Origin of the sequence: Nucisporomicrobium flavum, assembly GCF_016464385.1 — a bacterium.
Classification (GTDB): Bacteria; Actinomycetota; Actinomycetes; order Mycobacteriales; family Micromonosporaceae; genus Actinoplanes; species Actinoplanes flavus_A.
Window position 1 is genome coordinate 396362 of the sequence record NZ_JADMLH010000002.1, and the last position, 57671, is coordinate 454032.

General features: G+C 71.9%; 49 protein-coding genes and 2 pseudogenes (2 of these 51 running past the window's edge). 35 read left to right on the forward strand and 16 right to left on the reverse strand.

The genetic code is table 11. The annotated features are described in order from the left end of the window. On the reverse strand, window positions 1-631 hold the 5' portion of the coding sequence (locus tag IT780_RS06060) for a peptidoglycan DD-metalloendopeptidase family protein (RefSeq protein WP_199510399.1). It extends 173 nt beyond the left edge of the window; 631 of the gene's 804 nt are visible here — the first part of the coding sequence; its start codon is at window positions 629-631; its stop codon lies beyond the left edge, outside the window. A gap of 177 nt (window positions 632-808) precedes the next feature. Between IT780_RS06060 and IT780_RS06065 the strand changes: the two genes are divergently transcribed. The 3 genes from IT780_RS06065 (at window position 809) to IT780_RS06075 (ending at window position 4179) form a co-directional block, all read left to right on the forward strand. Next, window positions 809-2368, forward strand: a complete 1560-nt coding sequence (locus IT780_RS06065; protein WP_199510400.1) for a methyl-accepting chemotaxis protein — start codon at window positions 809-811, stop codon at window positions 2366-2368. Window positions 2369-2479: 111 nt separating this feature from the next. Next, entirely contained in the window at window positions 2480-3232 is a 753-nt protein-coding gene (locus IT780_RS06070; protein WP_199510401.1) for a hydrolase, read from the forward strand. Between the two features lie 74 nt (window positions 3233-3306). Continuing rightward, window positions 3307-4179: an SRPBCC family protein gene (locus tag IT780_RS06075; protein WP_233412265.1), complete on the forward strand. Its 873-nt coding sequence runs from the start codon at window positions 3307-3309 to the stop codon at window positions 4177-4179. A 13-nt stretch (window positions 4180-4192) separates the two neighbouring features. Here IT780_RS06075 and IT780_RS06080 read toward each other — a convergent pair whose 3' ends face one another. Together IT780_RS06080 and IT780_RS06085 are read right to left on the reverse strand one after the other, a co-directional pair. Continuing rightward, complete coding sequence (locus tag IT780_RS06080) at window positions 4193-6007, reverse strand: sensor histidine kinase (RefSeq protein ID WP_199510797.1); 1815 nt, start codon at window positions 6005-6007, stop codon at window positions 4193-4195. A gap of 85 nt (window positions 6008-6092) precedes the next feature. After that, on the reverse strand, window positions 6093-6317 hold the full coding sequence (locus tag IT780_RS06085) for a DUF7455 domain-containing protein (protein WP_199510402.1): 225 nt from the start codon (window positions 6315-6317) through the stop codon (window positions 6093-6095). Between the two features lie 234 nt (window positions 6318-6551). Here IT780_RS06085 and IT780_RS06090 point away from each other — a divergent pair, with 234 nt between their 5' ends. From IT780_RS06090 to IT780_RS06100, 3 genes are all read left to right on the forward strand, one after another. Beyond that, window positions 6552-8135, forward strand: a complete 1584-nt coding sequence (locus IT780_RS06090) for a S8 family peptidase (protein WP_199510403.1) — start codon at window positions 6552-6554, stop codon at window positions 8133-8135. A 75-nt stretch (window positions 8136-8210) separates the two neighbouring features. Then, window positions 8211-8609 (forward strand): response regulator, encoded by a 399-nt coding sequence (locus IT780_RS06095; RefSeq protein ID WP_199510404.1) that lies wholly within the window; start codon window positions 8211-8213, stop codon window positions 8607-8609. Window positions 8610-8842: 233 nt separating this feature from the next. Beyond that, complete coding sequence (locus IT780_RS06100) at window positions 8843-10576, forward strand: CBM96 family carbohydrate-binding protein (protein ID WP_307831060.1); 1734 nt, start codon at window positions 8843-8845, stop codon at window positions 10574-10576. A 48-nt stretch (window positions 10577-10624) separates the two neighbouring features. On the opposite strand, the gene IT780_RS06105 is transcribed toward IT780_RS06100, so the two are convergent. Further along, window positions 10625-11377 carry a class I SAM-dependent methyltransferase gene (locus tag IT780_RS06105; protein WP_199510406.1) on the reverse strand — a complete coding sequence of 251 codons (753 nt, stop codon included), beginning with the start codon at window positions 11375-11377 and terminating at the stop codon, window positions 10625-10627. 2 nt (window positions 11378-11379) lie between these two features. Continuing rightward, the gene (locus tag IT780_RS06110; RefSeq protein WP_199510798.1) at window positions 11380-12141 is read right to left on the reverse strand and encodes an SDR family oxidoreductase; all 762 of its coding nucleotides are present in this window, start codon (window positions 12139-12141) and stop codon (window positions 11380-11382) included. 131 nt (window positions 12142-12272) lie between these two features. Between IT780_RS06110 and mshA the strand changes: the two genes are divergently transcribed. The 9 genes from mshA (at window position 12273) to IT780_RS06150 (ending at window position 23063) form a co-directional block, all read left to right on the forward strand. Further along, window positions 12273-13577, forward strand: coding sequence for a D-inositol-3-phosphate glycosyltransferase (gene mshA / locus IT780_RS06115; RefSeq protein ID WP_307831061.1), 1305 nt, complete (start codon window positions 12273-12275; stop codon window positions 13575-13577). Then, on the forward strand, window positions 13574-14071 hold the full coding sequence (locus IT780_RS06120; RefSeq protein WP_199510799.1) for a type III secretion system chaperone family protein: 498 nt from the start codon (window positions 13574-13576) through the stop codon (window positions 14069-14071). The genes mshA and IT780_RS06120 overlap by 4 nt, the downstream gene beginning before the upstream one ends. A 1-nt stretch (window position 14072) precedes the next feature. Next, window positions 14073-14987 (forward strand): RNA polymerase sigma factor, encoded by a 915-nt coding sequence (locus IT780_RS06125; protein ID WP_199510408.1) that lies wholly within the window; start codon window positions 14073-14075, stop codon window positions 14985-14987. Between the two features lie 52 nt (window positions 14988-15039). Further along, window positions 15040-15870 (forward strand): GNAT family N-acetyltransferase, encoded by an 831-nt coding sequence (locus tag IT780_RS06130; RefSeq protein ID WP_199510409.1) that lies wholly within the window; start codon window positions 15040-15042, stop codon window positions 15868-15870. A 57-nt stretch (window positions 15871-15927) separates the two neighbouring features. Beyond that, window positions 15928-17154 carry an MDR family MFS transporter gene (locus IT780_RS06135; protein ID WP_199510410.1) on the forward strand — a complete coding sequence of 409 codons (1227 nt, stop codon included), beginning with the start codon at window positions 15928-15930 and terminating at the stop codon, window positions 17152-17154. A gap of 577 nt (window positions 17155-17731) precedes the next feature. Then, window positions 17732-19759: a PAS domain-containing protein gene (locus IT780_RS06140; RefSeq protein WP_307831062.1), complete on the forward strand. Its 2028-nt coding sequence runs from the start codon at window positions 17732-17734 to the stop codon at window positions 19757-19759. Window positions 19760-19771: 12 nt separating this feature from the next. After that, entirely contained in the window at window positions 19772-20572 is an 801-nt protein-coding gene (locus IT780_RS41620) for a methyl-accepting chemotaxis protein (RefSeq protein WP_307831063.1), read from the forward strand. Further along, the gene (locus IT780_RS42995; protein WP_199510411.1) at window positions 20569-22053 is read left to right on the forward strand and encodes a chemotaxis protein CheW; all 1485 of its coding nucleotides are present in this window, start codon (window positions 20569-20571) and stop codon (window positions 22051-22053) included. Before IT780_RS41620 ends, IT780_RS42995 begins: the two co-directional genes overlap by 4 nt. A 128-nt stretch (window positions 22054-22181) precedes the next feature. Beyond that, window positions 22182-23063, forward strand: coding sequence for an acetyltransferase (locus IT780_RS06150; protein WP_199510412.1), 882 nt, complete (start codon window positions 22182-22184; stop codon window positions 23061-23063). Here IT780_RS06150 and IT780_RS06155 read toward each other — a convergent pair. Continuing rightward, entirely contained in the window at window positions 23060-24364 is a 1305-nt protein-coding gene (locus tag IT780_RS06155; RefSeq protein ID WP_199510413.1) for an MDR family MFS transporter, read from the reverse strand. The two genes, IT780_RS06150 and IT780_RS06155, sit on opposite strands and share 4 nt — an antisense overlap. Window positions 24365-24502: 138 nt before the next feature. Here IT780_RS06155 and IT780_RS06160 point away from each other — a divergent pair, with 138 nt between their 5' ends. Next, the gene (locus IT780_RS06160; protein WP_199510414.1) at window positions 24503-25258 is read left to right on the forward strand and encodes a phosphoglyceromutase; all 756 of its coding nucleotides are present in this window, start codon (window positions 24503-24505) and stop codon (window positions 25256-25258) included. Window positions 25259-25450: 192 nt separating this feature from the next. Here IT780_RS06160 and phoU read toward each other — a convergent pair whose 3' ends face one another. Continuing rightward, window positions 25451-26095 (reverse strand): phosphate signaling complex protein PhoU, encoded by a 645-nt coding sequence (gene phoU / locus IT780_RS06165; RefSeq protein ID WP_199510415.1) that lies wholly within the window; start codon window positions 26093-26095, stop codon window positions 25451-25453. A gap of 208 nt (window positions 26096-26303) precedes the next feature. Here phoU and IT780_RS06170 point away from each other — a divergent pair, with 208 nt between their 5' ends. Then, a complete protein-coding gene (locus tag IT780_RS06170; RefSeq protein ID WP_199510416.1) occupies window positions 26304-27602 on the forward strand; it encodes a sensor histidine kinase in 1299 nt (432 codons plus the stop codon). A 31-nt stretch (window positions 27603-27633) separates the two neighbouring features. Further along, window positions 27634-28317 carry a response regulator gene (locus IT780_RS06175; RefSeq protein ID WP_067508792.1) on the forward strand — a complete coding sequence of 228 codons (684 nt, stop codon included), beginning with the start codon at window positions 27634-27636 and terminating at the stop codon, window positions 28315-28317. A 137-nt stretch (window positions 28318-28454) separates the two neighbouring features. Here the strand turns inward: IT780_RS06175 and IT780_RS06180 are convergent, their stop codons facing one another. After that, on the reverse strand, window positions 28455-29297 hold the full coding sequence (locus IT780_RS06180; RefSeq protein ID WP_199510800.1) for a DUF3109 family protein: 843 nt from the start codon (window positions 29295-29297) through the stop codon (window positions 28455-28457). A 143-nt stretch (window positions 29298-29440) separates the two neighbouring features. Here IT780_RS06180 and IT780_RS06185 point away from each other — a divergent pair, with 143 nt between their 5' ends. Then, window positions 29441-30262, forward strand: a complete 822-nt coding sequence (locus IT780_RS06185; protein ID WP_199510417.1) for a sugar phosphate isomerase/epimerase family protein — start codon at window positions 29441-29443, stop codon at window positions 30260-30262. A gap of 22 nt (window positions 30263-30284) precedes the next feature. Here IT780_RS06185 and IT780_RS06190 read toward each other — a convergent pair whose 3' ends face one another. Further along, window positions 30285-30821 carry a CGNR zinc finger domain-containing protein gene (locus IT780_RS06190; RefSeq protein WP_199510418.1) on the reverse strand — a complete coding sequence of 179 codons (537 nt, stop codon included), beginning with the start codon at window positions 30819-30821 and terminating at the stop codon, window positions 30285-30287. Window positions 30822-30912: 91 nt separating this feature from the next. Between IT780_RS06190 and IT780_RS06195 the strand changes: the two genes are divergently transcribed. From IT780_RS06195 to IT780_RS06215, 5 genes and pseudogenes are all read left to right on the forward strand, one after another. Then, window positions 30913-31833, forward strand: coding sequence for a proline dehydrogenase family protein (locus IT780_RS06195; RefSeq protein WP_199510419.1), 921 nt, complete (start codon window positions 30913-30915; stop codon window positions 31831-31833). A gap of 178 nt (window positions 31834-32011) precedes the next feature. Next, window positions 32012-32224, forward strand: coding sequence for a helix-turn-helix domain-containing protein (locus tag IT780_RS06200; RefSeq protein ID WP_199510420.1), 213 nt, complete (start codon window positions 32012-32014; stop codon window positions 32222-32224). Window positions 32225-32470: 246 nt separating this feature from the next. Continuing rightward, window positions 32471-32572, forward strand: coding sequence for a 30S ribosomal protein bS22 (locus IT780_RS06205; protein ID WP_007465623.1), 102 nt, complete (start codon window positions 32471-32473; stop codon window positions 32570-32572). A gap of 72 nt (window positions 32573-32644) precedes the next feature. After that, window positions 32645-33709 (forward strand): annotated as a pseudogene (locus IT780_RS06210) (NAD-dependent epimerase/dehydratase family protein); the annotation flags it as partial. Window positions 33710-34293: 584 nt separating this feature from the next. Continuing rightward, a complete protein-coding gene (locus IT780_RS06215; protein ID WP_372443632.1) occupies window positions 34294-35211 on the forward strand; it encodes a lysophospholipid acyltransferase family protein in 918 nt (305 codons plus the stop codon). Between the two features lie 125 nt (window positions 35212-35336). On the opposite strand, the gene IT780_RS41625 is transcribed toward IT780_RS06215, so the two are convergent. Further along, window positions 35337-36512, reverse strand: a complete 1176-nt coding sequence (locus IT780_RS41625; RefSeq protein ID WP_199510422.1) for a DUF5667 domain-containing protein — start codon at window positions 36510-36512, stop codon at window positions 35337-35339. Window positions 36513-36693: 181 nt separating this feature from the next. Continuing rightward, on the reverse strand, window positions 36694-37551 hold the full coding sequence (locus IT780_RS06225; protein ID WP_233412407.1) for an ECF subfamily RNA polymerase sigma factor, BldN family: 858 nt from the start codon (window positions 37549-37551) through the stop codon (window positions 36694-36696). Between the two features lie 384 nt (window positions 37552-37935). Between IT780_RS06225 and IT780_RS06230 the strand changes: the two genes are divergently transcribed. From IT780_RS06230 to hemB, 8 genes are all read left to right on the forward strand, one after another. Next, the gene (locus tag IT780_RS06230; protein WP_199510424.1) at window positions 37936-39459 is read left to right on the forward strand and encodes an AMP-binding protein; all 1524 of its coding nucleotides are present in this window, start codon (window positions 37936-37938) and stop codon (window positions 39457-39459) included. Then, entirely contained in the window at window positions 39456-39704 is a 249-nt protein-coding gene (locus IT780_RS06235; protein WP_199510425.1) for a glutaredoxin family protein, read from the forward strand. The genes IT780_RS06230 and IT780_RS06235 overlap by 4 nt, the downstream gene beginning before the upstream one ends. 9 nt (window positions 39705-39713) lie before the next feature. Beyond that, complete coding sequence (locus tag IT780_RS06240; RefSeq protein ID WP_199510426.1) at window positions 39714-40355, forward strand: HAD family hydrolase; 642 nt, start codon at window positions 39714-39716, stop codon at window positions 40353-40355. A gap of 268 nt (window positions 40356-40623) precedes the next feature. Next, window positions 40624-41373, forward strand: coding sequence for a redox-sensing transcriptional repressor Rex (locus IT780_RS06245; RefSeq protein WP_199510427.1), 750 nt, complete (start codon window positions 40624-40626; stop codon window positions 41371-41373). Next, window positions 41370-42665: a glutamyl-tRNA reductase gene (locus IT780_RS06250; RefSeq protein ID WP_199510428.1), complete on the forward strand. Its 1296-nt coding sequence runs from the start codon at window positions 41370-41372 to the stop codon at window positions 42663-42665. Before IT780_RS06245 ends, IT780_RS06250 begins: the two co-directional genes overlap by 4 nt. Continuing rightward, the gene (hemC, locus tag IT780_RS06255) at window positions 42662-43591 is read left to right on the forward strand and encodes a hydroxymethylbilane synthase (protein ID WP_199510429.1); all 930 of its coding nucleotides are present in this window, start codon (window positions 42662-42664) and stop codon (window positions 43589-43591) included. The genes IT780_RS06250 and hemC overlap by 4 nt, the downstream gene beginning before the upstream one ends. Next, complete coding sequence (locus tag IT780_RS06260) at window positions 43588-45174, forward strand: bifunctional uroporphyrinogen-III C-methyltransferase/uroporphyrinogen-III synthase (RefSeq protein WP_199510430.1); 1587 nt, start codon at window positions 43588-43590, stop codon at window positions 45172-45174. The genes hemC and IT780_RS06260 overlap by 4 nt, the downstream gene beginning before the upstream one ends. Before the next feature lie 129 nt (window positions 45175-45303). Beyond that, window positions 45304-46293 carry a porphobilinogen synthase gene (gene hemB, locus IT780_RS06265; protein ID WP_199510431.1) on the forward strand — a complete coding sequence of 330 codons (990 nt, stop codon included), beginning with the start codon at window positions 45304-45306 and terminating at the stop codon, window positions 46291-46293. 22 nt (window positions 46294-46315) lie between these two features. Here hemB and IT780_RS06270 read toward each other — a convergent pair whose 3' ends face one another. From IT780_RS06270 to IT780_RS06285, 4 genes and pseudogenes are all read right to left on the reverse strand, one after another. After that, window positions 46316-46519 (reverse strand): hypothetical protein, encoded by a 204-nt coding sequence (locus IT780_RS06270; protein WP_199510432.1) that lies wholly within the window; start codon window positions 46517-46519, stop codon window positions 46316-46318. Between the two features lie 316 nt (window positions 46520-46835). Beyond that, window positions 46836-49172 (reverse strand): annotated as a pseudogene (locus tag IT780_RS06275) (lamin tail domain-containing protein); the annotation flags it as partial. Window positions 49173-49303: 131 nt separating this feature from the next. Further along, entirely contained in the window at window positions 49304-50326 is a 1023-nt protein-coding gene (locus IT780_RS06280; RefSeq protein ID WP_307831065.1) for a GNAT family N-acetyltransferase, read from the reverse strand. 81 nt (window positions 50327-50407) lie between these two features. Then, window positions 50408-51286, reverse strand: coding sequence for a lysozyme family protein (locus IT780_RS06285; protein WP_199510435.1), 879 nt, complete (start codon window positions 51284-51286; stop codon window positions 50408-50410). Between the two features lie 626 nt (window positions 51287-51912). On the opposite strand from IT780_RS06285, the gene IT780_RS06290 reads away from it, so the two are divergent. Both IT780_RS06290 and IT780_RS41630 read left to right on the forward strand, forming a co-directional pair. Continuing rightward, window positions 51913-52137, forward strand: coding sequence for an FmdB family zinc ribbon protein (locus tag IT780_RS06290; protein ID WP_199510436.1), 225 nt, complete (start codon window positions 51913-51915; stop codon window positions 52135-52137). A 676-nt stretch (window positions 52138-52813) separates the two neighbouring features. Further along, window positions 52814-56044, forward strand: a complete 3231-nt coding sequence (locus IT780_RS41630) for a winged helix-turn-helix domain-containing protein (protein WP_372443615.1) — start codon at window positions 52814-52816, stop codon at window positions 56042-56044. A gap of 234 nt (window positions 56045-56278) precedes the next feature. Here the strand turns inward: IT780_RS41630 and IT780_RS06305 are convergent, their stop codons facing one another. Continuing rightward, window positions 56279-56779 (reverse strand): phospholipase, encoded by a 501-nt coding sequence (locus IT780_RS06305; RefSeq protein ID WP_199510437.1) that lies wholly within the window; start codon window positions 56777-56779, stop codon window positions 56279-56281. Between the two features lie 195 nt (window positions 56780-56974). Between IT780_RS06305 and IT780_RS06310 the strand changes: the two genes are divergently transcribed. Beyond that, on the forward strand, window positions 56975-57671 hold the 5' portion of the coding sequence (locus IT780_RS06310; protein ID WP_199510438.1) for a potassium channel family protein. Its footprint extends 317 nt past the window's final position; 697 of the gene's 1014 nt are visible here — the first part of the coding sequence; it begins with the start codon at window positions 56975-56977; its stop codon lies beyond the right edge, outside the window.

Below are 57671 nucleotides of genomic sequence, written 5' to 3' on the forward strand. Positions count from 1 at the left end.
CCGACGGGCGCCGGACCATGTGGCAGTAGCGGGTGACGACGTTCCCGGCGTGCTGCACCTCGGCGTACCAGCCGCAGCCGCGGAGGGAGCTGTTGCCGTCGACGTCGCAGGTGCCCCGGGAGACGTTGCAGACCACGCGGATGACGGTGCCGGCGCTCGCCGAGCGGATCGCGGTGTTGCGGGTCGCGCCGAGGTCCACGCCGTCGTGAGCGGGACGCTGCCGGGTGCGGAAGCCGCTCACCAGACCGGCGGGAACGGGAAGCATCCACGAGCCGGTCACCGCCGGCATCGGCGTCGTGGCGGCACATTTCGGGATCTCGGCGTCGCCGCGCCGGACGTACGCGTCGGAGACGTAGCTGTTGTCCGCCAAGCGGTCCCAGTGGCCCGTGTTCGACACCGACCCGCTGATGAACTGACCGGCGATCCGGCAGACGATGGACACCGTCGCTCCGTTCTCGACGGTGCCGATCCGGGGGCTGGTCGCGGACGGGCCGCTGCGTGTGTTGAGCGGCGTGCCGCCGGTCACCACCGTGCCCGTCGCGGCCGGTGCGGCCACCGCGGGCGCGGCGACGCCCAGCGTGCCGGCGGCCGTGAGCAGGGCGAGGGCGCTGCGCTGATGTCGGCGCTTCATCGAGATTCCCTTCGGAACGGTCCGGCGCGCGTCGGGCGAACGGAACGGTTACGGCAAAACCCGCAAAACGGCGTCCGGAGCCCGGAATGGCCGGAAAAATAAGGAGTCGACGGGCGGAACCGGCGTGACGAATGCATTCAGCCCGCCCCGCCATGCTGACCCCTGAGGGAGACTTGCATGTCCCGATTGACGCAAATGGGCATCGCCAAGCGGCTCGCGCTGATCGTCGCGGCCGGTGTCGTCGGGCTGCTCGTGCTGACGGTCGTGTCCTGGGTGTCCCAGGATCGGCTGGCGGACCAGGCGGACCGGGTACGCGGGCTCGAGGCCGGGCTGGCCGCGCTCAACCACCTCGACACCCGGCAGAGCGAGCTGAAGGTCGACGCGTACCGGGCGGCGCTGGCCCAGGACGTCACCCAGGACGTCGCCGACGACGTGGCCTCGGCCACCGAGGCGGCCGAGGCGGTCGAGGGTGCCGGCCTGCCGGCCGACCTCGCGGCCGAGTTCGCCGGCATCCGGCCCGACGTCGACGCCTTCGGGACGTTCATCACCGACTTCGCCCGCCAGGCCGGGTCGCCCGGCGGGGCCGCCCGGGCGAACATCGACCAGATCGCCGAACGCAACCACGCCGTCGACGACAAACTGGGCGCCCTCAACGAGAAGGTCGCCGCCGCGACCGACCGGGAACGTGCCGACATGGACACGACGACGTCCAGCGCACGCCTGATCACCGGCATCGTGGTGGTCGTCTGCCTGCTGCTGCTCATCGGGATGGCCATACCGCTGGCACGGTCGATCCTGGGCCCGGTGCGGCGCCTCGGCGAGGTCGTGGACGCGCTGGCCGCGGGCGACCTGACCCGGCGTGCGGGCATCCGGAGCCGGGACGAGATCGGGCGGATGGCGGCCGGCATGGACTCCGCGATGGAGTCGATCCACCGGTCGATGACCACGATCGGGCAGAACGCGGAGACCCTCGCCAGCGCCGCCACCGAGCTGTCGGCGGTGGCCGGGCAGATCGCGGACGCCGCGCGCGACACCGACGCGCAGACCTCCTCGGCGTCGCACGAGGCGCAGGAGATCTCCCGCAACGTGCAGACCGTCGCGGCGGGCTCGGAAGAGATGGGCCTGAGCATCCGCGAGATCTCCCGCAACACCACCGAGGCGGCGCAGATCGCGGGCGTCGCGGTGACCGAGTCCGCGCAGGCCACCGAGACCATCCGGCAGCTCGGCGAGTCGTCGGCGGAGATCGGCAACGTGATCAAGTTGATCACCTCGATCGCCGAGCAGACGAACCTGCTGGCGCTCAACGCGACCATCGAGGCGGCCCGGGCCGGTGACGCCGGCAAGGGCTTCGCCGTGGTGGCGAGCGAGGTCAAGGACCTGGCCCAGGAGACCGCGCGGGCGACCGAGGACATCGGCGCCCGGGTCGCCGCGATCCAGGGCGACACCACCGGCGCGGTGGAGGTGATCGGCCGGATCAGCGAGGTCATCGCGAAGATCAACGACTTCCAGACCACCATCGCGAGCGCGGTGGAGGAGCAGACGGCGACCACCGAGGAGATGAGCCGCAGCATCGGTGAGGTCGCCTCCGGCAGCAGCCGGATCGCCACGAACATCTCGGACGTGGCCACCGCCAGCGCCTCCGCGGTGCACGGCGTCACCCAGACCCGTCAGGCCAGCGACGAGGTGGCGCGTACGGCCGAGGAGCTGCGGACGCTCATCGGCGGATTCAAGCTGTAGCACGCACCCGGAATGCACCTGGCGCGGCCCCGGCCCACAACACCTGGGCCGCACTGTAACTGCGAGGGCGGGAGGAGCTCGTCCTTCTCGCAGAGCGGTCGGGGAGTCATCGTGGGTGCAGAGCTCGAATCGGTCCTGGACGGCACCACCCTCGCCGCGCCCGCGGCCGCGCTGGATCTGCGTACCGATGCGCACGTGCACACCGGCTTCGCCGCCGGCCGGGACAGCGTGGGCGTGGTCGTCTCCGCCGCGGACCGTGCCGGCCTGACCTCGCTGACCTTCGCCGACCAGGTCGGCCCGGACACCTCGTGGCTGTCCGCGTACGCCGATGCGGTCCGCCGGGCCCGGCAGCGTACGGAGCTCACCCTGCGCGTCGCGGCCGAGGTCGAGGTCGTCCAGCCGGACGGCTGGCTGGCCTGGCCCGCCGACCTGGGGCAGCTCGAGGCGGTTTCGGTCGCCGTGTCCCGCCTGCCGCTCGCCACCGGGCCCGCCACCCCGCGCGAGGTGCGGTCCCTGCTCGCCGCCGGCCGGGTCACCCCGGACGAGGTCGCGGAGGTCGCCGTGACCGCGACGATCAAGGGCATCGAGCGCGCCTCCCGGTACGCCCCGGTGCAGCTGGCCCGCCCGCTGAGCCTGCTCGCGCAGGTCGGCATCGACGACTCGGCGGTCACCCCGGCGGTGCTCGGCGCCCTCGCCGCGGCCTGCCGGTCGACCGGCACGGTGGTCGAGATCAGCGAGGCGTGGCGCAGTCCGTCGCCCCGGGTGGTGGCGATGCTGCGCGGTGCCGGTGTGGCGATGGTGGCCGCCAGTGACGCCCGGTACGCCGCCGAGGTCGGCCAGTGGCAGTACCTGCGCCGGGTCTGAGCCGAAACCGAACGCGGCACGTATTCGCCTACGTACTCTCTGTCATAGCCGCACGTCAGCATGGGAGAGATGCGATGAGTATGGTTCAGCAGGCCGTCGAGATCAGCGCACCGCTGCACGCCGTGTACGAGCAGCTGGCGGCATTCGAGAACTACCCGCGCTTCATGACCGGCGTCGAGCAGGTCACCCCGATCGGCACCGACCGGGCGCACTGGGTCATGGACGTCGAGGGCGACCGGTGCGAGTTCGACGCCCGGATCACCGAACGCTCCCTCGACGAACGGGTGGCCTGGACCGCGGTCGGAGGCCCGTCGCTGTCGGAGACCATCACGCTGCGGCCGATGGGCGAGACGCGGACGCAGATCGTTGCGCAGCTGGAGGCCGACGTCGCGTTCCTGCTGCCCAGCGACCGGCACGCCCAGGAGACGCTGAGCAAGCGGCTCAAGAACGACCTCAACGCCTTCAAGAGCCTCATCGAGGCCGGCAAGCTCGGCGACGCCGTCCCGCTCGGCGGCGCCAGCTCGAAGGCCATGTCGGCCGGCCTGGCCTCACCGGCCTCCGTGGCGGCCCGCGCCCGCAGCGGCCGTCCCCAGCCCGGCGCCGGCTGGGGCACCAGCGCCGGCGAGTTCAGCAACGCCCGCCCGGACGGCCTCGGCACCGTACGCCCGAACGCCGGCACCGCGCCGCTCGGCACCCCCATGGCCGGCACGAACGTCGACATCACCTCGGCGCCCGGCATCTCCGACCCGCACGATCTCGACGACGTCCTGGCGCCCGGCCGCCGGATCACCGGCCGGCCCACCATCAGCGGAGGGGCGGCGGGCGCCGTGACGGGCCGGCAGACGGCCGCCTCGGCCAGGATGGGCGGCAAGGTGATGGGTGCCCGCGGCCGCCGCGGCGACGGCATCATCCACGAGGAGGAGCGCGGCAGCGCCCACGACCGGTAGCGTCGCCGGCCGCCTACACCGAGGCGGCTTCCCAGATCACGATCAGGCGCGCACCCCGGGGCTCGGCCCGCTCATAGCGGACCGAGCCCCCGTTCGCCTCCACCAGGTGGCGCACGATGAACAATCCGAGGCCCGCGCCCCGCATGAACCGGTCGAAGAGCTTGGGTACGAGGTCCTCCGGGATGCCGGCCCCGGCGTCCTGCACCACCAGCATCACCGTGTCGTCGTGCCGGGCCGCCGTGACCTGCACCGGGGCCTCGCCGTACGCGAGCGCGTTCATCAGCAGGTTCCGGACGACGTGCCAGACGTGCTGGCGGTCGGCGAGTGCGGACACGTCGTCGGGCACCGTCACGCCCACGTCCTCGGCGCAGTCCAGCTCCGCGGTCACCGACGTGACGACCTCCAGCACCGGGACCGGCGTACGCCGCGCCGTGACCGCACCGGTGTCCAGCCGGAACAGCAGCTGGAGGTCGTTCATCATCTTGATCAGCCGGTGGGTGTTCCGGTCGATCTTCTCGACCAGCTCGACCCGGATGTCGTCGGGCAGGTCGGTGTAGTCCGCGTGCAGCAGTTCGGCGAGGCTCGCGATCGAGCTGATCGGCTGGGCCATGTCGTGGGTGAGCATCGAGGTCAGGTCGTTCTTGAAGGTCAGCGCCGCCTCGAGCCGGGCGTTGGCCTCGAGCAGCCGCTCGTTGCTGGTCTCCAGCTCGGCCGCCCGCTCGCTCAGCTCGTCCTCGGCCCGTTTGCGGTCGGTGATGTCCACGTACGTGGCGACGTAGCCGCGGGTCCGGCCGTCGGCGTCCGGGATGGCTGCCATCGTGGCCAGCACCGGCACGTCCGTCCCGTCGGCGCGGCGGACGAGCCAGTCCCCGGTCCCGGGCGGCGGCACCTGCGCCGGTCCCGGCGGTCCCGGGGCCTCCTCGTGGCCGGTCAGCTCACGCCAGCGCCGGTTCACGTCGATGACGTGGTAGTTCGCGTCGAGCACCATGACGGCCTCGTTCATCGACTGCAGCAGCGTGTCGGCGAAGTCGCGCCGTTCGTGCAGCTCCGTCACGAGCTCCCGCTGCTGGCGGTCGGCCCCCTCCAGGGACCGGACCAGGAAGCCGATCAGGGCCAGGACCGCGAGCGCGGCGAGGACCGCGCCGGTGCTGATGGCGGCCGCCGGCCGGCTGATGCCCGTACGCACGGCGAGCGCGCTCACCAGCGCGGCGACCACGGGTACGGCGATGACGGCGGGCAGCGTGCGGCGGACCTTCACGCCCGGGCCGGCGGCGGCCGTCCGCAGCGGACCCGACTCGGGCCGCGCCAGCACCGTGCCCACGGCGAGGAGCAGCAGCGCCCCCGCGTGGTGCGGCGACATCAGGCTGTCCGGGCCCCGCCCGCCGGGAAAGGTGGGCGCGAACATCCGGGGCACCAGGGCGACGAGGGCGATGACGGCGGCCCCGGCCAGCAGGGGGTCGGCGACGCGGTACCGCACGGGGTGTCCCGGCCGGCGGCGTACGCGCAGGTCCAGGCAGAGCAGGGCGAGCGCCGCGAGCAGGGTCGCCACCCCGGCGGCCGGGTGCCGGGGCAGCGCGGCCAGCCCGAGCACGGCGGAAACCCCGGCGAGCGCGTACGCGGTAACCCGGACGGCGGGCGCGTTCCGGCGGGGTGCGAGCAGGAAAAGCGCCAGCCCGGCGACGCTGAGCGCGGCGGCCGGGCTGGACGTGAGGAGCGGGGCGGTGCGGACGGACGGTGTGACGAGGCCGAGAACACCGGCGGCGGCCACCGCGGCGCCGGCGCATCCGGCCGCGAGCCGGGACAGCCTGCCCACGTCCTGCGCCGCCATCTGCACCGGAGAAACCCCTCTAAATATGGGCTTATCGGCCCAAGCGTGAGGGATCGATCATATCGCGGCGGATGGGGTCAAGGGGTCACGCCGACGGAGACCGCCCGGCCCACTCGAAACCGTCCTCGAGGGTGGCCTTCGCGGCCATCGGGGCCAGCCGGCCGGCGTACTTGTTGGCGTGATGCCCGCAGAAGGCCAGGTTGCCGCCGCTGGCGAGGGCGATCTCCAGCTTCGCGGCCGCGCCGCAGCTGTCGCAGCGCTCGGTCAGTGACGGGGCGACGACGATCTGGGGCGACAGCACGGCGGTCATAACGCTCTCCTTGCTCGGTGGCGGTGCAAGCGGGCCCGACAGCGGGTAGTTCGGCCCGCCGTCCGGTGGACTTAGCACCGAGGTGCCGATCCGGCGCGCTGCAACCAACGCGCAACCGGTGCGGTCCCGTTGCGGCTCTGCGTTCTTCTCACGATTTCCCCCTACGACCGCCGGCATGCCTGCTTCCCGAGTGACTTCCGTCGCCGGCCGGGCCGGACGAGGAGGAACCCCCGAATGACCAGCAACGACGGGTGTCGCCGTGCGGTGCGCCGGGCCCTGGCGGCCGGTGCGGCCACCATCGCCGCCGTGACCGGCGTGTCCGGCACCGCCTTCGCCGGTACGCCCGGAGCCCTGCCCCTGGGAAGCGTACGGGCAGCGGCCACGGGCGCCATCACCGGCAGCTACATCGTGGTGCTCAAGCCCTCGAGCGCTCCCGGCAGCTCCCGCGCTCTCAGCCGGCGCTACGGCGGCAGCGTGCTCGCCGACTACTCCTCCGCCGTACGCGGCTTCCACGCCGGCCTGACCGCGCTGCAGGCCCGGCGCCTGGCCGCCGACCCGGCCGTCGACTACGTCGAGCAGGACGCGACCGTACGCCTCGCCGACGTCCAGACCGGCCCGGTGTGGGGCCTGGACCGGATCGACCAGCCGTCGCTGCCGCTGTCGAAGACCTACACGTACCGGTCCGCGGCCGGGGTGACCGCGTACGTGCTGGACACCGGGGTGCGCATCACCCACCAGGAGTTCGGTGGCCGGGCGAGCTACGGCCGGGACTTCATCGACAACGACGCCACCGCCCAGGACTGCAACGGCCATGGCACCCACGTCGCCGGCACGATCGGCGGGCGCACGTACGGCGCGGCGAAGGACGTCAAGCTCGTCGCCGTACGGGTGCTCGACTGCACCGGCTCCGGGTCGTACTCGGCGATCATCGCGGGCGTCGACTGGGTGACGCGGAACGCCGTGAAGCCGGCCGTGGCCAACATGAGCATCGGCGGCCCGGTCAGCTCCGCGCTGAACTCGGCCGTCGCCAAGTCGATCGTCGCCGGGGTCACCTACGCGGTCGCGGCGGGCAACGACAACCGGAACGCCTGCAACTACTCGCCGGCGTCGGCGCCGGCCGCGATCACGGTCGGCGCGACGGACAGCACGGACGTCCGCGCCTCGTTCTCGAACTACGGCTCCTGCCTCGACCTCTTCGGTCCCGGCGTACGGATCACCTCGGCCGGCTCCTCGTCCGACACCGCCACCACGATGATGAGCGGCACGTCGATGGCGACCCCGCACGTGGCGGGCGCGGCGGCCCTCGTCGCGGCGGCCCACCCGGCCTGGTCGCCGGCGGAGATCACCGCCGCGCTCGTCGGGAAGGCGGTCCAGGGCAAGGTCGCGAGCCCGGGCAGCGGATCCGTCAACCGGCTGCTCCAGACCGGTTTCCTGAACACCGAGACCGTCGTCCAGCCCGCACCGGCGAGCGCCTGCGGACCGTTCGTGGCGGGCACGGACGTGACGATCGCGAGGCTGGGTAGGGCCACCAGCACCAAGACGGTCGCCGGTTGCTCCGGTACGGCCTCGGCCGCGTCGACGGTCGGGGTGACCGTGAAGCACGCGTACCGCGGGTCGCTGGTCGTCACGCTGACCAGCCCGGCCGGTGTGCGGTACACGCTCAAGGGGGCGAGCAAGGCAGACAGGGCGGCCGATCTGGCGCACACGTACCCGATCGACCTGTCCGGTACGCCCCGCAACGGAAAGTGGTCTTTGCAGGTCAAAGACACCTTCGGGACCGCCGTGGGGGTCCTGGACAAGTGGCGCCTGACGCTCTGAGAGAAACCGTGAAAGCCGCCCTCCGGCCCCCGGCACGCCGATAGCGTGAACGGCACCAGCCTGGAGGAGGCTCACATGTCGGAGGATCAGCGGGAGCGTCCCACCGTCCTCGTCGTCGACGACGAGGAGGACCTGCGCGACATCATGCGGCGCATGCTGGAGCGGCGGGGCTACGCCACGCTGGTCGCCGGCGACGCCGACCAGGCCATCGCGGTCTGCCAGGACCACCCCGGACCCATCGCGGTGCTCGTGACCGACCTCGGCCTGCCCGGCGTCTCGGGCGGCGAGATGGCTGACAGGTGCCGGGAGCTGCGTCCCGACATGGGCGTCGTCTACATCTCCGGCCTGCCCAAGGACATCGCCGTCAGCAAGGGGCTGATCCCTCAGGACGCCCTGCTCGTCAAGAAGCCGTTCACCTCCGACCTCCTGCTGGAGGCGTTGCGGCTCGTCCTCGCCGAGGCCGCCAACACGTAGCGGTAGCCGTACCGAACGAGAAGCGCCGCCGGACCACGGTCCGGCGGCGCTTTTTCATGCCCGGCCGGCGTCGCGGATCCGGCCGGAAAGCCCTTCATTCCCCGCCTCCGCTGCCGCCTGCCCACCGTCCCGGCGGTGGCACCTGGGCTGCACCCGAACGCTCGCCGCCGTGGCACCCGCCCCTGTCGAACCTGATGTCAGACAGCGATTCATTGACATACAGGGGGAATCTGGTGAACGGCAGGCGGGGGATCATCGGCGTCGCCGTGACCGGCGTGGTGGCCGCAGGCGCGGGCTTCGCGCTGAGCGGCACGGCCAATGCGGCGACGACGACCGAGACGGTGAGCGTCTACAGCACGGACGATGCGTACACGTCGAGCACGCGTAAGACGACCAACTTCGGCCAGGCCGACAAGCTCGTGGTCGGCACGGAGAGCCGCGAGACGCGGCTGTCCTATGTGAAGTTCGCACCCAAGGTCGCCACGGGCGCCACGGTCGCCGGCGCGGAGCTGCGGCTTCCGCTGGAGAGCAAGCCGGTCGCCGCGACGCTGACCCTCTACTCCGTGTCGTCGGCCTGGTCCGAGAAGACCCTCACCGCTTCGAACGCGCCGAAGCTGGGCTCCGCCCTGCTGTCGGTCAAGCCGAAGGTCACCGACACCAGCGTCAGCTTCGACCTGTCCAAGGTGGTCACCAGGTCGGGCACGTACGCGTTCGCGCTGAAGTCGGCGTCGACGGCGGGCGTCACCCGGGTGCGTTCGCTGGAGTACGGCGACGCCACCGGCGGCGGCCCCGAGCTGCGCCTCACGGTCGTCAAGAAGACGACCACCCCGACGACGGCCCCGACGACCAAGGCCCCGGTGACGACGCCGCCGACGACCGCGCCCACCACGGTTCCGCCCACCACGGTTCCGCCGACGACGGTCCCGCCGACGACGGTTCCGCCGACCACCGTCCCGCCCACGACCGTCCCGCCGACGACGGTTCCGCCGACGACGGTTCCGCCGACCACCTCCGCGCCGGCGACCGGCTGCGTCACCGACGCGCTGCTCGTACCGTCGTGCGGCGTGCTCTGGGGCGGGGCGGCCGGTGGCTTCACCGACACCCCACGCGACCAGGCACTGAAGGACTGGGAGACGCTCACCGGGCGGACCGCGACGATCTTCCACACGTACCACAAGGGCAACGAGCTGTTCCCGACCAAGTCCGAGATCGCGATGACCCGTGACCCGGCGCGCCCGCGGGTGCTGCTGCTCAACTGGAAGGTCGCGTACGGCACCACGTGGGCCAAGGTCGCCGCCGGTGGCCAGGACGCGCGGATCGACGCGTGGTCGACGTACGTGAAGAACAACTACGGCACCCAGAAGTTCTTCCTCGCCCTGCACCACGAGCCGGAGAACGACGTCAACGCCACCGCCGGTTCCGGCATGACGGCCAAGGACTACGCGGCCATGTACCGCCACGTCATCACTCGGCTGCGGGCCAACGGGGTCACCAACGCCGTCAACGTGGTCGCGTACATGGGCAACGAGAAGTGGATGGCCCAGTCGTGGTGGAAGGACCTGTACCCCGGTGACGACGTCGTCGACTGGGTCGGGCTGGACTCGTACGTCAGCGTCGAGAAGGGCTACTACCACTACGGCGACATGGGCGACATCCTCGACCGTCAGCCCAGCGGCGGCGGCCTCGGCTGGTACGACTGGGCCGTCACCAACCACCCCACCAAGCCGATCATGGTCGCCGAGTGGGGCATGTACCACCGCACCACGGTGAAGGTCGACAAGGCGCCGGCGTTCAACACCGTCATCCCGGAGCTCGCCGCGCACCCGAAGGTCAAGGCCGTCGTCTACTTCGACACCAAGGCCGACAACGAGGGCGACCGTGACATCTCGGTGGACTCGACCGCCAGCAGCCTCGCCGCCTTCCGCAAGGTCGCCGCGGACCCGATGTTCAACGTCACCATCAAGTAACCCCCCGAGGCATTCGGGCCGGTCTCCGTTCGGAGGCCGGCCCGATGTCTATTGTGGCCAGGGCACGGTCAGCTCCCCGCGGCGCCAGCGAGCCGGCCCGTCCAGCACCGGCCAGGACGCGCGGAACCGTTCGACGGTCGCGAGCCAGCGCTGCCGCGGCCCGAACGGTGTGGCGCTCGCCTCCCACGCCGTACCCAGCGAAGCGAGCAGGTCGTGCACGGGGTGCCCCGGCACGTTGTGATGGATGAGCGCCTTGGGCAGCCGCTCCGCGAACGTCGCCGGATGGTCCAGATCGGACAGCCGGGCGGACAGCGTGAGAGTCTGCGGCACCCCCGCCCCGACCACCGCCCACGTCGCGATCCGGCCCAGCTCGTCGCAGGTGCCCTCGACCAGCAGCGCGCCGGTGGCGGTCATCGTGCGCCAGGCGTCGGCCACCTCGTCCTCGGCGTACTGGCGCAGCACGTTGAACGCGCGGACCACCACGGGGCGCAGGCCGGCCAGCTCGAACCCGCCGCGGTGGAACTCGAGCCGGGGCGGGTCCGCGTACGGCTGCGCCGCGGCCACCCGTACCGGATCGATCTCGAGCCCGACCACCGCGACGTCGGGCCGGACCGCGGCCGCCAGCCGGGCGCGCAGCTCGATCGCCGTGATCGGCGTCGCGCCGTAGCCCAGGTCCACGACCAGCGGCCGGTCCGCGGCCGTCAGCAGCCCGCCGCACCGGTACGCGATGAAGTTGTCCACCCGGCGCAGCCGGTTGGGGTTGGTCGTGCCCCGGGTGATCGCGCCCAGCGGCCTGGTCATGGCTACTTCTCGCGGACGACCTTGTGCTGCGCGGCCTGCGCGATCGGGCGCACCACCAGCCGGTCGACGTTGACGTGCTGCGGACGGGTGGCCGTCCACGCGATGCAGTCGGCGATGTCGTCGGCGACCAGCGGCTCGCGGACGCCCGCGTACACCGCATCGGCCTTGTCCTGGTCGCCGAGGCGGTTGAGAGCGAACTCATCGGTGCGCACCATGCCCGGGTCGATCTCCACGACCCGGACCGGCTTGCCCGCCAGTTCCAGGCGCAGCGTGCCGACCAGCGCGTTCTGGGCGTGCTTCGCGGCCGTGTACCCGCCGCCGCCCTCGTAGACCACGAAGGCCGCCGTCGAGCCGACCGTCACGACCGTGCCCGCGCCGCTCGCCTCCAGGGCGGGCAGCAGCGCCTTCGTGACCCGCAGGGTGCCGAGCACGTTGACGTCGTACATCCACTGCCAGTTCTCGACCGAGCCCTCGGCGACCGGCTCCACCCCGCGGGCGCCGCCGGCGTTGTTGACGAGCAGGGTGACCGGGCCGCCCAGCGCCGTCACCGCCTCCGCGAGCGCCGTGACCGATTCCGCCGAGGTGACGTCGCAGGCCACGGCGGTCGCCGACGCCTCGCCGACCTCCTTCACGAAGGCCTCGAGCCGGTCCGTACGGCGGGCCGCGGCGACCACGTGGAAGCCCTCGGCGACCAGGCGGCGGGCCGTCGCCGCCCCGATACCGCTGGACGCACCCGTCACGACGGCGATGTTCTTCTGCACCATGCCTAGATCCTGCCTCATGACCTGAGTCACCCCGGAGCGCCTGGAGTGGGATTCAGGCGGTCCGCACGGGGAAGATGAACGACGGCGTAACAGTTCGCCGTTACGTTTGACCGCTTTTGAAGGGACACGACGTGGCTGACCCGCGGGCCGCAGGCCACTGGCCGACTCCCCGGCGCATCGCCACCCTCTCCGTGCACACCTCACCGCTCGAGCAACCCGGCACCGGCGACGCGGGCGGCATGAACGTCTACATCGTCGAGGTGTCCCGCCGGCTCGCCGAGCGCGGTGTCGAGGTCGAGATCTTCACCCGGGCCACGTCCAGCGAGCTCCCGCCCGTGGTCGAGATGGCGCCCGGGGTCAGCGTGCGGCACGTCACCGCGGGACCCTTCGAGGGCCTGTCGAAGGAGGAGCTGCCGTCGCAGCTGTGCGCCTTCACCAACGGCGTGCTGCGTGCGGAGGCCGCGAACCCGCCCGGCCACTACGACCTCATCCACTCGCACTACTGGATGTCGGGGCAGGTCGGCTGGCTCGCCCGGGAACGCTGGGGCGTCCCGCACGTGCACACCGCGCACACGCTCGCGAAGGTCAAGAACAGGTTCATCGCCGACGGTGACCGCCCGGAGCCCAAGGCCCGGGTGATCGGCGAGGAGCAGGTCGTCGCGGAGTCGGACCGGCTCGTCGCGAACACCCGCTTCGAGGCCCAGGACCTCGTCACCTGCTACGACGCCGACCCGACCCGGCTGTCCGTGGTGCAGCCCGGCGTGGACCTCGGCCGCTTCCGGCCCGGCGGCAGCCAGGCCGCCGACCGCCGCCGGCTCGGCCTGCCCGAGCGGGGGTACGTGGTCGCGTTCGTCGGCCGCATCCAGCCGCTCAAGGGCCCGGACGTGCTGATCCGCGCGCTGGCCGCCGGGCCGATGCGCAACGCCGACGTCACCGTGGTGATCTGCGGCGGTCCCAGCGGCAGCGGGCTCGACCGGCCCACCTCGCTCATCGAGCTCGCCGCGTCGCTCGGCGTCGCGGACAAGGTGCGGTTCCTGCCGCCGCAGACCGGCGAGGCGCTCGCCGCGCTCTACCGGTCGGCGGACCTGGTCGCCGTCCCCTCGCACAACGAGTCGTTCGGGCTGGTGGCGCTCGAGGCCCAGGCGTGCGGCACGCCGGTGGTCGCGGCCGCGGTCGGCGGGCTGGTCACCGCGGTCACCGACGGCGTCAGCGGCGTCCTGGTCGACGGGCACGACCCCGCCGACTGGTCGGCGGTGCTGGCCCGGCTGCTGCACTCGCCGGCCCAGCGGCTGCGGCTGTCGGTCGGCGCGGTGCGGCACGCATCGAACTTCTCCTGGGACCGTACGGCGGAAGGCCTGCTGCGGGTCTATCGCGAGGCGGTCTCGGAGCACCGTGCGCTGATCGCCGCGCGTCTGGCAGGCTCGTTCTCGTGGTGAACGACGTCGGAGCCCTCATCGAACGCGTCTGCGCGGAGCGCGAGCTGCCCTGCGAGCCGACCGGCGACTCGTCCTGGGTCGTCACGATCCCCGGCACGCACAAGCTGAAGACCGCGTGCAATCTGATCGTCGGCGAGCACGCGCTGCGCGTCGAGGCGTTCGTCATGCGCCACCCCGACGAGAACCACGAGCAGCTGTGGGCCTGGCTGCTGCGCCGCAACGCCCGCATGTACGGCGTCGCCTTCTCCATCGACGCGGCCGGGGACGTCTACCTGACCGGGCGGGTGTCGCTGAAGGGCCTTGACGAGGACGAGCTCGACCGGCTGTTCGGAGCGGTGCTGACGTACGCGGACGAGTCGTTCGACTCGATGCTGGAGATCGGCTTCGGCACGGCCATCCGGCGCGAGTGGGAGTGGCGGGCCAAGCGCGGCGAGTCCCTGGCCAACCTGCAGGCGTTCGCCCACTTCGCGGACCCGGACGCCGACCGGGCCTGACATGCCGCCGGACGCCGACCTGGTACGCGAGGCCCAGCTCGGCGACGTCTCGGCGCTGGGGCTGCTGCTCGCCCGCCACCGGGCCGGCATGTACGGCGTCGCGCTGAGCCTGCTGGGTGCCGGCCCCGACGCCGAGGACGCCGTGCAGGAGGCGTCCCTGGTGGCCGTACGCCGCATCGGCGACCTGCGCGATCCGGCGGCGGCCGGCCCGTGGCTGCGGGCGGTGGTGCGCAACGCCAGCCGGGCGCAGCTGCGCCGGGAAGCGGCCAGGCCGGTGCGCGACGACGTCCTGCAGGGCCTGCTGCCGGTGGAGCCGGACCTGGCCGAGGTGCTGGAACGGCAGGCGCTGCGCGACTGGGTGTGGCACGCCCTGGACGGGCTGACGCCCCCACTGCGGCTGGTCACGGTGCTGCGGCACTTCACCGGTCTGACCCGGTACGAGGCCATCGCGGAGGTCTGCGCGATCCCGGTCGGCACAGTGCGCAGCCGGTTGAGTCAGGCCCGGGCGAAGCTGGCCGAGGCACTGCTGGCCACCGCGGACGCCGCCCACGCGGACACGCGGCTCCGGACGGCGGCGCGCCGCAGCGAGGCCGAGGAGGTGTTCCGGGCGGCGGAGGCGGGGTCCTTCGGTGAGGCGCTGGCGGCCCTGTACGCCCCGGCCGTCGAGAGCTTCTGGCCCGGCGGGGCGCGGCACCGCGGCCGTCGCCACCTCGTGGACGTCATGGAGAGCGATCTGGCGGTGGGCGTACGGCAGCGGCTGACCGGGGTTGTCGCGGGCCCGGACGTGCTGGTCTGGGAGTGCGACCTGGTGAACCCGCCGGAGGACCCGGAGCACTGCCCGCCCGGCGTCGTGTGGGTCCAGTCGCTGGCCCGGGGCCGGGTGCACGAACTGCGGCTCTACCACCACCCGCGCTGAAAAACCTGCCGCGGAGATCGAACTCCCGGGAGCCGGCCCGCATCTTGCCGGTATGCAGACGACGATCACCGATCACCTGACCGTGCTGGCCGAGCGGGTCGAAGCGGAGTTCATGGACGCGTACGTGTCCGGTGCCCCGGCCTCTGCCCGATTCCGGCTGGCCATCCGTACGGCCCGCATCGGCGGCGGGGTCGTGCTGTCCATGCGCGACGACCCGACCGGCTACTGGAGCAAGGCGCTGGGATTCGGCATCACCGAGCCGGTCACCGCGGACCTCGTCGACGAGATTCTGGGTTTCTACCGGGCGCACGACGATCCCGAGGCGGTCCTGCAGATCGCGCCGGCCGCGTTGCCGCCCGACTGGGCGGAGATCTGTGCCGCCAGGGGCATCGAGGAGGGCCACCGGCTGGTGAAGCTCGCCGCCCCGGTCGAGGTCGTCGGCCCGGCGACGACCGGGCTGCGCATCGGCGAGGTGGGTCCCGCGGACGCGCCGGCCTGGGCCTCGGTCGTCCTCCGAGGTTTCGGCATGCCGCTCGACGGGCTGATCGACATGGTCACCGCCGCCGCGGGTCACGGCGGATTCCGGCCGTACGCGGCCTGGGACGGGGACGCGCTCGTGGCCGCGGCGAACGTCTTCGTCATGGGGGAGGTGGCCTCGCTGAACACCACCGCGACATTGCCCGTGCACCGGCGCCGGGGCGCGCAACAGGCGCTCATCGCGGCCGGCGCCGAGGCAGCCCGGCGAGCGGGTTGCCGGTGGCTCGTCGCGGAGGTCGCCCAGCCCGCCGAGGGAACGGTCAACCCGTCCCTGACGAACATGCTCCGCGCGGGCCTCCGCGAGCTGTACGTCCGCCCGAACTGGGTCTGGCGCGATCGGGGCTGACGGCACGGTTAACCTGGCTGATGCATTAGTTAAGAGCATTGCCAGTTGGAGGGCCGGGTGCCGAAGGCGCGTACGTGGTGGTCGGACGCGGTCGGCGGGCTGCCGGCCACCTACTGGTACCTGTGGACGGGCCTGTTGATCAACCGGGTCGGCGGCTTCGCCGTGCTGTTCCTGTCGCTCTACCTGACGGCGCAGCGCGGCGCGAGCACCGCCCTGGCCGGCCTCATCGTCGGCGCGTACGGCATCGGCGGCGTCGCCGGCACCCTGCTCGGCGGCGTCCTCACCGACCGCTGGGGCCGCCGGTCCACGCTGCTCGCCTCGCACATTGCCACCGCGATCCTGCTCGTGGCCCTGGCTTTGAGCACCGCGCTGCCCGTCATCGCCGCGTTCTCACTGCTGCTGGGTCTCGCCCAGGCCATGCCGGGCCCCGCCTTCGTCGCCGCGATCATCGACGTGGTGCCGGCGGAGCACCGCTCCCGCGCCTTCAACCTGCAATTCTGGGCGTTCAACCTGGGCATGGCCGGTGCGTCGCTGCTCGCCGGGGTGCTGGCGGAGTGGAGCTACCTCGGCCTGTTCCTCATCGACGCGGCGTCGACGGCGCTGACCTGCGTACTGATCTTCTGGAAGGTCCCGGAGACCCGCCGGCGCACGACGCTGCCGGATGCGGACGCCGGCGGGATGCGGACGGCCCTGACCGACCGGATCTTCCTGGCGTTCGTGGGGCTGACCCTGCTGCAGGCGCTGCTCTACAGCCAGACGAACACCATCGTGCCCCTGGCCATGCGGGACGACGGTCTGAGCCCGTCCAGCTACGGCCTGCTCACGGCGCTGAGCGGGACGCTCATCGTGACCGGCCAGCTCTTCGTGCCCAAGCTCATCGACCGGCACCGCAAGGCCCGCGTCCTGGCCGTGTCGCTGGCCGTGATGGCCGTGGGCTTCGCGGTGCTGGCGGCGGCGGACAGCCTCACCGTCTACCTGCTCGCCGCGGCGGTCTGGACGATCGGCTCGATGCTGGCGGCCCCGCCGAACGCCGAGATCAACTCGGAGCTGGCGCCGCCGGAGCTGCGCGGCCGGTACCAGGCGGTGTTCTTCCTGACGTTCCCGGCGGCGTCGTTCCTGGCGCCGGCGCTGGGCGGGGCGAGCCTGCAGGCTTTCGGGCCGGCGCACTGGCTGATCGTCGCGGGGGTCGGCGCGGCGGGGGCGGTGCTGCACCTGGTTGCCGGGCCCGCGCGGGAGCGCCGGGTGGCGGCGACGGCCGCCCGCACCCGCCAGACCACGGCGTGACCGGCCGCCCCGGGCCGGTTTCGGCGGGCCACCCGAATGGCCCCGGGGCGACGCCCGCGACGACCGAAGCGTGCCCGAAAGCGCGCTGTCGTTGCCCGTTCTGTGCCCGGATGCCCGCTTCACCTGCCGCAGCGGGCCCCAGCGGGTCTGAGACGCACAAAAGCCCGGCACTCAGGCCGGGCTCGTGATCACGATTGGCGCCGGCGGCGGCGGGCGACACCCATCCCCATAGGCGTCGCCCGCACATACCGCCGGTCTCGGGTCGCGCCGTCCCCCAACGGCTGATGCCACCCGTCCCCGAACGCCGATCCGCGGCGGTCCCGAAGGACCAACCCGTTCCCCGAACTAACGGCTCGGCGTCCATCGACCACGCTAGTTGGGCCCGTCAAGCCTCACAAGCCACTTGGCTGTCTGCCATCTGTCGGGACCGTCACACCGGGCAACTCAAACCTCACGGACGATGCCGAACTCGCCCTTAAGGCCAATTGCCCGGGGAACGTGCGGACCGGCTCAGCCCCTCCGGGCATCGGCCGAACGGGTAGGTGACGTCCCGGAAACGATCTCCAGGAGCAGCCCCGTGGTCCACCCCTCCGCCCCGCTCGCCTCGGACCCCGCGCTGCAGCAGGCATCCCTCGCCCTGCTGCTGCACGAGCGCCTGATCGCCACCGTCAACGCGCGCTCCGGCGCGGTCGTGGCCGCCAATGACCGGTTCTGCGATCTGGTCGGCCGGGACGGGAGCGAGGTGGTGGGGCAGCGGCTCAGCGAGCTCTGGAACACCTCGGCGAGCGCGGTCGACCGGATGCTCGACGCCGCGCGTGGCGGCGAGTACCTGGAGCAGGTCATCGAGGTCGTGGACCACGCCGACCGGCACAAGTGGCTGCGGCTCAACTGCGGGCCGGTGCAGCCGGAGCCGGGCGCGCGGCAGACCGACGGCCAGATGGTGTTCGTCACGGCGTACGACATCACCGAGGACCGGCGGTATGTCACCGAGCTCAAGGGCAAGTACGCCGCGATCGACAGGTCCCAGGCGGTCATCGAGTTCGACCTCGACGGCACGATCCTGTCCGCCAACGAGAACTTCCTGGAGCTGGTCGGATACTCGCTCAGCGACCTGGTCGGCCAGCACCACCGCATGCTGTGCGAGGACCGGTACGCCGACAGCCCCGAGTACGAGCAGTTCTGGGAGCGGCTGCGCACCGGCGAGCCCGAGTCCGGCGAGTACAAGCGGGTCGGGCGGGGTGGGCGGGAGGTGTACATCCGGGCCACGTACAACCCGATCCTGAACCTGGACGGGCGGCCGTACAAGATCGTGAAGTACGCCCTGGACGTGACCGGCACCAAGCTGCGCAACGCCGAGTACGAGGGCAAGGTCACCGCGATCGACCGCTCGCAGGCGGTCGTGGAGTTCGACCTGTCCGGCCTGATCCTCGACGCCAACCAGAACTTCCTGAACACGATGGGCTACACCCTCGACGAGATCCGGGGCCAGCACCACCGCATGTTCGTCGAGGAGCAGGAGGCGCGCGGCGCCCAGTACCGCAACTTCTGGCAGGCGCTCTCCCGCGGCGAGTACGAGTCCGGTGAGTACAAGCGGCTGGCCAAGGGCGGCCGGGAGGTGTGGCTGCAGGCCACGTACAACCCGATCTTCGACCTGGACGGGCGGCCGTTCAAGGTCGTCAAGTACGCGACCGACGTGACCGAGGCCAAGCTGCACAGCGCCGAGTACGTCGGCAAGGTCACCGCGATCGGCCGCTCCCAGGCGGTCGTCGAGTTCGACCTCGAGGGGCACGTGCTCGACGCGAACGAGAACTTCCTGGCCGTGGTCGGCTACAAGCTCGATGAGGTACGCGGCCGGCACCACCGCCTGTTCATGGAGTCCGAGGCGGCCCGCAGCCCCGAGTACAAGCGCTTCTGGGAGCGGCTGGCCCGCGGCGAGTACGAGTCCGGCGAGTACAAGCGGATCGGCAAGGACGGCAAGGAGGTGTGGCTGCTGGCGTCGTACAACCCGATCTTCGACCTGGACGGCCGGCCGTTGAAGATCGTGAAGTACGCGACCGACGTGACCGAGGGCAAGCTGCGTAACGCCGAGTACGAGGGGAAGGTCGAGGCGATCGGCCGCGCCCAGGCCGTCGTCGAGTTCGACCTGCAGGGCCGGATCCTCAACGCCAACCGCAACTTCCTCGACGTGGTCGGCTACTCCCTCGAGGAGGTACGCGGGCAGCACCACCGGATGTTCGTCGGTAAGGAGGACGCGGCCGGCGCCGATTACCTGGCGTTCTGGGACCGGCTGGGGCGTGGCGAGTTCGACTCCGGCGTCTACAAGCGCGTCGCCAAGGGCGGCCGGGAGGTGTGGCTGCGCGCCACGTACAACCCCATCCTCGACCTGGACGGGCGGCCGTACAAGGTCGTCAAGTACGCCACCGACATCACCGAGGCCAAGCTGCACAACGCCGAGTACGAGGGCAAGGACCAGGCCATCAACCGCGCCCAGGCGGTCATCGAGTTCGACCTCGAGGGCATCATCATGCTGGCCAACGAGAACTTCCAGCGCACGCTCGGCTACTCGGCGCGGGAGCTGGTCGGCCAGCACCACAGCATGCTCTGAACCCCGGAGTACGTGATCTCGGCCGAGTACCGCGACTTCTGGCTGCGGCTGCGCAAGGGCGAGTACCTCAGCGGCCGGTTCCACCGGGTCGGCAAGTTCGGCCGCGACGTGTGGATCCAGGCCACGTACAACCCGATCTTCGACATGCAGGGCCGGCCGTTCAAGGTCGTCAAGTACGCCCACGACATCACCGACCAGGTCCAGCTGGAGCAGCTGCTGTCGGCGAAGACCCGGGAGATGAGCCGGTCGATCAACGAGCTGACCGGCTCGATCGACGAGATCGTGGTGAGCGCGCAGCAGGCGAGCCGGCTGGCGGGGGAGACCCAGCAGAACGCCCAGGAGGGGTACGAGGAGCTGCGCAAGTCCATCGAGGCGATCGACCTCATCGAGAAGTCCTCCGATCAGATCGCCGCCATCGTCAACGTGATCGGGGAGATCGCCAGCCAGACCAACCTGCTGGCGTTCAACGCCTCCATCGAGGCCGCCCGCGCGGGCGAGCATGGAGTCGGCTTCTCCGTGGTGGCCGGGGAGGTCCGCAAGCTGGCCGAGCGGTCCTCCGACGCGGCACGGGAGATCACCACGCTGATCCACGAGTCCGCGCAGCGGGTCGGCCAGGGCTCGGCGGTCTCGCACCGCGCCCAGGACGCCTTCGGCCAGATCCTCAGGAGCGTCGCCTCCACCACCGAGTCGATCAAGCGGATCGCCGACTCGACCCAGCTCCAGCAGGACGCCTCGCGGTCGGTGAACGGCCTCATCAACGACCTGATCGGCACCGACGCCGCGATGGCGCCGGAGGGGACACCGGCCCGGTGACGGCCATCGAGGCCCGGTACGGGGTCTTCCACGCCGGCGGCGTCCGGGTCGCGCTGCCGCTGGACGAGCTCCGCGAGGTGATCATGCGACCGCCGGCGTTCAGCCCGCTCCCGGCCACCGCGCCAGGGCTGCTCGGCGCGGTCAACCTGCGGCACGTCGTGATCCCCGTGCTCGACCTGCGCCTGCTCGCCGGGTACGCCCCGGACGACGACAGCGGCCGGGTGATCGTCATCGTGGCCCGCGGCGACCAACTGTTCGGCCTGCTCGCCGACGAGATCGAGGGGGTGACACGGATCCGTACCGAGTCGCTGCTGGGCGTCTCCGTCGCGGGGGAGCGGCCGGCGCTGTTCTCGCACACCTTCGAGCGGCCCGAGGACGGCGCGGTGGTGTCGCTGCTGGACGCCGAGGCGATCTCCCGGCTGCCCGGCGTACCCGTCGTCTGCGACACCGGTCCCCGCGCGTCCATCGCCGGGCTCGGCGGCGTGGACACCGACACGTCCCGCCGTACGGTGCTCCTGCTGCGCTGCGGGCCGGTCGGGCTCTGCATCGACGTGGGCCACGTGCACTCGGTGGTTCCCCAGGTCACGCTGCACTCCTCGCCGCTGGACGGCTCCTCCGTACGCGGCGTGGTGCACCTGCAGGGCAAGGCGGTGCCGGCCGTGGACCCGCTCGAACTTCTCGGCCTGGGCACCGTGCCCGACGACGGCAACCTGCGCGGCGTGGTGCTGGCCACCCCCCGGGGCCTCGTCGTGTTCACCGTGTCGGAGATCGCCGACATCGCCTCGGTGCCCGTCGCCGACGTGCTGCCGCTCCCGCCGGTCGGCATGCGCAAGGACGGGTTCCTGACCGGGGTGCTGCGTACCGGCTCCGGCGATCAGCACCTGCTGCTCAACGGCGAGGCGTTGCGTGCCGACGCCGAGCTGGACGCGCTCGGCAGTCTGGGCGTACCCCTGGACCCGGCCGGCGCCACCACCCAGCGACCGCCGGCGACCCGGAATGCGAGCCGGGAACAGGACCGTCCGGACGGCCGTCAGGTCGTGCCGAGCGTCCGCAAGTTCCTCACGTACAGCGTGGGTACCGAGGCGGCGACGCCGCTGAGCCAGATCACCGAGATCGTCCCGTACCCGGAGAACGCGATCGCCGTCGACGACGCCGGCGCCCTGCTCGGGATCTTCGCCCACCGCAGGCTGTCCGTGCCGCTGATGTCGCTGCCGCAGCTGCTCGGCGTGCCCGGCGTGCCGGACCCGAGGACGGCGCGGGTCCTGCTGGTCGACGGGCCCGGCGGCGAGCTGATCGGCTTCGTCGTCCCCGCGCTGCACGCGATCGAGGACTCGGTGTGGGAGGAGACCGAGCCGAAGGAGACCGCCGACCCGGGCGCGCTGCTGCAGCGCGGGCCGCTGGTCAAGATCGGTACGGAGGCCCACGGCCGGCTGCTGCCCCATGTGGACCTGACCGCGATGGTCGTCGCCGAGCTGGTCTGAGCCTGCTAGTTTTTCGGTACGCCACGAGCCGGAAGGAGGTCAGAACAATGTCCGATGTTCTGCGCCCCCTCCGCGTCCCGGCGTCCACGCGGAGCTGAACCGGGGCGTCTGCTCTGGAGGAGTTCCCCATGACCGACGTGGTCGTCCGCCCGCTCGCCGCGGGCGAGGAAAACCTGTTCGACTCGCTGCCCGACCCGCTGCCCGAGCTGCGGCAGGTCCCGTACGCCGACGGCCTCGCCGCCGGCGGCTACCGCCCCGAGAACACCTGGGTCGCCCTGCGCGGCGGCCGGCTCGTCGCCCGCGCCGCCTGGGTCGAGCCGCCCGGCGCGGTCGGCGATCCCTGGCTGGAACGCTTCGACGTGACCGCCGAGCCCGAGGTGGGCGCCGAGCTGCTGCGCGCCGCCCACGAGGCCTTCGGCGGCCCCCGCCCCTACTACGCGGCGGCGCCGGCCTACTGGCGGCGCCGGCCCGACGTCAAAGCCGTCGTGGAACGGCCCATGGAGGCGGCCCGGCTCGCCGGCCTCGTCGAGCGGGGTGAGCGGTTGCGCTTCACCTGGACGGGTACGCCGCTCCCGGCCGCCTCGGGGCGCCACACGTTCCGCCCGGCGCACGATGCCGCCGAGATCAACGACCTGGTGGGCCGGATCGCCGGGCCGGAGGTGCTGACCGGCGCGGAGACGGCCCGGGCGGTGGCCGGCGTCGACCTCGCCACGGACCCGCTCGCGTGGCTCGGCGACTCGCCGGGGGACTGGCGGGTCGCGCTGACCGACGGCGTACCGGTGGGACTCGCCGGTACGGCCGGGGACGCCTGCTATCCGCTCCTGGCCTACCTCGGCGTTCTCGACCCTCCCGTCCTCGCGGACCTGCTGGCCGAGGCGACCGGGGTGCTGGCGGAAGCCGGCGCCCGCGAGGTGGTGGCCGATGCCGACGCCCATCGCGTGGCGACCGTGGCCGAGCTCGAACGCACCGGCTTCCGGCGGCTGCGGGCCCGGGTCGTGTTCACACCCTAATTCTCGGCCGGGACGGGCACCTGCCGCGGCGGGGTGATGTCCTCCTCGTGAGGCGTCTCCGTCGCGGCGGGAGCGGGCGTCGTCAGCGCGCGCTCCGACAGGCGCAGCTCGGCCGCGCGGCGTTCCCGGGCCGGGCCGGACACCAGCTGGCCGATCGCGACCAGCACGCCGAGCGCTGCGCAGCTCAGCCACAGGACGGCGCTGCCCGCGTGCTGCTGCACGAAACCGCCGATCACCGGTGCCAGCGCCGATCCCGCCGACCACGACAGCGAGTTGACGCCCTGGTAGCGGCCCCGCAGCTGGGACGGCGACAGCTCGGCCACCAGCGCCGAGTTCGACGGGCTCTGCAGCATCTCGCCGAGGGTCCAGATCACCACGGTGACCGCGTAGAAGGCGGCCGAGCCCGCGAACGCGTTGAGCCCGAAGCCGATGCCCATGATCAGGATCGCCAGGGCGAGCACCCGCGACCGGTTGTGGCCGTCGATGAGCTTCGGCACGAACAGCTGGCCCGCCACGATCATCAGCCCGTTCACCGCGATCACCCAGCCGAAGGTCGCCGGGCTGAGGCCGTCCGCGGTCATCGCGATCGGCAGCGTGGACATGTGCTGCATGATCACGAGGACGATCACGAAGTTCAGTGCGAGGAAGCTCACGAAGACCCGGTCGCGGAAGACCGTACCGAGGCCCGGGCCGCCGCGGACCCGCCGGACGGCCGCCCGGACCGGCCGCGTCTCGGCGATGAAGACGAGGCTGATGAGCGCGGTGATCAGGGTCGTGCCGGCGTCCACCACGAACAGCAGCAGGTAGTCGACCTTCGCGAGCATCCCGGCCAGGATCGCCGCCCCGGCGAAGCCCAGGTTGATCGCCCAGTAGTTCAGCGAGAACGCCCGGATCCGGTCCCGGTCCGGCACCACGTCGACCATCATCGCCTGGAACGCCGGCCGGACCCCCTCGGCGAAGACGCCCAGCAGCCAGGCGCCCACGAGCAGCTGCCAGAACTGCCCGGCGAAGCCCAGCGAGAGCATCAGCGCGGCGGTGCCGAACTGGGCGATGAGCATCGTGGGGCGCCGGCCCCAGCGGTCGGTGAGCACCCCGCCGGTCATCGTGCCGATCGCGCCGCCGACGCCGTACGCCCCCAGCACCAGGCCGGCCTGGCTCTGCGAGAAATGCAGGTCCTGGGTGAGGTAGATGGCCAGGTAGATGACGACGAAGGCGCCGAGCCGATTGATCAGCGTCCCGGTCCAGAGGAACCAGAACTGCCGGGGCAGCCCACCCGCCGCTTCCCGCAACCACCCACGCACGCCCGCACCCCCGTTGTAAGCACCGGTAGAACCTTGTGGACTTACAACCTAGTGATCCTTCGCGGGCCTCGCAGCCCGGTTTCCACGTGGTGGTCGCCACTCGGGGTCGGCGTACGGCCGGTGTGGGGTTGCGGCAGGATGGAGGGCATGACTGGGACCCTTGTGCTGCTGCGCCACGGCGAGAGCGAGTGGAACGCCAAGAACCTCTTCACCGGCTGGGTCGACGTCGACCTGAACGCCAAGGGGGAGACGGAGGCCCGCCGCGGCGGCGAGCTGTTGAAGGAGCACGGCCTGCTGCCGGACGTCGTGCACACCAGCGTGCTGCGCCGCGCCATCCGCACCAGCGAGATCGCCCTGCACACCGCGGACCGGCACTGGATCCCGGTCAAGCGGCACTGGCGGCTCAACGAGCGCCACTACGGCGCCCTCCAGGGCAAGGACAAGAAGCAGACCCTCGAAACGTACGGCGAGGAGCAGTTCATGCTCTGGCGCCGGTCGTACGACGTGCCCCCGCCGCCGATCGACGACAACGACGAGTACTCGCAGTTCGCCGACCCGCGCTACGCGGCCCTGCCGCCGGAGCTCAAGCCCCGCTCGGAATGCCTGAAGGACGTGCTGCTGCGCGCCCTGCCGTACTGGTACGACGCGATCGTCCCGGACCTGCGCGCGGGCAAGACGGTGCTGGTGGCGGCGCACGGCAACAGCCTGCGCGCGATCGTGAAGCACCTCGACCAGATCTCCGACGAGGCCATCGCGAAGCTCAACATCCCGACGGGGATCCCGCTGCGCTACGACCTCGACGACTCGCTCCGCCCGGTCACCGCCGGCGGCGAGTACCTCGACCCGGAGCTGGCCAAAGAGGCCGCGGCCGCCGTCGCTAACCAGGGTCGCTGATTTTCCCACTGTGGGGGCTTTTCGGGGGCGGGGATGCCGCACTCCGGGCGGTCAGGCTTGATCCCTGCGTGCGGCATCCCCGCCCCCGAAAAGCGTTGTGGTTGCTCTGCTTGCACCGGTTGACGCCGAGGCCTTGGTGACGGCGAAGCGCCGGGTGCCCCCGTGGCGCCCGGCGCTTTGTCAGTTGGTGGGTCAGGCGGTTTGTTCGCCGGTGATGAGGTAGAGCATTTGTTCGGCGCTGTTGACGGCGTGGTCGGCGTAGCGCTCGTAGAAGCGGCCGAGGAGGGCGCCGTCGATGGCGGTCTCCGCGCCGTACGGCCAGTCGTCGGCGAGCAGGACCTTGAAGAGGTCGCGCTCGAGGTCGTCCATGGCGTCGTCGTCCTTCTCGAGTTCGGCCGCCAAGCCGGCGTCGGGACGGGCCAGCACCGTGGTGATCTTGTCGGCCATCCGGTCGGCGACCTCCGCCATCTGCCGGAAGACCGGGCGCAGCTCCGCCGGGACCGCCGGCGACGGGTGCCGGCGCAGCGCGGTCTTCGCCACGTGCTCGGCCAGGTCGCCCATCCGCTCCAGATCGGCGGAGATGTGCAGCGCGGTGATCACCATCCGCAGGTCGGAGGCCACCGGGGCCTGCCGCGCGATCGTGTCGGCCACCTTCGTCTCGACCTGGCGGTAGATGTCGTCGACCTCCGCGTCGCGGGCCATCACCGCCTCCGCCGCCTCCCGGTCCGCGGTCAGCAGCGCGGTCGTCGCCTTGCGCAGGGCGGCGCGTACCGCCTCCGCCATCGTCACCAGCAGGCGACTGACCTCATTGAGGTCCGCCTGGAACTCCTCACGCATGTTCTCGTCCCGGGGTCGAGGCCGGCCGGAACCATCTCCGGCAGCCGAGGTGAGCAGGGCTTGCAGGGGCCACGCTAGGAGGGCTCGGCGGCGCGGACATGAACGGCGGTGAACGACGCCGGGCCGGGCGGTGAACATTGTTCGAAGCGCGCCGGATTTGTCCGGTTAGCCGTACGGGTCAGGTAAACAATGACCCTACGATCGCTGCGTGGACACGGTGTACGGCCTCGCCCTCATCCTCGTCGCGCTCGCCGTCGGCGTCGCGGCGGGATGGCTGCTGTCCCGCACCCGTGGGCCGGAGCGGCCGGTGGCCGGACCCGCGCCGGCCGGAGCGAGCGAGGGGGTACGGAAGATCGACATCGACGAGGAGCCGACCGGCAGGACGGGGCTCAAGGGCCTCGGCCGCAAGAGCCTCGACTCGCTGCGCGTGGGCGTGGTCGTGCTCGACGCGGACGACCACCCGGTGCTCGTGAACCCGGCCGCCCGCGCGATGGGGCTGCTCCGCTCCGGCGGCGCCCCGGGCACCATCGCCGCCCACCCGATCCTGCGCACCCTCGCCGGCCAGGTACGCCGCACCGGCGTACGCCGCGAGGTCGAGCTCGACCTGCCCCGGGGCAGAGCCGGCAACGCATCCGCGCCGCTCGGGCTGCACCTGCGCGCCGTCGCCCTGAACGCCACCCACGTCGCCGTGGAAGCCGCCGACGTCACCGAATCGCACCGCCTCGCCCGGGTCCGGCGCGACTTCGTGGCCAACGTGAGCCACGAGCTCAAGACGCCGATCGGAGCCCTGCAGCTGCTCGCCGAAGCCCTCCTGGACGCCACCGAGCTCCCCGGCTCCGCACCCGAGGCGCAGTCCGAGGACCTCATCGCGGCCCGGCGCTTCGCCGACCGGATCCACCACGAGTCCGCCCGCATGGGCCGCCTCGTCAACGAGCTGCTCGAGCTCACCCGGCTGCAGGGCGCCGAGCCGCTGCCCACGCCGGAACCCGTCGCGCTGGACTGGGTCATCGCCGAGGTCGTCGACCGCACCCGCACCACCGCGGCGGCCAAGAACATCGAAGTCGTCTACACCGGCCCCAAGGGCGCCACCGTGTACGGCAGCGACAGCCAGGTCGCCACCGCCGTGACGAACCTGGTCGAGAACGCGATCGCGTACTCGGGCGAGGACACCCGCGTCGCGCTCACCATGCGCCAGGACGACGAGTGGATCGAGATCGACGTCACCGACCAGGGCATCGGCATCGCCCCGCACGACGTCGACCGGATCTTCGAGCGCTTCTACCGCGCCGACCAGGCACGCTCGCGCTCCACCGGCGGCACCGGCCTCGGCCTGGCCATCGTCAAGCACATCGCCACGAACCACGGCGGCCGCGTCGACGTCTCCAGCACACTGGGTGGAGGCTCGACGTTCACCCTGCGCCTACCGGCGCGCCCCCCGGAATCCCCGCTGCCGTTACCGGCGGCGATTGAGATCGAGTCCGGCGCGGCCGGGCTCCCCTCGGCCTGACGGCCGCGGAAGCACCCGAAAGGAACCCCCATTGGCTCGCGTGCTCGTGGTCGAGGATGAGGAGTCGTTCTCCGACGCCCTGTCGTACATGCTCCGCAAGGAGGGCTTCGAGGTGTCGGTCGCCCCGACCGGGACCTCGGCGCTGACCCAGTTCGACCGGACCGGCGCCGACATCGTCCTGCTCGACCTCATGCTGCCCGAGATGTCCGGCACCGAGGTGTGCCGGCAACTGCGGCAGCGCTCCGCCGTACCGATCATCATGGTGACCGCCCGGGACAGCGAGATCGACAAGGTGGTCGGCCTGGAGATCGGCGCCGACGACTACGTCACCAAGCCGTACTCGCCGCGCGAGCTGGTCGCCCGGATCCGGGCCGTGCTGCGCCGGCAGGGCGCGGAGGCGGCCGAGGTGACGACGCCGACGCTGGCCGCGGGGCCGGTCCGGATGGACGTGGAACGGCACGTGGTGACCGTCGACGGGACCGGGGTGCAGCTGCCGCTCAAGGAGTTCGAGCTGCTGGAGCTGCTGCTGCGCAACGCGGGCCGGGTGCTGACCCGTGGGCAGCTGATCGACCGGGTCTGGGGCGCGGACTATGTCGGCGACACCAAGACGCTGGATGTGCACGTCAAGCGGCTTCGGTCCAAGGTTGAGCCGGAGCCCAGCGCTCCTCGGTACATCGTTACCGTGCGTGGTCTGGGGTACAAGTTCGAGCCCTGAGTTTTTGGTTGCGGTGGGGCTTCGGGGGGAGGGGATGACCCACTCCGGGCGGTCAGGCTTGATCCCTGCGTGGGCCATCCCCTCCCCCCGAAGCCGTTGTGGTCCGGCTTTGCGCTTCGGCGGCGGCCGATCCTGTGTCAGGAGCGCGGTGGGGCTGCGGGTTCGCGGCCGCCGCGCTTCTTGGGGGCTTGGGCTGCTTGGGCGGCGACTGTGGCGGGGTGGGGGGCCACCAGGTTTGACTCCAGGCGGGCGTCGCAGAGGCGGGCTAGCTCGTCGTAGGCCTTTTGGCCGATCAGGGCGGCCAGCTCGGGGCCGTACGAGCGGTACATGGGTTCCGTGCCCACGTGGGCGTCCGGTGACGACGTGCACCACCAGTCGAGGTCGTGGCCGCCGGGGCCCCAGCCGCGCCGGTCGAACTCGGTGAGGGTGGAGAGGAGGTACTTGCTGCCGTCCGGGCGCTTCGTCCAGTCCTGCTCGCGGCGTACCGGGAGCTGCCAGCAGACGTCCGGCTTGTAGATGAGCGGGTGCACGCCGTCGCGCAGCGCCTGGGCGTGCAGGGCGCAGCCGCCCCCGGCCGGGAAGCTCGCGTCGTTGAGGAAGACGCACGGGCCGTCGTCGGGCTGGGTGGCCGTACGCCGGGCCGGCTTGGACCCGTCGATCGTGTCCATCTCCGTGTAGTTCTTGAACCCGCGCCGGTAGTGCTGCCACGTCTCGGGCGTCAGCTTCGCGGCCGCGGCCTTGATCCTGTTCTCGTCGTCCGCGTCGGTGAAGAACGCGCCGTGCGAGCAGCAGCCCTCGTTCGCGCGCCCGGCGATGATGCCGTGGCACGCCGAGCCGAACACGCAGGTCCAGCGGGAGAGCAGCCACGTCAGGTCGGCGCGGACCACGTGCTGGTCGTCGGCCGGGTCGGTGAATTCGATCCATTCACGAGGAAAATCCAGATCGACCTCGCGGGCGCGGGCGGCTGCCGCGTCGTCCATCACAATGCGGAGCTGGGTGCGGCGACTCACCTGCGACAGCGTACGCGCGTGCCCCCGGCACCGGCGCGCAGCGGGCCGGGTTTGCCCCCTTGTATACCGACCGAGGAACTGGCAGAGGTGGCCGACGGGTCTACCCTTGACGCGTGACTTCCCGTGTCCCCGTACTCCTGTCCAGCTCCTCCGTCTTCCCCGAGCCGACCGCGGCCGCGTTCGAGATGGCGGCGACGGTGGGCTACGACGGCGTCGAGGTCATGGTCTGGACGGACGCCGTCAGCCAGGACGCCGGCGCCCTGCAGGGCCTGGCGAAACACTACGACGTCCCGGTGCTCTCCGTGCACGCGCCGTGCCTGCTCGTCACCCAGCGGGTGTGGAGCCCGGACCCGTGGGAGCGGCTCGCCAAGGCGGCCGAGCTCGCCGAGACCCTGGGCGCGCCGACCGTCGTGGTGCACCCGCCGTTCACCTGGCAGCGTGACTACGCGCGCAACTTCGCCGAGGGCCTCGCGAAGGTGCAGGCCCGGCACCCGGACACCACCTTCGCGATCGAGAACATGTACCCGGTGCGCATGGCGGGACGGACCTTCGTGCCGTACGTGCCCGGCTGGGACCCCACCGAGGCGGGCTACGACGCGTACACGCTGGACCTGTCGCACTGCGCGGCTGCCCGCACCGACTCGCTGGAGATGGCCGACCGCATGGGCGCGGGCCTCAAGCACGTCCACCTCGGCGACGGCACCGGCGAGGGCCGCGACGAACACCTCGTCCCGGGCCGCGGCACCCAGCCCTGCGCCGACCTGCTCCGCTCGCTGACGAGCCGGGGCTTCCGCGGCTCGGTCGCGCTGGAGGTCTCCACCCGCAAGGTGAAGAGCCGGGACGTACGGGTCCAGGACCTGCGCGAATCGCTGGAGTTCGCCCGGCGGCACCTGGCACCGGCGGAATCCAGCACACCGGCCGTGACCAGCGCCTGACCCGGTCAGTCGGCCCGGCTGGCTACGCGGGGGTGAGTGTCGCTGCGCGCTTGCGGGCCCGGTGCGCCGCCACGTGTGACCGGGTGGCGCAGCGCTCCGAGCAGAAGCGGCGGCAGTTGTTCGACGACGTGTCCAGGTAGACGTTGCCGCAGCGGTCGTCGGCGCAGATGCCGAACCGGGCGCTGCCGTACTCGCAGAGCCAGACCGACAGGCCCCACACCGCGCCCGCGAGGTATTCCGCGCTGACCGAGGCGCCGCGGCTGGTCACGTGCATGTGCCAGTCGCTCGCGTCGTGGCCCGAGATGCGCGGCTGCACCGGATGTGCCTCGAGCAGCGCGTTGAGCTCGGTGACCGCCTGCGCGTCGCGGCCGGACGTGCCGTACTCGAAGACGTCGCGCAACCGGCGCCGGGCCCGGCGGAAGATCGCCAGGTCCTTCTCCGTGACCTCGGCACCCATCCAGGCGAGGTCCTCACCGAAGAGTGACCTCAGCCCGTCGAGGTCGTCGAGGCCGGCGTTGACCAGCTCCACGGCCGTGCGCGCGTACGCATCGAAGTTCACCGGACAACCGTATCCTCACCTGCCCCGCGACGGACATGGCTGTGGACAAGCTCGGCGCGACCGGCGCCCGGACGGGCGATACGCTCGGCTCATGCTCCGATCCGTCTTTCTCGCCGCCGCCGGGTCGTCCCGGATGGAGCGGCTGGTCTCCTCCGCGCCGGTCACCAAGGGAATCGTCAAGCGGTTCGTCGCCGGTGAGGGTGTCGACGACGCGCTGAGCGCCAGCCGCGCGCTCGCCGATGACGGCCTGGGGATCAGCCTCGACTACCTGGGCGAGGACACGCTGACCGCGGAGCAGGCGACCGCCACCAAGGACCAGTACCTCACGCTTCTCGGCCGATTGAAGAGCTCCGGCCTGACGCCGGCGGCCGAGGTCAGCGTGAAGCTCTCGGCGCTGGGGCAGAAGGTCGACGACCGGATGGCGTACGAGTACGCGCACGCGATCTGCGCCGCGGCGGCGGAGGCGGGCACCACGGTCACGCTGGACGCCGAGGACCACACGACGACGGATTCGACGCTGGAGATCCTCGCCGAGCTGCGCAAGGACCACCCGGGCACGGGCGCGGTGCTGCAGGCGTACCTGCGGCGTACCGAGGGGGACTGCCGGGAGCTGGCCACGGCCGGGTCGCGGGTGCGGCTGTGCAAGGGCGCGTACGCGGAGCCCGAGTCGGTCGCGTACCAGTCGGCGCTGGACGTCGACAAGGCGTACGTACGCTGCCTGAACATCCTCATGTCGGGTGACGGCTACCCCATGGTCGCCACCCACGACCCCCGGCTGATCGCGATCGCGGAGGACCGGGCGCGGTGGTTCGACCGCCAGGCCGACGAGTTCGAGTTCCAGATGCTGTACGGCGTACGCCCCGAGGAGCAGGCCCGGCTGGCCGGCGCGGGGCACACGGTCCGCGTCTACGTGCCCTACGGCGACCAGTGGTACGGCTACCTGATGCGCCGCCTCGCGGAGCGCCCGGCCAACATGGCGTTCTTTGGCAAGGCCCTGGCAAGCCGGAAGTAGGTCACCTTTCGGGGCAAAGACCGCGTGTCGCCTTGACTTTTTGTAGCCATTTCACGGAACGCATCGCGCTGGTAACAGCCGTCTCGATACCGTACTGATGACACGCGCGCCCGCCCGCCGCGGCGCAAGGCCTGACCGGCCGCGGCGGAGGCGCCTGCGAAAGGATCGGTGCGAGGAGATGACGGGTCCAGCCCAAGCCGAGGAGCGCCTCGCCGAGGTGCGTTTCCTGACCGTGGCGGAGGTCGCCGCGCTCATGCGGGTCTCCAAGATGACCGTCTACCGGCTGGTGCACGGCGGGGAGCTGACCGCCGTACGGGTGGGCCGCTCGTTCCGCGTGCCCGAGCACGCCGTGCACGCCTACCTGCGCGGAGCGTTCTCCCAGACCGCCTGAGGGGCCTGCGGATCCCGGCACCGCCGCGAGGTGCCGGTCGTGCGCGCGTACGCGTGAATCGGCTCGCAGCAGCAGTCGCCAGGGGGCGTGTTGGTCCCTCGGCGGGCAGGCCGCTACGCTGGGGCGGTTCGCCCGTGATACCCGTGAGTGCTCAGGCGCCGGGGTGAGGGGCAAACCGCTGTCAGTCCGGCCGGCGTGTCATCGCGCGCAGCGGCCGGCCCCACATGGTTTCGAGAGGCATTACGTATGGGCTCCGTGGTCAAGAAGCGCCGCAAGCGTATGGCGAAGAAGAAGCACCGTAAGCTGCTGCGCAAGACCCGCGTCCAGCGTCGCCGTCTCGGCAAGTGATGCCCGGCCGGGCCACCGGCCCGGCCGTCCACTTGCCGTCGTAACGCGAAAAGCCGCACGTGAGAGGCGCCCGTGGTGTCGTCTGAAGCCGCGGCCCCGCCGCGGGTCGTCGTGGTCACCGGCATCAGCCGTTTTCTCGGCGCCCGGGTGGCCTCCCGTCTCGCTGCCGATCCGCGGATCGAACGTGTCATCGGCCTGGATCCGCACGACCCGCCGCCGGCCTACGCGGGCCTGCTGACGGACGTCGAGCAGATCCGGGCCGACGCGCGCGCGGCCACCACGGCCATCGCCGAGCTGAACGCCGAGGCGGTCGTCCACCTCGCCGTCACCAGCGCGCCGGATCCGCACCACGGCGGACGCGCGGCGATGAAGGAACAGAACGTCATCGGCACCATGCAGCTGCTCGCCGCCGCGCAGAGCGCGACCCGGCTGCGCAAGCTCGTGGTGCGCTCCTCCACGGCCGCGTACGGCGCCTCGTTCCGGGACCCGGCCGTCTTCACCGAGGACACCGAACCCCGCGCGGTGCCGCGTGGCTCGTTCGCGCGCGACATCCTCGACATCGAGGGGTACGTCCGCGGCTTCCGGCGCCGCCGCCCCGAGGTGGCCGCGACGGTCCTGCGGTTCGCGCCGTTCATCAGCGACACGGCCGAGACGACGCTGACCCGCTACTTCGCCCAGCCGGTCGTGCCCACGGTGCTGGGCCGCGACGCCCGGCTTCAGTTCGTCCACGTCGACGACGCGCTGGAGATCCTGCACCGCGCGGTGATCGAGGACCACCCCGGCACGTTCAACGTGGCCGGCGCGGGCGTCCTCGCGCTCTCCCAGGCCGTACGCCGGGCGGGCCGCGTCGCCGTGCCGCTGCCCGAGGCGGCCCTGTCCTCCGTGGCGGCACTCGCCCGCAACCTCGGGGTGGGTGAGATCGGCCTCGACCAGATCGATCTGTTCGTGCACGGCCGGGTGGTCGACACCGCGCGGCTCGTGAAGGAGTTCGGCTTCACGCCGCGCAGCACGGCCGCCGCCTTCGACGACTTCATCCGGGGCCACAGCAACGGCTCGTCGCTGACCGCGGACCGGCTCGCGACCGCGGAGCAGGCGATCCTCGACGGCATCCGCCGGGTACGCGCTGCCGCCGCGGGCGGGTCCCCGGACGCTGCCGGAAGCGGGTCCTCGGGCGCCGCCGCGGGCGGGTCCCCGGACGCTGCCGGAAGCGGGTCCTCGGGCGCCGCCGCGGGCGGGTCTCCGGACGCTGCCGGGTCTCCGGACGCTGCCGAGAATCATGAGGCTGTGACGCGATGAGCAACGACGACTTCCACCCCGCGCTGCCGGGCAACGCGGACTTCGCCCTGCCGCAGGCGCCCGCGCCCAAGCCGCTGAACGGCAAGCGTCCGATCCCGATGCCGGACCCGCCCCCGGCCGCCCGCCGCCCCCGCCGCGCGGCCGCTGCGGCGGAGAGGGCTGAGGTGGCCGCCGAGCTCGCCGCGGACAAGGCCGAGACAGCGGCCGAGAAAGCCGAGCTGGCAGCCGAGCTCGCCGCAGACAAGAACGAGCTGGCGGCCGAGCTGGTCGCGGACAAGGACGAGCTCGCCGAAGAGGGTGAGACGGCCGCGAAGAAGGCGGAGACGGCCGCCGACGCCGGGACAGCCGCCGACGCCGGGACGGCCAAGCCCGCTCCCCGGCGGCGAGCCCGCAAGCTCGCACCGAAAGCCCAGGCCAAGCCCACCATCACCCCGACCCCGACCCCGATCCCGGACGCGGCGCAGATCCCGGCCGGGCAGCCGGAAACCACGCCGGACACCGTGGACATCTGGGATCAGCGGGTCGCCCGAGGGCTGGCCTTTCTGCGGCGGCGGCTCGCCGGGGCGTACGAGGTGGACGACTTCGGCTTCGATCCCGAGCTGACCGACACGGTGTTCCACCCGATGCTGCGGGTGCTCTACCGCGACTGGTTCCGTACCGAGGTGTTCGGCATCGAGAACGTGCCGGAGAGCGGCGGCGGGCTGATCGTCGGGAACCATTCCGGCACGCTGGCGCTCGACGCGCTGATGCTCACCACCGCGCTGCACGACCAGCACCCGCGCGAACGGCATCTCCGGCTGCTCGGCGCCGACCTCGTGTTCCGCATGCCGGTGCTGTCGGAGCTGGCCCGCAAGGCCGGCGCCACGGTCGCCTGCAACCCGGACGCCGAGCGGCTGATGAGCGACGGCGAGCTGGTGGGTGTCTTCCCCGAGGGGTTCAAGGGCATCGGCAAGCGCTTCGCCGATCGCTACAAGCTGCAGCGGTTCGGCCGCGGCGGCTTCGTGTCGGCCGCGCTGCGCACCGGTACGCCGATCGTGCCGGTCGCGATCGTCGGTGCCGAGGAGATCTATCCGATCCTGGCCGACCTCAAGCCGCTCGCCCGGCTGCTCGGGTTGCCGTACTTCCCGGTGACGCCGACCTTCCCGTGGCTGGGCCCGCTGGGGCTCGTGCCGCTGCCCAGCAAGTGGCTGATCCAGTTCTGCGAGCCGATCCCGACGTCGCACCTCACCGAGTACGCCGACGATCCGCTGGTCGTCTACAACCTCGCCGACCAGGTGCGCGAGACCATCCAGGCGACGCTGCACTCGTTGCTGGAGAAGCGGCCCGACCCGTTCGGACCGTGAGACGGGTCTTTTTCTCACAACCGGTCGAAAGCTACAGTACGCAGTGAGGGGCGGCCCCGACTCTTGAAGTCGGCACCGCCCCTCGCCACATGGAGAGCCACATGCACTGAGCTACATGTGTTGACCTACTTGCCGCCGAAGATGCCGCCCAGCAGGCCGCCGAGCAGCCCCTTGTCGTCCGCGGTCGGCGGGTTCGCCGGATCCTCGGAGATCATCGGCTCCGGGTCCAGGCTCGCCGGGGCCGCCGGGTCGCCGGCGTTCAGCGTTCCCGCGCGGCTGCCGGTGCCGGTGCTCGTTCCGGTGGCGCCGGGCGTCGCCGAGGCGCTGCCGCTGACCTTGGGCTTCGCGGTCTTCTTCGCCTCGCCGTTCTTGCCGGGCGCCTTCTTCTCGCCCTGCCCCTGGCCCTGCCGCCGCTCCGACGTGGTGGAGTCGGAGGCGCCGGCCTTGCACGACTTCAGCTCGGGCCCGAGCGCGTCGCTGCGCAACGGGGTGACGGTGCTGCAGCTGAGCCCGTCGCGGACGTTGTCGGCACGCCGCTCGACCGCGTCGAGCAGGCTCACCGAGCGCTGCGCGCGTTCGGCGTTGGCCTGGCTGAGCCCGTCCAGGGCCGGGGTGATGACCCGGCGCTGGTTGGCGACGAACGAGTCGACGGAGGCCAGGTCGGTGGCCTGGCGGCGGGTGACCGCCGCCGAGGTGAGCAGCTTGACGCCCTGCTTGGTGTCGGCGTCCATGTCGTCGAGGGCGTCGGCGAACCGGCTGTCCTGGCCGTTCATCGCGGCCGCCTCGGCGAGACGGTTGCGGGCGAACGTCAGGGAGAGCTGGCCGCGGGTGATGTCGGAGCCGGCCATCGCCAGCTGGGCGCGTTCGGTGGAGCGCTTGACCCCGTACAGGGCGTCGCCGGGCGCGGCGTTCTCGCTGGCGGCGGAGATCCCGGAGACCGCCATGGCGCCGGCGGCGACGCCGATCACGATGGCGCCGCGGGCGCGGATGCGCTTGCCGGTACGGCCGAACAGCTTGCGGACCGGTTCGGCGACGTCGGGTTCCGGGTCGGGCGCGGTGGCCGTCTCCCCGATCCCGTCGCGTTCCGCCGTGGCGATCAGCATGGCCCGCAGGCCCATCCGGAACTCGGGATCGACCTGGACTGCGGGCCGTGCCGCGGAGAGGCTGTGCCCGATGGCGACCAGCTCGGCGAGTTGTTCGTCGGCCTGGCCCCGGGCGTGGTGGCGACGGCCGCCGCTGGTCTCGTCGAGAAGCTCCGCGAAGCGCTCGGCGCTCCGGCGGTCGAGGAAATCGAAGCTCACCGAGGGCACCTCCCTTCGCTCGTGAGTGACCCACCGGCGAGGTTGCCGGTGGGCGCGACGGAACCGGTGGAACGCTGGCCCACCACGGGTCGCACCCGGACAAACGCTCGACCGGCGGGCCCGGTTACGGGTGCGAGCTGGGCAACAACGGTCTGAGAGATCGACATCGGGGAAATCGGCGTCACCACTGGAACCCTTCGGGCAGCAGGCGGGCGAGCGCCCGGACGGCCCGGTACTGCAGCGCCTTGATGGCGCCCTCGTTCTTGCCCATGGTCCTGGCGGTCTCGGCCACCGAGAAGCCCTGCAGGAAGCGCAGCACGATGCACTCCTGCTGCTCCGGATTGAGCTGCTTCACCGCGGTCAGCAGGGCGACGTTGGTGATGTGGTCGACCACGGCGGCCTCGGGGCTACCTTCCGGCCCGCGGTCCTCGCGGTCGGCGTCGAGCACGTCGCCGGTGGTCACCTCGAGCCGGTACCGGCCCGACTTGAAGTGGTCGGCGACCAGGTTGCGGGCGATGGTGACCAGCCACGCGCCGAGGTCACGGCCCTGCCAGGTAAAGCTGCCGATGCGCTTGAGGGCCCGCAGGAACGTGTCCGAGGTGAGGTCCTCGGCGAGCTGGCGGTTGCCGACGCGGAAGTAGACGAACCGGAAGACGGTGTCCACGTAGCGGTCGTAGATCAGCCCGAAGGCCGCCGAGTCGCCGGCCTGGGCCCGCTCGACCAGCGCCCAGACCTCGGCCGCGGCGTCGCCCGGGTCGGGGCGGGCCGGATATTTCGGTGGCTCGGTCGGGGCGGGCGGCCCGGTCGTGCTCTGCGCCGGTACGACCACGGCCTGCTCCCCGTCGGTTGCGCCGGCCCGTCCGGGTCCCGGCTGCTGCGGAGGCTGCGGCCGCCCGGGTACGGCGACCCGGCCGCTCTTCGAGTTGCCCGTGGGCGGCAGGTGTCCCAGCGGGGACTCGTTGATGTGCGGACGGTTCCGGGTGCGCTTGGGGCTGTCGCCGCGGATCGCGTTGGCGACTCCGTCGCGTAACGAGGTCAACCCCTCCGGAAGGCTCGGGTAAGCCGCGAAGAGCTCGCGGCTGTACGGATCGCCGGCGTACACATGACTCACTGCGCCTCCTTGACCCGGCGGGCCGTCGAATGAGGGGTGTCCGAAAGCGGTCCACAACAAAACGGGGTGAAGCGGACCCGATCGCCGGGCCGGCCCCACCCACGAAAGTGGATCGGCGTTACACAGACGGGAAGTATTGCGGAGCTCAAGCACAGGGAGTCGCACACCGTGTGCGCTGCGCGAAATTGGCCCGAAGTGGCACAGAGGCGACATGGCGCGCCTCTGTCACCATGTGGGACTCTCTGTGATCGAACGCGGACAGGCTGTCCGACGCTCCCCGTACGGGCAGGCGGTGTGCCAGACTCGGGCGTCGTGGGAGAGCGCACCGCCGATCCGGCCCGTGACCCCGTCCGCGACGCCGCGCGCCGGCGCCCGGACAGCCCCGCGCTGATCGCCGGGGACACCGTGCTGAGCTGGGCAGACCTGGACGAGCGCGTGGATCGCGCCGCCCGGCGACTCGCTTCCGGGACGGCGCCCGGCGACCGGGTGGCGATCATTCTCGGTAACACCCCGGAATTCGCCGCCGCCTATCTCGGCACGCTGCGCGCGGGGCGGGTGGCCGTGCCGCTCAATCCCGGGTACGCCGCGGACGAGGTGGCCTTCGCGCTGACGGACAGTGGCGCGGCCCGGGTGGTCGCCGATGATGCGGTGCTGGGTCGTCTGCGGTTGTCGGAGGGGGTAGCCGTACCGTCATCGGATCTTTTCGGGGTGGTGCCTGGCGAAGCCCTGCCCGCGGCAGCGACGCCGGCCGCGACCGACCTCGCGGTCCTGCTCTACACCTCCGGGACGAGCGGGCGGCCGAAGGGCGCCATGCTCACGCACCGTGCTCTCGCGGCGAACAACGATCAGTTGCAGCGCATCGATCCGGCGGTCGTGGGCGAGGCCGACGTGGTGCTGCTGGCGATCCCGTTCTTCCATGCCTACGGCCTCAACACCGGGCTCGGCGCGGTCGCGCACCACGCGGCCTGCGGTGTGCTCGTCGACCGCTTCGACCCGGCCGAGACCGCCTCGCTCATCGCGAAACACCAGGTTACCGTGGTCGTCGGGGTGCCGTCGATGTATGCGGCGTGGTCCCGCACGCCCGGCGCCGACTTCCGGCGGGTGCGCACCGCGGTGTGCGGCGCGGCGCCGCTCGACCCTGCCGACGCGGCGCGGTTCACGGCCGTGACCGGGGCCGGCATCCTGATCGGGTACGGACTGACGGAAGCGGCGCCGGTCCTCACGACGACCGCGGTGAGTGACCGCACCAAGGTCGGATCGATCGGTCGTCCGCTCCCCGGAGTGTCGCTGCTGCTGCGCTCCGCGGACGGGGCCGTGCTCTGGCGCGACGGCTCGGCCGCCGAGCCGGCCACCGACGACCTCGATCTGGACCTCGAGGTCTCCACGGGCACGGACCCGGGGGAGATCGTGGTGCGCGGCGACAACCTCTTCTCGGGCTACTGGCCGGACGGGCGCGACGGCCCGGACGCCGACGGCTGGTGGGGCACCGCCGACATCGCGTACGCGGACGCCGACGGCGATCTCGTCCTGGTCGACCGGATCGGCGAGCTGATCCTGGTGAACGGCTTCAACGTCTATCCCGCCGAGATCGAACGGGTACTCGGCGAGCACCCGGGCGTGGCCGAGGCGGCCGTCGTCGCCGTCGCGGACGAGCGGACCGGGCAGGCGCCGTACGCGTACGTCGTCGCCGCCCTCGACCCCGCGCCGACCCTGGCGGAGCTGGAAGTGTTCTGTTCCGCCCGGCTCGCGCGGTACAAGCTGCCGGTGGGCTTCGAGATCGTCGACGAGCTGCCGCATTCGGCGATCGGCAAGGTACGCAAGGGAGAGCTGCGATGAACCGCCTGACCCTGATCAGCCGCACCGGCTGCCACCTCTGCGAGGAGGCCGAGCAGGTGCTGGACCGGATCGCCGCCGGCGGGTGGACCCGGGTCGAGGTCTCCGACTCGATCGAGCTGGAGCGCGACTACGGCGACCGGGTGCCGGTGGTGCTGCTCGACGGCAAGGAGCACGGCTACTGGCGGATCGAGGAGGAGCGGTTGCTGCGGGATATGGCTCGACCGCCGGGGGCCCCTCGCCTGTAGCCTCTCGCCGTGGCGCGTACGCATCTTGTCTGGGACTGGAACGGCACCCTGCTCGACGACCTCTCGCTCGTCGTCGCCTCCACGAATCACACGTTCGCCGCGATCGGCGGGCGCAGCGTGGACTCCGACGAGCATCGCCGGCGCTTCCGCCGGCCGGTGAGCGAGTTCTACGCCGAGATCCTCGAGCGGGCGATCACCGACGAGGAGTTCGAGGAGCTCGACCGGATCTTCCACGAGGCGTACCGGATGGGCCTGACCACGATCCCGCTCGCGGCGGACGCCGAGGCGGCGATCAAGACCTGGCCGGGTACGCAGTCGCTGCTGTCCATGTGGTTCCACGACGAGCTCGTCCCGGCCGTGGAGTCGCGCGGGCTCGCCGGCGTGTTCGCCCGGATCGACGGCCGGCCCACGGAGGTCGACGGCGGCCTGAAGGCGGGTCACCTGGCCCGGCACCTCGATCAGCTCGGGCTCGCCGGCGAGCAGGCCGTTCTCATCGGCGACTCGATCGACGACGCGGACGCCGCCGCCTCGGTAGGCGCGCTGTGCGTGCTCTACACGGGCGGTTTCACCGAGCCTGCGCGGCTGCGTGCCTCGGGCCTGCCGGTCGCCGACTCGCTGCTGGAGGCGGTCTCGCTCGCGACGGCGCTGTGACCTTCCGCGACGGCCGTGTGATCCTCGTCGTCGGGATGCCGGTGGTGCTGGTCGATGGCCCCGGAAAGCGGTAATACTCTCCACAGGTGTCGGCGTGCGAATAGCACGCTGACTTGATCTTTGTCCAGTTCCGCTATCAAGATCGCGATTTGTGCACGCCTTCACAAGCGCCTATTCTGTGACTCCGACGAGCCCCGCTACCACAGCCGGTCGATCCAGGCCACAGAGGGCTCACCGCAGGTCCGCCACCTCGTCGGCACGGAGTCAGATGAGTCAGCAGCGTCAAGGAAACGCGTCCGGCAATGCCGGTGCAGTGCCCGCCTTCCCGGACCTCCCGGAGGCGACGATCGCGCGGCTGCCGGAATATCTCCGAGCTCTGCACAATCTCGCCGAGAACGGTTCGGACACGATCTCCAGCGAAGGCCTCGCGGCCGCGGCCGGCGTCAATTCCGCCAAGCTCCGCAAGGACCTCTCCCACCTCGGGTCGTACGGCACCCGCGGCGTCGGCTACGACGTCGCCCTGCTCGTCGACCAGATCGAATACATCCTCGGCCTCGACCAGCGCCGAGCGGTCGCTCTCGTCGGCGTCGGTAACCTCGGTCACGCGCTCGCCGGCTACGACGGCTTCGCCAGCCGCGGTTTCCGGATCGCCGCGCTCTTCGACGCGGACCCGGCGCTGGTGGGCGAGACGATCAACGGGCTGATCGTGCGGCACATCGACGAGCTCGCGCGGGCCGCGGTCGAGGAGGGCATCGCCATCGGCGTCATCGCCACCCCGGCCGGCGCCGCGCAGGGCGTCGCGGACGAGCTGGTGGCCGCGGGGGTCACCAGCATCCTGAACTTCGCGCCCTGCGTGCTGTCCGTGCCGGCCGGCGTCGACGTGCGCAAGGTCGACCTCGCCATCGAGCTGCAGATCCTCTCGTTCCACGAGCACCGCAAGGCGTCGCTCACCGCGCTGCCCGGCGGACGCGGGGCGGCCACCGTCGGCGGTGCGAACCAGGAGGCGGTCGGATCGTGAACCTGCTCAGCGTCGGAGCGTCGTACCGCACCGCCGGGGTCGGCACGCTCGAACGCCTCACCATCGCCGGCCCGGACATCCCGGCCGTGCTGCAGAAGCTCGTCGCCCAGCCGTACGTCGGCGAGGCCGTCGTGCTCTCCACCTGCAACCGCGTCGAGGTGTACGCGGCCGTCTCCGGCTTCCACGGTGGCCTCGGCGACGTCTGCGCCGTGCTCGCCGAGGAGTCCGGCATCAGCGCCAGCGAGCTCGCCGGCCACCTCTACGTGCACTACGACGAAGCGGCGGTGCGGCACCTGTTCCGGGTGTCCTCCGGCCTCGACTCCATGGTCGTCGGCGAGGCGCAGATCCTCGGCCAGCTCCGGGACGCGTACCACGCCGCCACCGAGGCCGACAGCGCCGGCCGCCTCCTGCACGAGCTCCTGCAGCAGACGCTGCGGGTCGGCAAGCGCGCCCACGCCGAGACCGGCATCGACCGCGCCGGGCAGAGCGTGGTCACCGCCGCCCTGGACGTGGCGGCCGACACCTTCGCGGGCGACCTGAGCGGTCACCCAGGGCTCGTCATCGGCGCCGGTGCGATGGGCGCGCTGTCCGTGGCCACCCTCACCCGGGCCGGCGTCGGACCGCTGCGGATCACCAACCGTGGCGCCGAGCGGGCCGAGCGGCTCGCCGAGGCGTACGGCGCGACCGCCGTCCCGTTCGCCGACCTCGACTCCGCCCTGGCCGAGGCCGACCTGATCATCTGCGCCACGGCCTCCACCGAGCCCGTGCTCACCGCCGACCGTCTCGCCGGGCGTGAGCGCCCGCTCGTGGTGCTGGACCTCGCCGTGCCGCGCGACGTCGCCCCCGGGGTCGCCGACCTGCCCAACGTGACGGTCATCGACATCGACAGCCTCGCCGCCACCCGCCGGACGCAGCCCGCTGCCGCGGAGACCGCCGCTGTCGAGCAGATCGTGGCGAGCGAGGTCGACCACTTCCTCGCCTGGCTGCGGGGCGCCGAGATCGCCCCGACCGTTGCCGCGCTGCGCACGCGCGCCGACGACGTGGTCACCGCCGAGCTGCGCAAGCTGTCCGCGCGGCGGCCGGAATTCACCGAGGAGCAGCGGGCCGACGTTTCCCGTACCCTGCACCGGGTCGTCCAGCAACTGCTGCACTCGCCGACCGTACGGGTCCGGCAACTTGCGGCGGAGCCGGGCGGCGACCAGTATGCGGCGCTGTTGCGGGAGCTGTTCGACCTCGACGTTCCGCACGCCACCCAGGCCGACGCCGTACCCGAGATCGGAGGACAAGCGTGAGCTCCCCGCTGCGCCTCGGAACCCGGGGCAGCGCCCTCGCCCTCGCCCAGTCACAGATGGTCGCCTCCGCGGTCACGGCCGTGTCCGGCGTGCCGGTCGAGCTGGTGCCCATCGTGACCCCGGGAGACCGTTCGTCCGCCCCGGTCGCGCGGCTCGGCGTCGGCGTGTTCGTGTCGGCCCTGCGGGACGCCCTGCTGGCGAACGAGATCGACTTCGCCGTGCACTCGTACAAGGACCTGCCCACCGGGGAGCACCCCGGACTGCACATCGCCGCCGTGCCGCAGCGCGAGGACCCGCGTGACGCGCTCGTCGCCCGCGACGGGAAGACGCTCGCGGAGCTCCCACCGGGCGCCACCATCGGCACGGGGGCGGTGCGCCGAATCGCGCAACTGCATGCTTTGGGCCTACAGTTGCAGGTCACGCCGATCCGCGGCAACGTCGACAGCCGCATCGCGCGAGTGCTCGGCCCCGAGGCCGACCTCGACGCGATCGTGCTGGCGCGGGCCGGCGTGGTGCGTCTCGGACGGGCCGCCGAGATCACGGAGACGCTGGACCCGATGCTCATGCTGCCCGCCCCGGCTCAGGGTGCGCTGGCGGTGGAGTGCCGGTCCGGCGACGCAGACCTGGTCGAGCTGCTGGGGGCGCTCGATCATGCACCGTCCCGCGCCGCCGTCACGGCGGAACGGGCGATGCTTGCCACGCTCGAGGCCGGGTGCTCCGCCCCGGTCGCGGCACACGCCGAGCTCGCCGAAGGCGAGGACGGCGACGAGATCTACCTGCGCGGTGCGGTGATCAGCCCGGATGGGGCCCGAGCTGTCCGGCTGTCGCGCACCGGAACGCCCGCCGACGCGGCGGAGATCGGCAAGGCGCTCGCCGCCGATCTCCTCGAAAACGGCGCCGACACCCTGATGGGGAGCACAGAATGACCACCCGCACCGCCCGCAACCGCGCCGGACGCATCGCGTTCGTCGGCGCCGGACCCGGCGACCCGGGGCTGCTGACGCGCCGGGCCCACGACACCCTCGCCGACGCCGACCAGGTCGTCTACGACCGGGGCGTCCCCGAGTCGCTGCTCGCGGCGATCAAGGCGGAGGCCAAGGAGGACACGCAGTTCAGCCCGGCCGAGGGCGCGCCCGGCGACGTCGCCAAGGTGCTGCTCTCGGCGGCGAAGTCCGGCCTGTCCGCCGTCCACCTCGTCGCCGGCGACCCGTTCGGGCACGAGGCCGTGGTCCGCGAGGTGCAGGCGGTCGCTCGCACGGCCGTGCACTTCGAGGTGGTACCGGGCCTGGGCCAGGCGGAGGGCGTCGCCACGTACGCGGGCGTGCCGCTGCCGGGCGTCCGCACGGTGGCCGACATCGACGACGTGGCGGCCCTCGACTTCGACGCGCTCGCCGCGGCGACCCAGAAGGGCTCCTTCGCGGTGGCGGTGGACGCCGGAGACCTCGCCGCGGTCCGTGACGGCCTCCTGGCCGCGGGCGTCGAACCCGGCACGGCGGTCGCGGTGACCGGCGACGGCACCGGCGAGACCCAGTACACGACCACCTCCACGGTCGACAGCTTCGTCGCGGCGGCGCTCGGCTTCACCGGCCGGGTGGTGCTGACGGTCGGCTCGGAGGTCGCCGAGCGCGACAAGCTGAGCTGGTGGGAGAACCGGCCGCTGTACGGCTGGAAGGTCCTCGTGCCGCGCACCAAGGAGCAGGCGGGGGCCATGAGCGCCCGGCTGCGCGCGTACGGCGCCATCCCGTGCGAGGTCCCGACGATCGCCGTCGAACCCCCGCGCACCCCGGCGCAGATGGAGCGCGCGGTCAAGGGCCTGGTCGACGGCCGCTACGCCTGGGTGGTCTTCACCTCGGTCAACGCGGTCCGCGCGGTCTGGGAGAAGTTCGCCGAGCACGGCCTCGACGCCCGCCACTTCGGCGGCGTGAAGATCGCCTGCATCGGCGAGGCCACGGCCGACGCGGTCCGCGACTTCGGCATCCAGCCCGAGCTCATCCCGTCCGGCGACCAGTCCAGCGAGGGCCTGCTGGCGGAGTTCTCCCCGCACGACGAGATCCTCGACCCGGTCGGCCGGGTGCTCCTGCCCCGCGCTGACATCGCCACGGAGACCCTGGCGGCCGGCCTGATCGAGCGCGGCTGGGAGGTCGACGACGTGACGGCGTACCGCACGGTCCGCGCCGCCCCGCCGCCGGCCGACATCCGCGACGCCATCAAGTCGGGCGGCTTCGACGCGGTCCTGTTCACGTCGTCCTCGACGGTCCGCAACCTGGTCGGCATCGCCGGCAAGCCGCACGCCCGCACGGTGGTCGCGGTGATCGGCCCGAAGACGGCGGAGACGGCCACGGAATTCGGCCTGCGCGTGGACGTCCAGCCCCAGCACGCCTCGGTCCCCGACCTCGTCGAGGCGCTCGCCTCGTACGCGGTGGAGCTCCGGGAAAAGCTGGCGGCCATGCCGGCCAAGCAGCGCCGCGGCTCGAAGGTCCAGGGCCCGACGGCGCTCCGGTTCCGCTGATGATGTGAGCCGGGCCGGACGCGCTAGTGGTGCGTCCGGCCCGGCTGTCTTTCCGGGCTGTCGTGGTGCGGCGGGCCTGGCTGTTTTCCGGCCTGCCGTGGCGCGGCGGGCCTGGCAGAGGGAGTTCGCATGTCTTACCCGGACATCCGCCCGCGCCGGCTGCGGCGCACGGCCGCGATGCGTCGGCTGGTCGAGGAGACCCGCGTGTCGCCCCCCGAGCTGGTGCTGCCGCTCTTCGTCAAGGAGGGCCTCACCGAGCCGCGGCCGATCTCGTCGCTGCCCGGCGTCCTCCAGCACTCGCGCGACTCCCTGCGCAAGGCCGCCCACGAAGCCGTCGGCGCGGGCGTCGGTGGCCTGATGATCTTCGGCGTGCCCACGGCCGAGAACAAGGATGAGACCGGCTCCCGCGGCATCGACCCGGACGGCATCCTCAACGTCGCCATCCGGGACGTCGTCGCGGAGGTCGGCGACGCCACCGTCGTCATGAGCGACCTGTGCCTCGACGAGTTCACCTCCCACGGCCACTGCGGCGTCCTCACCGCCGACGGCACCGTCGACAACGACGCCACCCTCGACCTCTACGCCCGGATGGGCGTGGCCCAGGCCGAAGCCGGCGCCCACGTCGTCGGCCCCTCCGGCATGATGGACGGCCAGGTCGGCGTGATCCGGCGTGCCCTCGACGAGGCCGGTCACCAGGACGTCGCTGTCCTCGCGTACGCGGTCAAGTACGCCGGCGCCTTCTACGGCCCCTTCCGCGAGGCCGTCGAGTCCACCCTCCAGGGCGACCGCCGCACGTACCAGCAGAGTCCCGGCAATCTCCGCGAGGCGCTGCGCGAGGTGGACCTGGACGTGGCCGAGGGCGCGGACATGGTCATGGTCAAGCCGGCGTTGCCGTACCTCGACGTGGTGGCCGCGGTCCGCGACCGGGTGACCGTGCCGGTCGCCGCCTACCAGGTCTCGGGCGAGTACGCGATGGTCGAGGCGGCCGCGGCGAACGGCTGGATCGACCGTGAGGGCGTGATGCTGGAGACCCTGACGTCGATCAAGCGGGCGGGCGCGCAGGTCATCCTGACGTACTGGGCTGCGGAGGCCGCCCAGTTGCTGCGCAGCCGGTACTGACCCGGCCGGCCGGCGCAGGCACTCAGCCCGAGGGCTCGGCTTTGGCCGGTCTGGGTGTCTCACCGCCCTGTTCGGGCCGGTCGCTGTAGCGCTGCTCGTCCGGCTCCCACGGCTGGTCGGGTGAGCCCTTGTTCTGCCTCTCGGCGGACGCCCTGCTCTGACCTGTTTCCTCGGCGGGCGTCCCAGCGTTCCGGGAGGCCTCGATGTCCAGCGGCTCGTCTGTCATGCGAGGCACGCTACCCGTCCGTCGACCGCCGATTCGGGTTGTCCACAACGCGCGAGTATCCACAGGGCACCCGGCGGGCTCGACGGAAATCCGGCACCCTCGGCGCGTGCTCAAGCTCGTATCAGCCACTCGTCAGCCGATCCCTCACCTGGATGCTGCGCCCGGCTCGGCCCTTCGCCGGTCGGCTGGCTGGGCCCTTCGCCGGTCGGCTGGCTGGGCCCTTCGCCGGTCGGCTGGCTGGGCCCTTCGCCGGTCGGCTGGAAACACAGCTGCCGGGCCCGCACGAAGCGGACCCGGCAGCGGTAGGCCGTACCGGTCAGTCGTCGTTCTTGATGACGCCCGTCGCCGACGGATCGGTCTGACGGACGTCGCCCAGACCCGCGACCACGAGCGTGAGCTTCTCGTCCGGCTCGCGGAGGCGGTCGCCGCGCACCTTGACGGTGAAGGTCACGCCGGTCTCACCCGCGGGGATCGACTTGCACCCGAAATAGGGATCGAAGTCGACGATCGGCCACGCCGAGCCGGGCACCGCGGTGGCGCACACCGTGAGCGGCTGGCTCAGCGGGCGCGACAGACCGACGGGGAAGCCCAGCGCCGTCGTCCCGCTGTTGCCCTCGGACACGGTGGCGTCGGTCGGGATCAGTGCCGCCTTCGACTGGAAGCGGGCGATCTGCGGGTCGTGGTCGCTGGAGCCCTTGGAGCCGTTGGCCTCGTCCTCGGCCGCCCAGTCCGCGTTGATGTGTGCGGCCCGCATCTCGATCAGGTCGCCGTACAGGGCCTCGTTGACGAAGAGGTTGTCGAGCGTCTGGGCCTGGCCGTCGAACACGTACGAGTACGCCGACGCGGGCGCGTCCGCCACCAGGTCGTCCCAGAGGTTGTGCAGCCCGGCGTCGTAGAGCGGCCCCAGCTGGTCGGCCGGCTTGGCGGGGACCGGCTCGTCCGGCCGGGGGAAGACGTTCAGGTCGCCGCCGTACGCGATCCGCGCGTGCGGGTGGCTCGCCTCGATCGCCGTGGTGATCGCGCCACCGTAGGTCGCCTGTTCCCGGCGCTGTCCGACGCGGCTGTCCGGACCGGAGCTGTAATGGTTGCTGATCGCCCACAGCTGGAAGTGCTCCGAGGCGCCCGGCGCGGCCTTCACGTCGAAGAGCGCCACCTGCGGCGCCCGGGTGAAGACGTTGGCACCGTCCACCCCGGTGGACCGGTCCACGTCGGCGGGGAGCACCGCGTTGAGAGCCTTCGGGTTGGACACGTCGGCGTTGCCGGCGAGCGGGGTGCCCCGGTACTGCACCTGCGGCGCCGAGCCGAGGATCGGGTCGTCCGCGGAGGCGGCCGCGAGCGACAGCCGGTCGGTGCGGTAGAGGAACGCCGCCGTGATCCCGCGCGCGTCGGCGCCGGTGCGGTCGAACGCCGCCGCGTACGCCGGCCCGCCCGCGTTCTTGATGGTGAGCGCGAGCTCCTGCAGCGTGTCCGGCCGCCCGTCCGCGTTGTTCGTGTCACCGCAGCTCAGCGCGGTTCCCGAGACCGTGCAGATGTCCTGGTCCTCGGCTTCCTGAGCCAGGATGACGTCGGGCGAGTGCATGCTGTTCACGATCTGGTCGGCCAGGTTGCCGAGCTTCTCGGTGTACGCGGCCTCGCTCGCCGGGACGTAGTCGAACGGTGGGCTGACCCCGGGGCACCCGGAGTTGCCCGTGAAGTCGCAACCGTCGAACGGGTCATCGCGGTAGTCGTACAGGTTCTCGACGTTGTACGTGGACACCGCGAACTCGGAGCCGCGCTTGGCCGGCTTCGGCGGGTTGTTCTTCGACGGGTCGGCGCCCGCCGCGAACTCCGCGGTCGACGGCTGAAGCCCGTACTTGTTGAAGGCGTAGTAGACGCCACCGACCGCGTCGGCCGACAACGTGTCGAAGGTCTTCACCGGCGGCAACAGGGTGCTGTTGTCACCGGCGGTCGCCTTGACGCCCATGGGGCCGAGCAGGATGCGGTCGCCGTTGCCGTTGTCGAAACGGGCCGGGTCGTCGTCCAGCGGGTGGGCGTCGCGGAAGACCCGGCGCGCGTACGGGTCGGCGCGGTCCAGCAGGGGGTCGTCCCTGTCGACGACCCAGATCTCGGCGTCGGCCGTGTCGCTGAAGACGTTGCGGCCCGAGACGGCGCCGGAGCCCGCGCGCACCCGCAGCTGCATGCCCTCGTGCCGCTCCCAGAACAGGTCGGCCGCGGCCACGTCGACCGGCGGCGTCGCGTCGTCGATCTGGACGTCGCTCATCGGTACGCCCGAGTCGAGCTTCGTGACCAGCGACGCGCTGGAGAGCTGGGTCAGCGAGAAGTATTCGGACACCCGAGCCTTGACCACGATCTCGTCGCCGACCGTGGGCACGTAGCCGCCGATCAGCGACGTGAACGAGCCCATGAACACGAAGATGCCGTCGGAGCTGGCCGGGTCACCGTCCTCGGTGCCCTTGCGGCTCTGCAGGAAGAAGCCGTTCTGGTCGGCGCCCGCGGCGGTTCGCGCCAGCGTGCGCTGCGTGACGACACCGCGTACCTCGTACAGGGTGCTGCTAGTGCCGTTGCCGGACGGGTTCGCCAGTGGGGAGCGGTGCGTGCGGGGCGAGGATGTGGTGCTGCCCTGCACCGCGCCGACCGACAGGGGTTCGTCAGCCGCCCGCGCCACGCCTGGGATCAACACAGCCGTCAGAACGGGGGCAACAAGAATGGGCAATATGCGTGGGTAGCGCACGAAGCCTCCACAGCGGAGCTTGAAAAGGGGTACGCCGACCCTAAAGGTCCAGGTCAGTCCGTGGGTTCCAGCCTCTGTACCAGTTGCGCAACGTCGGCGATGTATTCGTACCAATCCCGGTCGGACTGGAAGCCCAACTCGGCGTTAACCTTCAGCATCGACTCGCTGTGCTGCGCGTTCCAGGTCTGCACCTCGCGCAGACCCGGCTCCGCCGTCCGCAGCTCGAGCAGCATCCGGGCCTTGATCGCCCGGTCGATCCCGTAACCGCGATGGTCTCGCACGACGATGGTGTCGTACTGGTCGGCGCGTTCCGGATGCTGCGCCGGCACGACCAGCTCCGTCAGGCCGGCAACCGTCCCGGTCGCCTCGTGGATCGCGAGCACGATGTACGGCTTCAGCCCACGCCGGTGCAACGTGTCGAGGCTGTCCCGCAGGCGCTGCGGATCGGACGAGCTCGGACGCAGATCCAGGTCGTTGTCGTCGCCGTCCTGACCCTCGAGCTTCGCCTGCGCGTACGCCTCCAGCAGGCTCTCCGGCGGGCCACCCGGGTGGTACTCGACGCGGTATCCGGCGCTGATGCCGCCCGCCATGGTGCTCAGGGCGCTCCAGTCCACGCTGGACAGGGTCAGCACGCTGCGGGTCTCCACGTACTCCTTCTCGAAGCCCAGCGCCTCGTAGAAGGGGATCGCCGGGGTGTCGCCGATCGCCTCGACGCCGATCGACGAGAACCCCTCGAGGTACGCCCGGCGGGCTGCGACGGCGACCAGTTGCTGACCGAGGCCGCGGCGGCGCAGATCGGGGTGCACGAGCACCTCCAGCACGCCGATGTCACCCAGCAGCAGGAGGGTGACGTGCCCGAAGACCCTGCCCGTACCCTCGGGGAGGCGGTCGTCCTCGGCCACCCAGCTGATCCGGCGCTCGCCCGGCATCGTCTCGGCCAGGTAGTCCCTGACCTGCACGTCCTGCCACGGTGGATCGTCCGGGAGATCCGCTGCGAGCACGTCGTTCAGCGTCTCCACGAGCGATCGGACCTCCTCGTCCGACGCGGACCGGGGATCCCACTCACGCACCCTCACCCGTACAGCTTGCCGGTATCTCGACATTCAGGGAAGTGCCGGGGGAGCAAATGTACGCGACCCGTCACTGTGGGTGGTCTGCTAGACGCGGCTGCGCTGGCCGTATTCGTTGGCGGCGTCGAAGACTTTCTGAGCGTACGGGCGTACAGCGTTGTAGGACAGGATCGCGTCCCACCAGGCGTCCGCCCTGGACAGGTCGCGTCCGCCCCGGCACAGATAGACGGCCGCGGCGAGGGCGGCGTCGTCGATGTCGTTGGGATCCGAGACACCGTTGTTGTCGGCGTCCACCGCGTTACCGACCGAGATCTCGTTCCACGTCTGCGGGATGAACTGCAGCGGCCCCATCGCGCGGTCGTACTGGGCGTCCTTGTCGAGTACGCCCTGATCGGTGTCGCGGATCAGCTGGCGGCCGCCCTTGCCGTCGAGCGGCAGACCGAAGATCGCCGGTGCCACCGTGCCGTCCACGCCGAGCACCGCGCCGTTCGCGCTGCCGTGTGCGGATTCCACCTTCGCGATGGCGGCGACAGTGGTCCAGCTCAGGTGGCAGCTCGGGGCGGTACGGCCGACGACCAGCTCGGCGTACCCGTAGGCCTGGACGGCGACCACCGGGATCCCGACCCGGGTCCCGGTCTGCTGGGCCCACCCGGCGAGCACGTCGGCGGGCCGGCCGCCGGCAACGCCCACGGGCGGGGCCGTGGGCAGGCCGCCCGGCGCGGTCGCCGCGGAGCTGACGCCCGGCAGGCTCGGCAGCCCGCTCGCGTTGGGCAGCGGCGCGCCCGACCCCCCGCCATCCAGGCCGAAGTTCGGCGTCGCGCTGGGCGTCGGCGCCGACTCCAGAGCCTGCGGTACGAGGTAAGCACCGGCCGTCCCCGCAGCGCCGAGGAGCAGCACGGCTATGACAGCCGGCAGGATGAACCGGCCGGACGGGCGCTTGGCCCACTCCGAGGTGCTGCGAACCACGCGTACGGGATTGGCCTTGCGCAACACCCGGGTGGTCCGGCCGCGTGCCGCGAGTGCGGCGGCCGTGGCGGATGGCGCTGTCGCATCCCCTTCCGGCTGCTTCTCCCCGACCTTGGTCGCTGCCGGAGGGCTCGCTGCCTTTTCGGTCGGCTTGTCCTTTGCCGGCGCGTCGTCCGAGCTTCCGGCCGGCTTGTCGGCGGCCTTCCCAGCCGGCTCCTTCGCGGGCGACTTGTCACCGGTGCCGGTTCGCTCGTCCGCTGTCGAGGCCGGCGAGTCGGCTGGGCTTTCGGTCTGCTTGTCCGCTGCCGACGGAGACGCCGGCTGCGCGTCCGCCGACGCGGTGCGCTGCTCAGGCGTGGTGTCGGATCGCTTCTCCGCCGTCGCGGCGAGCGGCTCATCGGGCGCGGCACCCGAGCTGCCCAGGGGACCGCCGGAGTGCGGCGCCGCCGGTCGCTTCGAGGGTGTGTCGTGCCCGTCTACCACCCGCAGAAGACTACCGGTCGAGGGCCACCGCCGGGTGCCGCGGATTCTGGCCACCAGGGTGCATCGGCTCTGGCCAATCCGTGGTCAACAACTACGCACCTGCGATGCAGCGCGAGTGCCGGTCCAGCCCATACGCTGTTCGGATGCCGCGATACGACTTCCGTTGCCGCGCATGCGGTGACACCTTCGAACTGAATCGCCCGATGGCCGAGGCGTCGGCCCCGGCGACCTGCCCGCACGGCCATAGCGACACGGTCAAGCTTCTCTCCACGGTCGCCGTCACGGGCCGGGGCGGCGCTGCGCCGTCCGTGCCGGCCGGCGGCGGTGGTGGTGGGGGCGGCTGTTGCGGTGGGTCCTGCGGCTGCTGACAACCAGCGGTGCTGGGTGCGGCGTCTCCGCCAAGGCGAGCGAACCGGACGGATGAGCGGCCGGGCAATCGATCCGGCTGGGCGAGCGACTCGGCCGGGTGATCGATCCGGACGACCGCGACCCGGGTGGGTGGGGCAAGCCCGTGACTGAGCGATCCGTGCGCGCGAGCGAGTCCTGACCGGCGGTGAATGGTCGACGACCGAGTTACTCCGCAAACAGGGTCCGGGGGTCGGCCGATCGCCGTCCGTGCCCTGACCGTGGCAGTCGTCGATCCCGGGTGAGTGATCAGGTCAGGGGTCCAACCGCGACAGCGACTCCAGCCGGGCTCAACTCGCCCACCACCGTGGATAGCGGGCCGCCACCCGTCCACAGCAGGCACTCTCGGTGAGTGATCGGGTAGTGACAGGTCGGAGTCGTGCGGGCTTCGCGCTCGGGGTCTCTCCTGGCACGTCCGTTCGGGGGGTTGGAAATGACCACCTGCTGCGTGACCCGCGCATGAACCGCCTCGTTACGTCACGCGTAGTGCCGTGCGTGGATGTGGACGACGACTCCGGGGTCGCCCGATCGGGGTCGGCCGTGGCGGGTGGATGGTTACCGACCGTTTCTACGATGTGCCCCGTGATTGCTGTGCGGCAGCATGGAGCGCGACTTCCCAAGGGGGCGGAGGTTCACACCGTGTCGGGACGGACCGAGCTGCCGAGTGGGCTGGTGACCTTCATGTTCACCGATATCGAGGGCTCGACTCGGCTGGCCAGGATGCTCGGCGACGGATATCGCAGCGTGCTGAACGCCCACCGCGGCGTCATCCGGGATGCGGTGCGTCATCACTCGGGGATCGAGCTTTTCACTGAGGGTGATTCGTTCTTCGTGGCCTTCGCGGATGCCGCTGAGGCCGTCGCCGCCTGCGTGGCGTCACAGCGCGCACTCGCCGACCATCCGTGGCCGAGCCCGGACGTGGCGCCGCGCGTACGGATGGGGCTCCACACCGGATGGGCGCAGCCGGTCGGCGGCGAGTACACCAGCCACGAGGTCCATCGCGCCGCCCGGGTGTCCGCGGCCGCTCACGGTGGTCAGATCATCTGCTCCGAGGCGACGGCGCTGGCGGTGAGCGTGTGGTCCGCGGATCTGCTCCCCGGCGTACCGGTCGCGGGGGCCCACAACCACGGACGCCATGCCGCCGACACTGCCGGGATACCGCGCCGCGCCCACAGTTTGAACCGGACCGCCGCGGGATTGCTGACCAGGCCATTCGCAACATCGACAGAGCCCCGCAGCGCGAGAAACGCGCCCGGAACCGCTGTCGGCCCGGGAGCGGGCGGTTCCACTGTCGGCCCGAGAGCGGGCGGGACCACTGTCGGCCCGAGAGCGGGCGGGACCACTATCGGCGCCGCAACGGGCGGACCCGCCGGCGGCCCGGCGGCCGCCAGAACAGCTTTCGAGGCGGCAGCGAGCGGAACGGCGTCGTGGGAGCTCGCTCGAGGGGCGGCGGCGACGAGGACGGCATTCGAGGCGACGGGGGGCGGGGGCGCGTACCAGGCCGCTGCCCGGTCCGCGATCGACCTGGTTGATCTCGGGCAGCACCGGCTGCGCGGGTTCGACGATGCCGAGCGGCTGTTCCAGATCGTCGCTCCCGGCCTTCAGAGGTCCTTCCCGGAGCCTCGTACGGAGAGCGCCCCCGTTCACAATCTGCCGGCCGCGCTCACCTCGTTCGTGGGGCGGCAGGCCGAGGTCGCCGAACTTCGCGGGCTGGTCGGGGAGCACCGGCTTGTCACCGTGGCCGGGGCCGGGGGTGCCGGCAAGACGCGGGTCGCGCTGGCGGTCGCTGAGCAGGTGCTGGCGTCGTACGCCCAGGGGGTCTGGGTGGTTGATCTTGCCGAGGGGGTGCCGGAGGCCGCATTGGCGGCCGCGATGGGGGTACGGCCGGAGCCCGCGCGACCGGTTCTCGAGTCCGTGGTCGAGCGGTGCCGGGACGGACGGATCCTGTTGGTGCTCGACACCTGCGACGCGCATCCCGGCGCGGTACGGCGTCTGGTGCGGCGGCTGCTCGGCGCCTGCCCGCGGCTGGACGTGCTGGCGACCTCGCGGGCGCCGCTCGGGGTGCCGGGTGAGCTGGTGTGGCGGCTGCCGCCGATGGCGCCGGCGGATGCGTACGCGCTGCTCAGTGAGCGTTCGGTCGCCGCGCGGGGCGGGCGTGCCGTGTCCGCGGAGGAGTCCGGTGACCTGGGCCGGGTGGCGTCGAAGCTGGACGGTCACCCCCTGGCGATCGAACTGGCCGCCGACCGGTTGAGGCTGCTGTCCGCGGCCCAGCTGGCTTCGCGGCTGCACGACCCGATCGCGGCCCTCGACGCCGGCCGCGAGGGCTGGGAGAACCCGTTCCTCCGCGGAATCGGCGACAGCTCGGAGCCCACCGAGCCGCGGCGACGCGACAGCCGGGAGGCCGCCGAGCTGCAACGACGCCACAATCGGCAGCCGGCTGAGCCGCGAGGACACGACAGCTCGGAGGCCGCCGAGCTGCAACGACGCAACAGCTGGCAGCCCGCTGAGCCGTCCGGGCGCCGGCAGCCGGTCGAGTCGTTCCGGGACCGGCACACCAGCCTGACCCGCAACCTCGACTGCTCCTACCGTGTCCTGAGTGATCAGGCCGCCGCCCTTCTGCGCCGCCTCGCCGTGTTCGCCGGCCCGGTCGAGCTGGCCACCGTCGAGTGGTCCGGCGATGACGCCTTCGGCGCCCTGTCGGAGCTGGCCGACCGGTCGCTCGTCGAGGTCGTGTCCGGGCCGCGGTACCGGCTGGGTGAGCAGGTACGGGCGTACGCGGCGCGTCGGCTCGCCGCGGCCGGGGAGGAGCGGGTGGCCCGGGATCGGCACGCCGCCTGGTCGTTGCACACGTTGGACGGTGTGGTCGTCGACACGGACGGGCAGCCGCGGACGGTGTCGCTGACCGAGCTGTCGCCGTACGTGAAGGAATGGGAAGCCGCTCTGCGGTGGTCGGTGTCCGGTGGCGATGCCCGCGCCGGGTTGCGGCTGGCCGGGGCGCTGGACCCGTGGTGGCGCGAGCACGGCGGCGCGCGGACCGGGCGGGACCTGCTGTACCGGCTGTACGGCCGGCTGGAGGGCACGGAGGTGACGCCGGAGGAGTTGGCGTCCGCGTACCTCGTCCATGCCGGCCTGTCGAGCGATCGCGACGAGCGTGACCGCTTCCTCCAGCGGGCCGAGGAGGCCGCTCGGCGGGCGGACTATCCGGTTCTTCTGGTACGGGCGCTCGCCGGTCACCGCGTCTCCCTCATCGAGGAGGGCCGGCTCGACGACGCGGAGCTGCTGTGCCGGGAGGTCATCCGCGCAGCCGAGCGTACGGGTGCCCCGGCGGCCGCCCTGCCGACGATCATCGCGCTCGCCGAGTTGCTGTGGCGGCGGGACGCGCTGGACGAGGCGGCGGAGCTGCTCGGCGGGGCTCGGGTGATGGAGGCGACGCGGCCGGAGGACCGAGGCCGCCGTACCGTCGACTGGCTTCTCGGGATGGTCGCGTTGCGCCGGGGTGACCTGGTTGCCGCCCACGACCACCTGGTGGTCGCCCTGCGGTCCCGGCTGCGGCACGGTTTCCGGGGTGCCGCCGCCGACGCGGTCGCCGCCATCGCGGTGCGCTGCGCGATGGGCGGGGATCCGGTCACCGCGGCCGTCCTGTTCGGCGGGGCGGAGTCGGTGCGGGACGGGCGCCGGGCGACGCAGTTCGGGGTGTTCTGGGGGCACCAGCAGGGCGCCCTGCGGCAGATGCTCGGCGACGCGGTGTTCGACGCTGCGTACGCGGACGGGGCGCAGAAGGGCTTCACCAGCGCGGTGGCGACCGCGCTGGCCGTGGAGCATCCGGACCTGGAATACGGCTCGCCCCGGTTCGCCCAAACCCTGGGCTGACCCGAAGCCTGGGCCGACCCGAAGCCTGGGCCGACCCGAAGCCTGGGCCGACCCGAAGCCTGGGCCGGCCCGAAGCCTGGGCCGGCCCGAAGCCTGGGCCGGCCCGAAGCCTGGGCCGGCCCGAAGCCTGGGCCGACCCGAAGCCTGGGCCGACGACCCGAAGCCCGGGCCGGCTCCCAACCTGGGCTGACCCCGCGCCGGCGGGGCCGGTGCGGGGTCGGGCCGCGGGGGAGATCAGCCGACGAGCGCGCGGGCCCGGTCGACGTCGGACGGGTTGACCGCCTCCAGCGAGCCGAAGATGCTGACCGCCTGGTAGTACGTCCAGGCCAGGCTGTAGCAGGCCGGCTGGACCACGACGCTGTACGTCGCGCACTTGCGCTTGAGGTCGGCGTAGAACATGGAGTCGAGCCGGGACTTGTTGGCGTCGAACGTGCCGAGGTCCTTGTAGTTGCGGTAGCCGAAGTCGTGGTGCCAGCACGACAGCTTGAAGTCGAAGCCGAGCGGGTTGTCCGGGCTCGACGAGCAGTAGTCCGTGGACCAGTCGAAGTTGTAGGAGGCCCACTGCTCGCGGTTGAGCCGGGCGGCGTTCCAGGCGTTGGTGCTGGTGGCGGTGGTCTGGGTCCAGCTCGACAGGACGGACGCCTTGCTCTCCGTGGCGTGGGCAGCGGCCGCGGGGAGCAGCAGGGCGAGGGTTGAGATCAGGACGACGAGGAGACGGCGGGGCGAACGGTTCATCGGAACCTCCAGCGGTGGGGGCCACTGGCTGTAAGTCTTCGACTCCATAGGGTTATCAAACAACGGCGATGACGAAATATCCTTAACGATGCTTCAACTTACTCGTGGGTATTCCCCAGCGGCTGGGACGTGTGATGTCCTGAGGAACGCGGTGAGGTGCGGCGGCTATGGTGTGACCGTGCAGGCGGACGTCAGGTGATCCATCTCCCGCTGGTCCGGCAGGGCCCGCTGCGTGCCCTGGCCGTCCGGCTCGTGGCCGCGATCGTGCTCGTCCTGCTCACGGTGCTGGTGATCTACCTGGACCGGGACGGCTACCGCGACGTCAACGACGACGGCCTGACGCTGCTCGACAGCTTCTACTACGCGGTCGTGTCGCTCTCGACCACCGGATACGGCGACATCACCCCGGTGACACCCGACGCCCGGCTGGTGAACATCGTGTTCATCACCCCCGCGCGGGTGCTCTTCCTGATCATCCTGGTCGGCACGACCCTCGAGGTGCTGACCGACCAGTACCGGAACAGCCTGCGGGTGAACCGGTGGAGGCGAAAGTTGAAGGACCACATCATCGTCTGCGGCTACGGCACCAAGGGCCGCGCCGCGATCAGCGCCCTGCTCGAGACCGGGTACGACAAGTCCCGCATCGTCATCGTGGAGAGCCGGGAGGTCGCGCTGCGGCAGGCCGCCGCGAACGGGATCGTCGCCATCGAGGGCAACGCCACCCGCTCCGCGGTGCTGATGCAGGCGGACGTCAAGAACTGCAAGGCGGTCATCATCGCGACGGACACCGACGAGGCGTCCGTACTCATCTCGCTGACCGTACGGCAGCTGACCGCCGGCCAGGTCCGGATCATCGCCGCCGTCCGCGAGCAGGAGAACGCCGCCCTGCTCA

Coding starts and splice junctions, on each gene's coding strand:
- IT780_RS06065 (WP_199510400.1), top strand. CDS start 809: ATGTCCCGATTGACGCAAATGGGCATCGCCAAGCGGCTCGCGCTGATC.
- IT780_RS06075 (WP_233412265.1), top strand. CDS start 3,307: ATGAGTATGGTTCAGCAGGCCGTCGAGATCAGCGCACCGCTGCACGCC.
- IT780_RS06080 (WP_199510797.1), bottom strand. CDS start 6,007: ATGGCGGCGCAGGACGTGGGCAGGCTGTCCCGGCTCGCGGCCGGATGC.
- IT780_RS06085 (WP_199510402.1), bottom strand. CDS start 6,317: ATGACCGCCGTGCTGTCGCCCCAGATCGTCGTCGCCCCGTCACTGACC.
- IT780_RS06090 (WP_199510403.1), top strand. CDS start 6,552: ATGACCAGCAACGACGGGTGTCGCCGTGCGGTGCGCCGGGCCCTGGCG.
- IT780_RS06095 (WP_199510404.1), top strand. CDS start 8,211: ATGTCGGAGGATCAGCGGGAGCGTCCCACCGTCCTCGTCGTCGACGAC.
- IT780_RS06105 (WP_199510406.1), bottom strand. CDS start 11,377: ATGACCAGGCCGCTGGGCGCGATCACCCGGGGCACGACCAACCCCAAC.
- IT780_RS06110 (WP_199510798.1), bottom strand. CDS start 12,141: ATGGTGCAGAAGAACATCGCCGTCGTGACGGGTGCGTCCAGCGGTATC.
- IT780_RS06125 (WP_199510408.1), top strand. CDS start 14,073: ATGCCGCCGGACGCCGACCTGGTACGCGAGGCCCAGCTCGGCGACGTC.
- IT780_RS06130 (WP_199510409.1), top strand. CDS start 15,040: ATGCAGACGACGATCACCGATCACCTGACCGTGCTGGCCGAGCGGGTC.
- IT780_RS06150 (WP_199510412.1), top strand. CDS start 22,182: ATGACCGACGTGGTCGTCCGCCCGCTCGCCGCGGGCGAGGAAAACCTG.
- IT780_RS06160 (WP_199510414.1), top strand. CDS start 24,503: ATGGAGGGCATGACTGGGACCCTTGTGCTGCTGCGCCACGGCGAGAGC.
- phoU (WP_199510415.1), bottom strand. CDS start 26,095: ATGCGTGAGGAGTTCCAGGCGGACCTCAATGAGGTCAGTCGCCTGCTG.
- IT780_RS06180 (WP_199510800.1), bottom strand. CDS start 29,297: ATGGACGACGCGGCAGCCGCCCGCGCCCGCGAGGTCGATCTGGATTTT.
- IT780_RS06195 (WP_199510419.1), top strand. CDS start 30,913: ATGCTCCGATCCGTCTTTCTCGCCGCCGCCGGGTCGTCCCGGATGGAG.
- IT780_RS06200 (WP_199510420.1), top strand. CDS start 32,012: ATGACGGGTCCAGCCCAAGCCGAGGAGCGCCTCGCCGAGGTGCGTTTC.
- IT780_RS06205 (WP_007465623.1), top strand. CDS start 32,471: ATGGGCTCCGTGGTCAAGAAGCGCCGCAAGCGTATGGCGAAGAAGAAG.
- IT780_RS06235 (WP_199510425.1), top strand. CDS start 39,456: ATGAACCGCCTGACCCTGATCAGCCGCACCGGCTGCCACCTCTGCGAG.
- IT780_RS06245 (WP_199510427.1), top strand. CDS start 40,624: ATGAGTCAGCAGCGTCAAGGAAACGCGTCCGGCAATGCCGGTGCAGTG.
- IT780_RS06260 (WP_199510430.1), top strand. CDS start 43,588: ATGACCACCCGCACCGCCCGCAACCGCGCCGGACGCATCGCGTTCGTC.
- hemB (WP_199510431.1), top strand. CDS start 45,304: ATGTCTTACCCGGACATCCGCCCGCGCCGGCTGCGGCGCACGGCCGCG.
- IT780_RS06270 (WP_199510432.1), bottom strand. CDS start 46,519: ATGACAGACGAGCCGCTGGACATCGAGGCCTCCCGGAACGCTGGGACG.
- IT780_RS06290 (WP_199510436.1), top strand. CDS start 51,913: ATGCCGCGATACGACTTCCGTTGCCGCGCATGCGGTGACACCTTCGAA.
- IT780_RS06305 (WP_199510437.1), bottom strand. CDS start 56,779: ATGAACCGTTCGCCCCGCCGTCTCCTCGTCGTCCTGATCTCAACCCTC.